Here is a 48,149-nt window from a genome sequence, read left to right as displayed (position 1 = left end):
ATCCCGACATGAGTTTTCTGCTCGACCCACCGCTGCTGTTCGCCTCCGGCGTGCTCATCGAGCGGCGGCTGCCCGCCGACCGTCGCGACGTCGCCGAGGCCGCCACCCTGGGCGTCTTCTTCGGCGGGTCATTCGGGTTGTACAACAACGTGCCCGGCCTGGGGGTGTTGTGGCGGCCCTTCCGCGCCCGCAACGGCCGCGACTTCATGTGGAACAGCGGCGTTTTCAGCGTCAACACCGCCGAGGCGGACTGGCCCCTGCACGCGGCGGCGGGCGCCATCTTCGCCACCTATCCGTTCTTCATCAAGATGGGCCGCCGCCTCGCGCGGCTGATATGAGCCTGGTCGCCTCGTTCGGGACCGCGCTGTTGCCCGAGGAGTACGGCGGCCCGGCGGCGCCCGAGCTGGCGGCCCGCGTCGAGCGCTACCTGCGGCAGTTGCCGGCGGCCTCGCGGGTGGCCATGCGCGCCGGGCTGCTCGGGCTGACCGCGGCGAGCTTCGCCACCACCGGGCGGTCGCTGTCGCGGCTGGCACCCGACCGCCGCGAACGGGTGCTGCGGCGGGTCGCCGCGCTGGGCCCGGACGCCGGCGCGGCCCTCGAGGCGATGAAGGCGATCGTGTTGCTGGCCAACGGCGCGGAAACATACGCGCCCGAACTTCTTTCGCGAGCCGAGCAGCAGGTGACGGCCCGCCCCGACGCGGCGTTGAACATCATCGGATCGGCCGAGAGCCGTTCCGTCGTCACCGCCGACGCGGTGGTCGTGGGCTCCGGCGCCGGCGGCGCGATGGTGGCCCGCACCCTGGCGCGGGCCGGGTACGACGTCGTCGTCCTCGAGGAGGGCCGCCGCTGGACCGTCGAGGAATTCCGCACCACCCATCCCATCGACCGCTACGCCGGGCTGTACCGCGGCGCCGGCGCGACCGTCGCCCTGGGGCGCCCGTCGGTCGTGCTGCCCATCGGCCGCGCGGTCGGCGGCACCACGGTGGTGAATTCGGGCACCTGTTACCGCCCGCCGGCGGCCGTGCACCGGCGCTGGCGCGACGAATTCGGCCTTGCGCTGGCCGATTCCGACCGACTGGCCGAGCGCCTCGACGACGTCGAGCGCACCTTGCGGGTTGCCCCGGTGCCGCTGGAGATCATGGGCCGCAACGGGCGCCTACTGCTCGACGCGGCCGCCGCGCTGGGCTGGGATGCGGCGCCCATCCCGCGCAACGCGCCGGGCTGTGCGGGCTGTTGCCAGTGCGCGATCGGCTGTCCCCGCAACGCCAAGTTCGGCGTGCACCTCAACGCGCTGCCCGAGGCATGCGCGGCCGGCGCGCGGATCATCTCCCAGGCGCGCGTCGAGCGCCTGCTGCACCGGCGCGGGCGCGCCCGGGGCGTGCGGGCCCGCCGGCCCGACGGCACGGCGCTGGACGTGCTGGCCGACACCGTCGTCGTGGCGGCCGGCGCCACCGAGACGCCAGGGCTGTTGCGGCGCAGTGGTGTTGGCTCGCACCCGAGGCTGGGCCGCAACCTGGCGTTGCACCCGGCCACCATGCTCGCCGGGCGCTTCGAAGACGACGTCGTCGCCTGGCACGGGGTGCTGCAGAGCGCGGCGGTGCACGAGCTGCACGACTCACACGGCGTGCTCATTGAAGCGACCTCGACCCCGCCCGGGATGGGCTCGATGGTGTTTCCCGGCTACGGCGCCGAGCTGCTCGGCTGGCTGGACCGCGCGCCCCGGGTGGCGACGTTCGGCGCCATGGTGGCCGATCGCGGCGTCGGCTCGGTGTCCACGGTGCGCGGCGAGACGCTGGTTCGCTACAACATCGATCGCGGCGACGTCGCCAAGCTCGTCGTCGCGATCGAGGCCATGGGCCGCCTGTTGTTCGCCGCGGGGGCGAGCGAGGTGCTCACCGGACTGCCCGGCGCACCGACGGTGGCGTCGATGCCCGCCCTGCAGGATGCGCTGCGGAGCAGCGACCCGAAAAGCTTGCACCTGGCCGCTTTTCACCCGACGGGCACGGTGGCCGCGGGCGCCGACGATCAGCTCTGCCCGGTCGACGAGACCGGGCGGCTGCGCGGCATGGACGGCGTGTGGGTGGCCGACGCCTCGATCCTGCCGAGCTGCCCGGAGGTCAATCCGCAGGTGTCGATCATGGCGCTGGCGCTGGGCGTGGCCGACGAGGTGGTTCGCGCCCGGTGATCGCGTGTGCGCTCAGGGTTTCGAGGGTGAGCGCTGGGCGGGAAATCGGCGAAATGTCCGCCCTCAGCGCACCCTCAAGGCCCGCAGCGCACGCTCGTTGCCGAGGGTGGGCGACCGGCATCGCGTCCGATGATGGTCGCCATCAGGGCCCGCCGGAACGTGCGTCCCGGCCCGGCGGCGTCGGCGCCCGCATCCGCTAAGGGACCCGGGGCCGACTCGACCCCCGTGGCGCTCGCCGCCCAGGCCGCGGGCACCGACAGCGGGCCGAGCGCGGGCGCACCGCCCATCCCCGCGGCCGGGGCGCCGACAGCCGGGTGAAACGGCCATCCCAGCCGGGGGCCGGGGTGCGCCCGCACGTCGCTCAACCGGCGCTGGAAACGGCTTGCGCCCATTCCAGTAGCCCATCCACGTCGAGCTGCGGCTGAATTCCGGCGGTGCCCGCCAGCCCCGGCGCGGCCAGCCCGCCCAGCGGCACCCCCAATGCGCCCGACGAGCTGGGGATGGGGGTGACGGTGGCGATGCTGACGGTGCCGAAGACGTTGGTGATGGACGCGCCGGCGGGGCCGACGATGGCGGTGGCGCTGTTTGCGAACGTCTGGACGGCAACCTGTTCGGCGGCGGCCACCTGGAGTGTGGCGGAGCCGTTGACGAGGGCGACCAGGACCTCCTGGAACGACCCGGGGGTGAGGACGAGGGGGCTGGAGCCGGCGGTGACGTCGACGCCGCCGGGGATCAGCACACCGCCCTCGGAGCAGTCGATGATCGTGTGAATGGTGGCGCCGGGGTTGACGATAACGGAGCCGAAACTGATCAGGTTCGTGCCGGAGCCGGTGATCGTGATCTCGCCGCTGTTGAGGTACATGCCGGTGTTGGCGCCGATGGTGATGGTGCTGCCCGGTGCGGCCGTGACCGTCTGGCCCGGGGCGACGGGCCCGACGGTGTCGGCGGTGGAGCTGAGCGTGTGCATCGTGGCATTGGTCGAGGCCAGTTGCTGGGTGACGCCGGTGGTGTTCTGGGCGGCGGCCTGGGCCACCGTCTGCGCCTGGGCGCCCTGCCCGGCGGGATTGGTGGTCTGCGGCGGCTCGTCGAACGGGGCCAGGGTGCTCGCGCTCTCACTCGCGGCGGCGTAGCCGTACATCGCCGTGGCGTCTTGCACCCACATCTCCATGTACTGGGCTTCCGTGGCCGCGATCGCCGAGGCGTTCTGCCCCAGGAAGTTGGTGGCGATCAGCGCCATCAACTGCGCCCGGTTGGCCGCGATCACCGGCGGCGGCACCGTCATCGCAAACGCCGCCTCGTAGGCCGCCGCCGCCGAGTAGGCCTGGCCGGCGGTCTGCGCCGCCTCGGCGGCGGCGGTGGTCAGCCACTCCACGTACGGGGTGGCCGCGGCCGTCATCAGCAACGCCGAGGGGCCCGACCACGCCAGCCCGGTCAGCGCCGCCAGCTCGGCCGCGTAGCCGCTCGCCGTCGCCTCCAGCTGCGCGGCCAGCGCGTCCCAGCCCGCCGCGGCCGCCAGCATCGGCCCCGCCCCGGGGCCCGCATACATCAGCCCGGAGTTGACCTCCGGAGGCAGCGACGCAAAGTCCAAGTGGTCGGTCCTCTCCGCGGCGAGCAGGGCGGGTAGTTTTCAACAGCCATAGAATAGTTTTTCAACGGCCATAGAATAACGCCAAGCGTCGCCGGGCGCCAGCAAATGAGGTGAACGGCGCGTGACAAGAAGCCGCGCCCCTCGGGTCGTCGCCCGCGGCCCGGGTGTGGCGCGCGGCTGCGGGGACCCGAGGTCAGCGGTTGGCGCCGCGAGCTACGTTCGCGGATCCGGCGCGGTCGCGTGCCGCGGCTGGTGCAGCAGCGCCCGAACCAGCGGGCGCGGCCCCACGGACCGAAGCATCAGGCTGGCCGGGCGAACCCGCACCCGCTTCGGCCACCAGAACCAGCGTCCCATCACCGTCATGATCGACGGCGTGATGAGCGATCGGACGACGAACGTGTCGAACAACAGGCCGATGCCGATCGTCGTGCCGAATTGGCCGATCGCCCGCAGGTCGCTGGTGATCATCGCACCCATGGTGACGGCGAACACCACGCCGGCCGCGGTCACCACCGGGCCGGTGACACCCATGCCGCGGATGAGCCCGGTTTTCAGACCGGCCCCGATCTCCTCCTCGATCCGCGACACCAGCATCAGGTTGTAGTCGGACCCCACCGCCAAGAGCACGATCAACGCGAATTCGGTTGCCACCCAGTGCAACTGGAAGTTTCCGAGATGCTGCCAGATCAGGGTCGAGAATCCGAAGGCGGCCCCGAGCGACATCACGATCGTCCCGACGATTACGCCGGCCGCGACCAAAGCGCGGGTGACGAGCACCATGATGATGAAGATCAGGACGATCGAGGCCACCCCGGCGATCATCAGGTCGTACTTCGCGCCGTTGGCGATGTCGTAGAACGTCGCCGCCGTACCGCCGAGGTAGATGTCGGCGTTCTCCAGCGAGGTGAGTTTCAGCGCCTCCTTGGCCGCTTTGCGTTCCTGATCGACGGACGCGATCCCCTTCGTCGTCGCCGGATCAACGGCGTGGGTGATGATGAAGCGAGCGGCCTTGCCGTCCGGGGACATCATCAAGCTCAACCCCAGCTGGAAGTCCGGGTTCTGAAACACCTCCGGCGGCAGGTAGAACAGGCTCTCCACCTGAGAGTCGTTGAAGGACTTGCCCATTACGGCGTTCGTGTCGGTCAGCCGGTCGAACTGATCGATCAGGCTGTCGAACGAGCTGTAGATCGTCAGCGTCGTGTCCCGGATCGACTTCGAGACGGCGATGTTCTCGGGGATGATCGCAGCAACTCGCGCGTGGCCGTGGCCGTGTCGGTGAGGTCACTGGTGAGGGCGTGGAACTTCTCGGCCAGCTGATCGAACCCGTCCAGCGCGTCGAACAGGCTGCGCAGCGACCAGCAGATCGGAATGTCGTAGCAATGCCTCTCCCAGTAGAAATAACTGCGGATCGGTCTCCAGAAATCGTCGAAATCCGCGATATGGTCCCGAATCTCGTCCGTGATGGCCGCCGTCTCCCCCGTCGTTTTCGAGCTGTCGTCCGCGGCATTCGCGAGCTTCTGGGTTACGGCGTACTGGCGCTCCAACAGGGCTATCTGAGTGTCGAGGAAACCGGTGATCTTCTTGATGTCGCCGACACGGGCCTTCAGGTAATTGAGGTTGTCGCGGATGGCTGCGCTTTGCACGCTGAGTTGGAAAGGAATCGAGCCGTCCTGGATGGGCGGACCCAGGGGCCTGGTGATGCTCTGCACCCGTTCGATGCCGGGCACATGAAATATTGCACCGGCGATCTTGTCCAGGACCAGCAGGTCCCTGGGATTGCGCAGATCGTGGTCCGATTCGATCATCAGCAGGTCCGGGTTCAACCGGGCCTGGGTGAAGTGTTGATCGGCCGCGTTGTACGCCTTTACCGATCCCGCGCTCTGCGGCAGGTAGTACAGGTCGTTGTAGCGCGGGGTGAAGCCCATCAAGCCGATGGCGCCGACGATCGCCAGGATGACGGAGGTGGCCAGGATCGGCGCCGGCCACCGCACGATCGCCGTCGCCAACCGGCGCCATCGGGTGTAGTTGAACTTTCGTTTCGGGTCCAAGAGACCGAAGCCGCTGGCGAACGCGATCAGCGCCGGCGTCAGGGTCACCCCGGCGATCACCACCACCAGCAGACCCACCGCGCACGGAAACGCCAGCGAGCTGAAGTAGGGCAGCCGGGTGAACTTCAGGCAGGCCAGCGCCCCGACGATCGTCAGACCCCGAGCCCAGCACCACTTTGGTGACCCCGGCGAAGGTGTCGTAGTAGGCGGCCTCGCGGTCCAGGCCCCGTTCACGGCCCTCCTGGTAGCGGCCGACCATGAAGATCGCGTAGTCGGTACCCGCCGCGATGGCCAGCGCCGTGAGCAGGTTGACCGCGAAGGTCGACAGCCCCATGATGCCGGTGCTGCCCAGCAGCGCCACCACGCCTCTACCGGTGGCCAGGCCGACGAAGAGAATGACCATCGTCAGGAGCACCGTGCCGATGGACCGATAGACGAACATCAGCATGATCGCGATGATGATGATGGTGATGATCGTCATCTTGGCCAGGCTCGCGTCACCGACGACGATCGTGTCGGCGGTCAGGGCCCCCTGGCCCGCGACGTAGGCCTTCACCCCCGCCGGCGGCTTCGAGTCCGCGACGATCTTGCGCACCGCGGCAACCGATTTGTCGCCGACCGCGCCGCCCTGGTCTCCGCGCAGGTTGACCTGGACGTAGGCGGCCTTGTGGTCGTAGCTCTCGACACCCGACGACGTGAAGCGCTGCCCAGAAGTTCAGCGCGTGCTCGACGTGCTCGTGGTCCTGCTGCAGCTTGTTGACCAACTCGTCGTAATACCGGTGAGCGTCCTGGCCGAGCGGTTTGTCGCCGACCAGGGTCACCAGGACGAGGTTGTCGGAGTCGTACTCCTTGAATTTCTCCCCGATGTGCTTCATCCCGGTCACCGAGGGCGCGTCGGACGGCGAGAGCGGCACCGAGACCTCCTCGGCAACCTTCTCCAGCTGGGGAACGAAGACGTTCACGCCGACCGCGAGCAGCACCCAGAACACGACGATCGGCAGCGCCAGGACGCGGATGGTGCGGGCCAGCCGCGGCTTGTGCTCGACCTCGGTGCGTTGCGCGACGGGGATTTCGTCCGTGTCGCTCGTGTCGTCGCTCACGCGGACTTGTCCAAGCAGGAAACCTGCGCGTTGCGGTTGTTGGCCTGTTGTTGGTCGACCAATTTGCCGTCGACGGTGATCCGGCAGCCGATGAACGAGCTGTCACCCTGGGCGACGACGTAGGCGAAGATGCCGGGCATCTGGGCGACGATCGTCGTCGACCACGGCAACGTGGTGAAGCTGGCCTTCTGCGGTAGTGAGTCCGCATCCATCCAGTTGACGACGCCGGTCGTCCCGGGCGGTCCCTAAATTTCGTAGATGGCGGTCTTGGCCGCGTACGGCGGGGTCGCATCGCGGGGATCGGGCTTGGGCAGGCCGGGTCCCGGGAAAACGCCGTTGAGTCGCAGCACCGCAACGCCGCCGATGACGAGCGCGACGACCACGACCAGCGGCACCCATGCCCGCTTGAGCAGCGTCAACACCGTTCCCCCCGATCGCGATTGCCCGACGGGCTGATGCTAAGACACTTCATCTGTTCCAGCATTTCGTCGCGTGCGCCACGGCTACCCGAACGCCGTGCCGGCGGAATTCATTCCTGCGGGTGCGCGGCCGCGTCGCCGCCCGCACCGCTCGTCGTAACCCGCCCGGGCCACTCGCGTCTGGACAGCACGACGCGACACTCAACGCCGCGTTGGAAGGCCGAGGGAGTTTCGGGCGCCGGCGTGCGTCGGCGACAGCCAAATATGCTGCGCTGCAGGCCATTCCGCCCCGGTATCCCGATTTAAAGGCGTATCAACCTGTCGCGCGGTCGATTTCACCGAGGCGACCGCGCCAGGCCGTGCCCGAACCGCGGGGCAAGCGGCAACGGACCATTTCGGGGTTGAATTCCCCACCGGTCGATTGTGCGGGCCGTCGATTGTCAACGCCGATCGAAAACCGGCACCGATCAGGGGTCGCGGCGCGTAACCTGACGATATGGCTACCAAGACCAAGGTGAAGACCTGCGTCCATTGCGGCCACACGTTCGATCCCAACGACCACCGGCGCGATCTGTCCGATCCGGAATGGCTTCCGGCCGCGTCAATTTATTGTTCGCACGAATGCAGTGACCGATTCCATTGCGATCTATCGCACTGCTGCTCGACGCACGCGAAAAAGAAAGGGCAGCGCCAAGCCGCCAAGGCGGCGCGATAATCCGCCCGTTCCCCGAATCGGGGACCCGGCCTAGCCCTCCAGCTTGTAGCCCAGCCCCCGCACGGTCACCAGGTGGACGGGGTTGGCCGGGTCGGCTTCGATCTTGGACCGCAACCGCTTGACGTGGACGTCGAGCGTCTTGGTGTCGCCGACGTAGTCGGCGCCCCACACCCGATCGATCAACTGCCCGCGGGTCAGCACCCGGCCGCTGTTGCGCATCAGGTATTCGAGGAGGTCGAACTCCTTGAGCGGCAACGTGATCGTGTCACCGTTGACGGAGACGACGTGTCGCTCGACGTCCATCCGTACCGGCCCGGACTCGAGCACGCCGTCGCTGATCTCGGAGTCGTCGTCGCCGCCGCGGCGGAGCACCGCGCGGATGCGGGCGATCAGCTCGCGCGCCGAATACGGCTTGGTCACGTAGTCGTCGGCGCCGAGCTCGAGCCCGACGACCTTGTCGATCTCGCTGTCCCGGGCGGTCACCATGATCACCGGCACGCTGGAACGGGCTCGCAACTGCTTGCACACGTCGGTCCCCGACATGCCGGGCAGCATCAGATCCAGCAACACGATGTCGGCGCCGCCGCGGTCGAACTCGGCCAGCGCGGCCTGCCCGTCGGTCACGACGGTGGCCTCGAAGCCCTCCTTACGCAGCAGGAATGCCAGCGGGTCGGCCAGCGACTCCTCGTCCTCCACGATCAGCACACTGGTCATGCGCGCCACTCTCCTTCATCGCGATGCTCTGCATCGTCGTAAGCGCGGGTCATCGACTTAGTTCTTCCTCTCGTTGTGACCTGTTGGGCCGCGCCTCGCGGCCCTGCGGTGGCTCGGGTTCTTCGTCAGTGTCCTTGTAGGCCGGAATCGACAGCGTGAACGTCGATCCGGTCCCCGGCTTGCTCCACACCCCGATGCTGCCGTTGTGGTTGGCCGCGACATGTTTGACGATGGCCAGGCCCAGCCCGCTGCCGCCCGTGGCGCGCGAGCGTGCCTTGTCCCCCCGGAAGAACCGCTCGAAGACCCGCTCCTGGTCTTCCAGCGCGATCCCGATGCCGCGGTCGGTGACCGCGATCTCGATGTTGTCGCCGCGGCGGCGGCGGCTGATCGAGACCGGCGAACCCGGTGGCGAGTAAGCGATCGCGTTGGAGACCAGGTTGGCCAGCGCGGTAACCAGAAGCGTTTCGTCGCCCAACACTCGCAAGCCGCTGGGCGCATCGGTGCGGACCTCGATCTGAGCGTTGTCGGCGGCCACCTTGTGTCGTGAAATGGCTTCCGACACAACGGTATCCACCTCGACCTCGGTCACGTTGGGTAGGCGTTCGGCGCCCTGCAGCCGGGACAGCTCGATCAGCTCGGCGACCATGTCCCCCAGGCGGTTCGCCTCGACGAGCACCTTCTCGGCAAACCGGCGAACGGTCTCGGGGTCGTCGGCGGACGCCAGCAGCGCCTCGGCGAGCAGGGCCATGGCGCCGACCGGCGTCTTGAGCTCGTGGCTGACGTTGGCGACGAAGTCGCGGCGGGTCGCCTCCATGCGGGCGTAGTCGGACTGGTCGTGGGCGAACACCACCGCGAACCGGCGGTCTTCCTCACTGAGCAGCCGGGCCTGCCCGTGCACCGACAGCCCGGAGCGGCCCGCGGCGCGTTTGGCCGGCCGCAGGTCGAATTCGACGTCGACCCCGCTCAGCGCCTGCTGCGCCGCCTCCCACGCCTGGTCGTCGAGCTGCCGGTCGCGCACCAGCCCGAGCTCCCTGGCCCGATCGTTGAGGTAGACGACGTCGCGGTGCGAATCCACCACCGCCACACCCAGCGGCATCAGCGTGACGATGCGTTGCAGCATCTGCGCGACGGTGATGCCGGTCCATTCGGTGCTCACGCGCTGCCGGCGGTGGGCCGCTTTCGGCGACAGCCGGGTCCCGGCTGCTACACCTATGGCCAGCCCCAGCACGGACAAGACCCCGGCCAGCAACAGCGCCGAGAACACAGTCACATAGCAAATCCTACAAATCTTCCTGAACGCAGCCCTAGCGGAACGAGGCCAAAATCGGACAAGTCACAGTTTCCGCTTCAGGTGTTCCACTCCCGTTCACGCGATGTTCGGTAAACGGCCCATTCCAGCTCGCAATCGCGCCCCGGCCCGCGTCAGCGGCGCCCCTGGCTGGCAACCGCCGCGGCACCCGCGGCGGCGGCCTCCGGGTCCAGGTAGGTGCCGCCGGACACCACCGGCCGCAGCTCGGCGTCCAGGTCGTAGCGCAGCGGAATCCCGGTCGGGATGTTCAGCCCGACGACGTCTTCGTCCGACATCCCGTCGAGGTATTTGACCAGGGCCCGCAGCGAGTTGCCGTGCGCGACGATCAGCACCGTCTTGCCGCTACGCAGGTCGGGCACGATGACGTCGGTGAAATACGGCAGGAACCGGACCACCACGTCGGCCAGGCATTCGGTCAGCGGGCCGCCGCCGATGTTGGCGTACCGGAGATCGGTGTCCTGGCTGAACCGGCTGCCCCGCTCGATCGGCGGCGGCGGCGTGTCGTAGCTACGCCGCCACGTCATGAACTGCTCGTCGCCGTAGCGCTCCTTGGTCTCCGCCTTGTTCAGACCCTGCAGCGCCCCGTAGTGCCGTTCGTTGAGCCGCCAGCTGCGCCGCACCGGGATCCACAGCCGGTCGGCGGCGTCCAGCGCCAGGTGGGCGGTGGTGATCGCGCGGCGCAGCAGCGAGGTGTAGAGGACGTCGGGCAGTAGGTTCTGCTCGGCCAGCAACTCGCCGCTGCGCACGGCCTCGGCGCGGCCCTTTTCGGTCAGGTCCACGTCGACCCACCCGGTGAACTGGTTGCTTGCGTTCCATTCGCTCTCGCCGTGGCGGAGCAGCACCAACGTGCCGGTGTCTCCCATGCCGGCTAGCTTATTCGTCGTCTTCGTCGATCAAGTGGGCGAACGCCTCCAGGTTCTTCAGCGACTCGCCGCGCGACACCCGCCACTCCCATTCCTTCTGGATCGACGAGCGAAAACCCAACTCCAGCAACGTATTAAAGTCCGTATCGACCGCTTCGAGCACCTGCCCGAGCACCCGGTCGATCTCGTCGGCGTCCACCGACGCCAGCGACATGCGGCCCACCAGGTAGATGTCGCCCACTTTGTCCAAGGTGTAGGCCACCCCGTAGAGGCGGCGGTTGCGCTTGAGCAGGAAGCGATAGACGCCCTCGTGGTTCTCGTCGGGCTTGCGGCACACGAACGCCTCCACGCGCACCGAATGCTCGCCGATGCTCAAGATGGTGTTGGTCTTGAGTTTGCGCTCGCCGGGCAACTCGACCACCAGCCCGGACAGCCCGCCGTGCGCCCCCTCGTGTTTCGAGTAGACCAGGCCGCTGGCCCGCAGCGCGTCCTCGATCACGCGCTCGACAGGTGGGGTCATGCGCCCACCCCGCTGCGCTCGGCGGTGTACTCGCGGATCGCGCGGCGGTAGCTGGCCAGCAGCGCATCGGTGGTGTTCTCCCAGGAGAACGTGGCCGCGTGCGCGGCGGCCGCGCGGCTCATCGCCCCGGCCTGCGGCGCGCGCAGGCGCAGCACGTGGTTCAGCGCGTCCGCCCAGCGGTCGACGTCGTGCCCGGCCACCAGCGTCCCGGTGATCCCGTCGCGCACGGCCACCGGCAGGCCGCCTACCGCGGCCGCCACCACCGGCGTGCCGCAGGCCTGCGCCTCGACGGCGACCAGGCCGAACGACTCCGAGTAACTGGGCACGGCGACCAGGCTGGCGGCCTGGAACAGGGTGGCCAGGTCCGTGCGGGACTGCGGGGGCAGGAAGGTCACCCGCGCCGCGATGCCCAGTTCGTCGGCGAGCCGCCGCAGCCCGTCCGGGGAGGCCAGGCCGCTGCCCGACGGGCCGCCCGCGACGACGATGCGCACACCGGGCAACTTCGCGGCGGCGCGCAGCACGATGTCGGGGGCCTTCAGCGGCTGGATCCGCCCGACGAACGCGACGACGTCCTCGTCCAGCGGCAATCCCAGCGCGGCCCGGGCGGCCCGCCGGTCCCCCGGGCGGAACACCTCCAGATCCACTCCGGGGTGGACGACGTCGATGCGGGCCGGGTCGGCGCGGTGGATCGAAATCAGTTGCGCGGCCTCGTCGTCGGTGTTGACGATCAGCCGGTCCGCCTCGTCGACGACCTGTTGCTCGCCGACCGTGCGCAGCGGCGGCTCGGGCGCGTCGCCCGCCGCCAGCGCCGCATTCTTGACCGCGGCCAGCGTGTGCGCGGTGTGCACCAGCGGCACCGCCCAGCGGTCGCGGGCCAGCCAGCCGACCTGTCCGGACAGCCAGTAGTGCGAGTGCACGATGTCGTAGTGGCCCGGTTCGTGCGAGGCCTCCGCGCGCAGCACCCCGGCGGCGAACGCGCACAGCTGAGTGGGCAGGTCGTATTTGTCCAGGCCCTCGAACGGCCCCGCCACCACGTTGCGCACCAGCACGCCGGGCGCCACCCGCGCCACCGGCGGGTCGGCGGACGCGGTGGCCCGGGTGAAGATCTCCACCTCGATGCCCCGCCGCGCCAGGTGCAACGCGGTTTGCAGCACGTAGACGTTCATGCCCCCGGCGTCACCGGTACCCGGCTGGGCCAGCGGCGAGGTGTGCACCGCCAACACGGCGACCCGGCGCGGTTTCAGCCGGAAAACGTCGTCGTGGCGCACTCTGTCATCTTTACAGGACGGTTGGGTCCCCGGCCCAATCCCCAGGACAGGTCGGGTCAAGCGGACGACTCGTCGGCGGCGGCGTCGCGCAGCCGCGGGTTCAGCGCCCCGGCCCGCCGCATCGCCCCCAGCGGGTCGGCGTACAGCCCGCCCAGCGACACGGTGCCCGCGCCGGCCTCCTGCACCCGGTTGCCGAAGACGGTGACGCGGATGTCGCGCGGCGCCAGCACCGACCGCTCGGCGAACGCCGCCTCCACCCGCTGCATCGCCTCGGGGTACTCGGTGAACGCCTGGCCGCCGACCACGAGTTCGTCGGGGTTGAGCATGTCGCGCAGCAGGGCCACCGCCTCCCCGAGCACCCGGCCCCGCTCGTCGAGCAGGTCCTTGGCCCCCTCGTTGCCGGCGCGGGCCAGCCGCAGCAGGTCGGCGATGCCGGCGGCCGGCGCGTTGGCGCGGCCCGCGGGCAGGATCCGCAACCGGCAGGCGGCGGCCAGCACCGCCTCGTCGCTGACGGTGGATTCCAGCTGGCCGGTGCCGCCGAGCGGTTCGGAGTGGACGGGCAGGGTCGCGATGGTGCCCGGGCCGCTGGCGGGGCAGTGCACGCCCCCGCCGATCACCAGCGCGTAGCCCACGGTCTCGCGGGCGTAGACGTAGAGGCTGGTGGGCGAGCTGGGCAGAAACCGCCGCATGCCGAGCAGGAGTTCGGCCCCGGCCATCGCGTCGACGTGCGACGCCACCGAGACGGGCAGCCCCAGCGCGTCGCCCAGCACCGGCCCGACCGGCGCCTGCCGCCAGCCCAGCCGCGGGTGGTCGACGTGGCCGGTGGCGCCGTCGACGGTGCCGCCGATCGCGACGCCGACCCACAGCGGACGGCGCCGATGCCACCGTCGCAGGTAGCGGGCGGCGCTTTCGGACAGCGACGCCAGCGCGGGCCCGGCGGAGCTGAGCGGCGTGGGCGTCTCGACGGTGTCGAGCGTGCGGCCGAACAGGTCGGTGGCCACGATGCTGGTGGTGCGGGCGCCGATGTGGATGCCCAGCGTCACGAACGGTTCGTGGTTGACCTCGACGGGCACGCGGGGGCGGCCGATCGCGCCGGACACGGCCAGGTCGGCGCGCTCTCGCAGCAGGCCGGCCTCGAGCAGCGCGATGACCTGGCGGTTGACCGTCGCGATGCTCAGCGAGGTGACGCCGGCGATGACGTCACGGCCGACGGGGCCGCGCAACCGGACGGCCCGGAAGACCGAGGCCGCCGCCGAGTCGGGGATGTGCAGCGCCGGCGGCACGATCTGCCGGCGGACCGGCCGGTGCCCCGGAGAGCCGGCACGGCCGGGCGAATGGTGAGCTGGGGTGAGGGTATTCGTGCGCACGAGCGTCCTTTGTCCGATTTTTGCTGGCCGTCACTGGCCACACCTGAAAGTCAGGAGCGGCAAAGTGCGCGACAACAACACACACCCGCCGCGCAAAGACACGCGGTGGTGGTGCTGGACATGGCGCTGAGGTGCACCCCAAAAATTTAGCACGCTTACTAAGGTTGTTTCTATGGTGGGAAATGTCAGGAATGAGCGGGTCGCGGTGGTCACGGGTGCCAGCTCGGGGATCGGCGAGGCGACCGCCCAGACGCTTGCCGCGCAGGGCTTTCACGTGGTCGCGGTCGCGCGCCGGGCGGACCGGATCAACGCCCTGGCACGCGAGATCGGCGGGACGGCCATCGTGGCCGACGTCACGGACGACGCGGCGGTCGCGGCCCTCGCCGGGGAGCTGAGCCGGGTCGACGTGCTGGTCAACAACGCCGGCGGCGCCCGCGGGCTGGCGCCAGTTGCCGACTCCGACCTCGAGCACTGGCGGTGGATGTGGGAGACCAACGTGATGGGGACGCTGCGGGTCACCCGGGCGCTGCTGCCCAAGCTCGTCGAATCCGGCGACGGCCTGATCGTTACGGTGACTTCCGTTGCCGCCCTCGAGGTTTATGACGGCGGCGCCGGATACACGGCGGCCAAGCACGCCCAGGGCGCGCTGCACCGCACGCTGCGCGGCGAGCTGCTGGGCAAGCCGGTCCGGCTGACCGAGGTCGCGCCCGGGGCGGTCGAGACCGAGTTTTCGCTGGTGCGCTTCGACGGCGATCAGCAACGCGCCGACGCCGTCTACACCGGCATCACTCCGCTGGTCGCCCAGGACGTCGCCGAGGTGATCGGCTTCGTGGCCGCCCGGCCGTCGCACGTCGACCTGGACCTGATCGTCATGAAGCCGCGCGATCAGGCTTCGGCCACCCGGTTCAACCGCCGGGGGTAGAGGTCTCCGGAGCGGACGTGGTCGTCGTCGGCGTCCCGGACAGGCTCGGGGCCGTCGACGGGGTGACCGGCGCGGTGACCGGGATCTGTGTGGCCGGCGCGTGCGCGGTCGGGGGCGGCAGCGCCGACATGGCGACCCAGGTGTCCCAGTCGACGGCCCAGTCCCAGATGTCGCCGTCGGAGTAGGACAGCTGAATCGAGCTTCCGGTCACTTCCACCGGGTCGCCGTACATCGCCGACTGGTAGTACTGCTCGGCGTCGCCCGTCGACAGGTTGATGCAGCCGTTGGTGACGTTGGTGTTGCCCTGCGCGCCCGCGCTCGCCGGGTTGGCGTGGATGAACTCGCCGTTGTTGGAGATCCGGACCGCCCAGCGTTCGTGCACGTGGCTGTAGCCGGCGGCGGGGTTGGACATGTAGAAGTCCGCGTACTTCTCGGTCACCACGTGGATGCCGTTGCGGGTGACGTTGCGCGCCTTGTCGGCCTCGCCGTAGCTGCACGGGAAGTCCATGATCACGCCCTCGTCGCGGACCACCTGGATCCGGTGCGACGAGACCTCGGCCTTGACCACCTGCCGGCGGCCGATCTGGATGTTCAGCGAAATGTCCTCGGCCCCGTAGGCGCTGTCGCCGAACGGCAGGCCGTACAGCCTGGCGTCGACGTTGACGGTCGTGCCCGCGGGGTAGTACTCGCGGGTGCGCCAGTGCACGCGCGCCCCCTGCGCCTCGTCGGGCAGCCACGCCCAGCTGCCCTCGACGGGCGGATTCGTGGTCACGGTCAGCGCCTTCTCGACGGCGGCCTTGTCGGTGATCGGCGCGTCGAACTGGATGATGATCGGCGCCGCCACCCCGACGGTCTGGCCGTCGGCCAGCTGGAACGCACCGCCGATCTTCTTGCTGGGCGACACCGTGGTGAACTTGGCCGTGACCGGGACCGCCTTGCCGTCGTGCCCGACGGCCGAGCCGCTCCACGTGTAGGTCGCGTCGTAACCGAGCGGCTCGGTGGTGGTGTAGACCGTGCGGTCGGAGTTGAACTTGCCCGCCACGGCCTTGCCGGCCGAATTCGTCAGCGCGACGTGCTGAAACCAGCCGTCGCTGATCTGGACGCTGATCGGCGTGATCGGCACCACGTCCTGGGCCGCGTCGGCCGGCTGGAACTTCAGCTGCGGCGCGGGCTGCTCCTTCTTCTCGGCCTGCTTGGCCGTGGTGCCGCCGCACGCGGCCAACAGGCCGGGCGCGAACACCCCCAGGCCGAGGGTCGCCAAAGCCACGCGCCGGTTCACCGGTGGCGGGTTGTGCGACGTGCTCACGAAAGACAAAGATACCGGGCAAATTCCATCGACCCGCGCGACGAATCGGGGACGCGGTCGTCGTCGGACGGATTCGCGGCTACAGCCTGCACCCGAGCAGGACCGGCTCGGGTTCCAATGTGACACCAAACACAGCGTGGACGCCGTCGCGGATGACGCGGGCCAGGGCGATCACGTCGTCGGCGGTGGCGCCGCCGCGGTTGGTCAGCGCCAGCGCGTGCTTGGTGGACAGCCGGCACCGGGCCGCCGGGTCGAAGGGAAAGCCCTTGGCGAAGCCGGCCCGCTCCACCAGCCAGCCGGCGGCCAGCTTGACGCCGTCGGGTGCCGGGTAGTGCGGGACCGGGCCTTCGACAGCCGCGGCCAGCCGCTCGTAGACGTCCGGGTGGACCACCGGGTTGGTGAAGAAGGAGCCCACGCTCCAGGTGTCGTGGTCGTCCGGGTCGAGCACCATGCCCTTGCGGCCCCGCAACGCCAGAACCGCCCGGCGGACCGCCCGCGGGTCGGCGCGCTCGCCCCCGCCCACCTCCAGCGCGGCGGCCAGTTCGCCGTAGCGCAGCGGCGCGCTGCGGCCCGACGCGTCCAGCTCGAACTCGACTTCCAGCACGACCCAGGGGATCTGGGCGCCGTCGCGGCCGGCCCGCTTGAACACGCTGGTGCGGTAGCCGAAGCCGAGCTCGTCGCCCGGCACCCAGCGGACCTCCCCGCTGCTGCGGTCCAGGATCCGGACCCGGGTGATGGTGTCGGAGACCTCCGCACCGTAGGCCCCGACGTTTTGAATCGGGGTGGCCCCGGCCGACCCGGGGATCCCGGACAGGCATTCCAGCCCACCCAGACCGTGCTCGATGGAGCTGACCACCACGTCGTCCCATACCGCGCCCGCCTCCGCGCGCACCCGGTTGCCGTCGACGGTGACGCCGCCGTTGGCCAACCGCACCGCGGTCAGGCCGGCGCACGTGTCGGCGACCACCAGGTTCGAGCCGCCGGCGAACACCAGCACCGGGGACCGTTGTCCCCCACGGTTTTCGGCGTCCAGCTCTTGCACCACGGCGACCACCTGTTCGGTGCTGGCGCAGGTGATCAGCCGGCGCGCGACCGGGCCGACCCGCAACGTCGTCAGCGGCGCGAGCGGCACCGCCTCGGCGACCTGCGCGCCGGCGAACGTCGAACCGGCATCGCTGGATTTCATCGCCCGTAACGGTAGCCTCACCTGCTATGCCGCGTTCATTCGACTTGTCGGCCGACTACGACGGCAGCGTTGAAGAGGTTCATCGGGCGTTCACGGACGAGAGCTATTGGCGGGCACGGCTGGCCGGATCCGGAGTGGACCTCGCCACGCTGGAATCGATGCGGGTCGGCGGCGACACCGGGGACGACGACACCGTCGAGGTCGTCACCGTGCAGGTGATCCACAGCGACAAGCTGCCGGGGATGGTCACCCAGCTGCACAGCGGCGATCTGCGCATCAGGCGCGAGGAGGTCTGGGGCCCCGTCGCCGGCGGCGCCGCGCAGGGCTCGGTCCTGGGCTCGATCCTGGATGCCCCGGTGCATCTCACCGGGACCGCCATGCTGTCGCCGATCCTGGAGACCGGCGGCGCCCGGCTGACCTTCCGGGCCACCGTCCAGGTGCGCGTCCCGATCATCGGCGGCAAGCTGGAGAGCATCATCGGCACCCGGCTGGCCGAGCTGGTGGCGGCCGAGCAGCGGTTCACCACGGAATGGATCGCCGGCACGGCCTGAGGACGCCGGGCCTAAGCTGGCGCCCATGCGAATCGCGTTGGCGCAGATCCTCAGCGGCACCGATCCGGCCGCGAACCTGGAGTTGGTGCGCGAGTACGCCGAGCGGGCCGCAGGCGCGGGCGCGCAGCTGGTGGTCTTCCCGGAGGCGACCATGTGCCGGTTCGGGGTTCCGCTGGCTCCGATCGCGGAGCCGGTCGACGGGCCGTGGGCGACCGGCGTGCGCCGCATCGCGACCGACTGCGGGATCACGGTGATCGCCGGCATGTTCACCCCGTCGGGCGATGGCCGGGTGAAGAACACGCTGATCGCGGCCGGCCCGGGCAGCCCCAACGATCCGGACACCCACTACGACAAGATCCACCTTTACGACGCGTTCGGCTTCACCGAGTCGCGCACCGTCGCGCCCGGCCACGAGCCGGTGGTGATCACGGTCGCCGGCGTCGGCGTGGGGTTGACCGTCTGCTACGACATCCGCTTCCCCGCGCTGTATACCGAGCTGGCCCGCCGCGGCGCGCAGCTGATCGCCGTCTGCGCGTCCTGGGGAGCGGGTCCCGGCAAGCTCGACCAGTGGACGCTGCTGGCGCGGGCCCGCGCGCTCGACTCGATGAGCTACGTCGCCGCGGCCGGCCAGGCCGATCCGGGCGAATCGCTGACGGCGTCCGGCGCCCCCACCGGGGTGGGCGGCAGCCTGGTGGCCTCCCCGCTCGGCGAAGTCGTCGCGTCGGGCGGCCCGGGTCCGCAGTTGGTGGTGGCCGACATCGACCCCGACCGGGTGGCCAAGGCCCGCGAGAGCATCGCGGTGCTGCGCAACCACTCAGATTTCGCTCAGCTGGATAGGGCAGAATCGGTCGGGTGACGAACCCACAAGGACCGCCGAACCAAGATCCGTCGACGTGGGGCCGTCCCGGCAACCAAGGCCCGTTCGGCCAGCCCCCCACCGAGCGGCCGACCGAACGGATCAGCACCGGCGGTCCGGCGCCCGCCTCGCCGCCGCCGGCTCCCGGTCCGACGGAACGGATCGGCACGCCGCCGCCGAACATGCAACGGCCCGACTACCCGCCGCCGCCTCCCCCCACCCCGCCCGCGGGCCCGACGGAGCAGTTCCCCGGCCCCGGCGAGGAGCCGGCGCCGGAGAAGAAGAAGCGGCGCTTCCTGCGTGACCCGCTGTCCATACTCCTGGTCTGCATCATCGTGGTGTGCCTCGTGATCGCCGGGCTGGTCGGGGCCGAGCTGTATGTCCGGCACGTCGCCAACAGCAAGGTCGCCGAGGCGGTGGCGTGTGAGGTCAAGGACAAGGCCACCGCGTCGTTCGGGGTGGCGCCGTTGATGCTGTGGCAGCAGCTCACCAAGCACTACACCAACATCTCGGTGCAGACCGCCGGCAACCAGATCCGTGACGCCAAGGGCATGAAGCTCAACCTCAACATCAGGGATGTCCAGCTGAAGTCGACCGCCAACTCCAAGGGCACCATCGGTTCGCTGGACGCGACCATCACCTGGACGTCGGACGGGATCAAGGAGTCGGTGCAGAACGCGATTCCGGTGCTGGGCCCCTTCGTCACCAACACGGTGACCACCCACCCCGCCGACGGAACCATCGAGCTGAAGGGCATGCTGGACGCCCTGACGACCAAGCCGGTGGTGTCGGGGACCGGCCTGCAGTTGCAGATCGTCAGCTTCAACGCGCTCGGCTTCACGATGCCGAAGGAATCCGTGCAGTCGACGTTGGACGACTTCACCTCGCAGTTCACCAAGAACTACCCGCTGGGCATCCACGCGGACAGCGTGCAGGTCACCGACAGCGGTGTGACCAGCCACTTCTCCACGCGGAACGCGAGCATCCCCACCGGCAAGAACAACGACCCCTGCTTCGCCAACCTGTGACGGTCTAGGCGCCGGACAATTCAGCCGAGCTCGTCGAGCACCGCCCGGGTGCCCGACAGGCCGAGCCGGGTGGCCCCCGCGTCCAGCATCGCGACGGCGGCCGCGGCGGTGCGGATGCCGCCGCTGGCCTTGACGCCCAGCCGGCCGCCGACGGTCTGGCTCATCACGGCGACCGCGCGCACCGACGCGCCGCCCGCGGGGTGGAAGCCGGTCGAGGTCTTGACGAAGTCGGCGCCGGCGTCCTCGGCCGCGCGGCACACCTGCACCAGCGTGCTCTCGTCCGTCCCGGACAGCAGCACCGCCGACTCCACGATCACCTTGAGCACGGCGTCGGGGGCGGCGGCGCGCACGGCCGCGATGTCGGCCCGCACCGCTTCGAGGTCGCCGGCCAGCGCGGCGCCGATGTCGATCACCATGTCGACCTCGGCGGCCCCGGCGGCCACGGCCTGTCCGGCCTCGTGCGCCTTGACCGCCGAAAGGTGCTTGCCCGAGGGGAAACCCGCGACGCTGGCCACCGGCGGGCCGCCGGCTCGCACCGCGACCGGAACCATCGACGGCGAGACGCACACGGCGTAGACGCCCAACTCGGCCGCCTCGGCGACCAGGGCCGCCACGTCCGCCTCGGTGGCCTCGGGCTTGAGCAGGGTGTGGTCGACCATCGCCGCGAGCTGCGACCGGGTCGGTTTGCTCGCCACTAGAACCTTTCCTCGGGTCCGCCCGGATTGCATCCGGACGCGGCCATTTCGGCGTCGTCGACGACCGGGCGCCACGGCTCCAGATTCCAGCTGGCCTTGCCGGGCTCCGCCACCTCGGCGAACTGCCAGTGACAGACGAACTGGGCGCGCATGCCCGCGGTGTCGGCGTCCGGCGACAGCGCCAGCACCTCGGCCCACGCCTCGTCGGCCAGCGCCGGGTCCGAAGACCGCCCGGCGGCCAGCCGCCCCGACGGTGTCGGGAAGACCCGCAGGCTGCTGCGGCCGTGCCACTGCGCCCATTCGGTGTGGTCGACGAACGGCGGGGACGTGCCGGCCGGCTCCGCCGGCGCGACGCCGGGCGGTCCCCAGAGCGCGACGAGCACCACCGTCGGCGCCGTCAGCAGGGCCTTCATCCCGCTAGCGCGACTTGCCCTGAATTTCCAGAAGTTTCGGCCGCACGTCGACCAAATACACGCCCGCCGCGCACGCGGCGATCGCCATCCCGAGTACCCCGAAAACAAAACTCAGGATGGATGTCAGGGCGACAGCCAGGCCGAGGATCACCAACCACACGGGCTTCGTCAGCTTGTCGGCGGCGGTGTAGGCATCCGGCCGCTGCAGCGCGGCGTGCACGAACGCGTACACCGCCGTCACCAAGACGGCGATCTGCAAGACCAACATGACGGTACCCACGAGGTGGCTCACGCCTTAAGCGTATGCGGGCGCCGTCCCCAACGTCGACTCGGAGTTGCCCGGCGGACAACTCCGAGTCGACCGTCCGACTTACTTCTGGGTGACCTTCTTGGCGGCGGCCTTCTTGGCCGGAGCCTTCTTGGCCGGAGCCTTCTTGGCGGGCGCCTTCTTGGCGACAGCCTTCTGCGCCTTCTTGGCCGTCTCGTCGGACTTCTTGGGCAGCTCGATGCCGACCAGCTTCGCCGCGCGCTCACCGACGGCGCGGGTCTGCGACGCCACGGTGCCCAGCGCCTCCTGCGTCAGCTCGACGGCCTGGTCCACGTAGCCCTCGGCGCGGGCCGAGGCGTCGTCCAGGCCGGTCTGGCTGCGCAGCCGCTGCAGCGCGGCCTCGCCGCGCTCGACCAGCTCGTTGTAGCGGTTGGTCGCCGCGTCCAGGTAGCCCTCGGCGGCCTTGCGGAGCTCCTCGGAGGTGAACCGCTCGCGCAGCTCGTCGAACTGCTCGGGCAGGTCCTCCTGCAGCCGGGTCAGCCGGGCACGGCTCTCCTCCACCCGGGTGCGGGTGTCGGCGCGGGTCTCTTCGGCGCGCTCGCGCAGGCCGGCGATCAGGTCGTTGACCGTGGCCAGCGCCAGGTCAGCGGCGCCCAGCGCCGCGAGCAGGGGCGCCCGCAAGTCTTCGATGTTGGTGTTGTCCGCCATGGTTATTCCTTTCATGGTTTTCGGTTTTTGGCGTTGTTGAAGGTGTGTTGTGGAAACTGAAGGGTGCGTCTCCTTCTGCGCTGGCGGCCGCCGGATCCTCGCTCCTGGGTAACCCGCGCGGCCGGTGATTTATGCATCACCGTCCCCTAGCGTGACGTGGGAGTCCCGACGGCCGGAAGGGCCATTGATCACTCGTCGCCGCTGGATTCGGTCGAACACTCCTCTTTGCTTGATTCGGCGGCCTCGTTTTGTTGGGTGAACGACGTGTAGACGTCGAGCAGAACCTGCTTTTGACGCTCGGTGATCGCGGTGTCGGTGATGATGGCGTCGCGCACCTGGCTCTTGTCGCTGGGCTCGAGGATCCCGGCCCGCACATAGAGAACCTCAGCGGAAACCCGCAACGCCTTCGCGATCTGATTGAGCACTTCGGCGGACGGCTTCCGCAATCCGCGCTCCACCTGGCTCAGGTAGGGGTTGCTCACGCCGGACTTTTCGGCGAGTTGACGCACCGAGACCTGCGCCAGCTCGCGCTGGCTCCGGATGAAGCCGCCGATGTCCGAGGCCATGTCTGAGGCGGCGTTGGACACCTTGGCGGAGAGCTTCTCCTCGGGTGCCATGGTGTGCTCCTGGGTTGGATCGTCGATGGTGACGGCCCCAGACTACTACAAGTGCTTGCTATTGCAAGCACTTGTTAGCACTACTAGAAAAGCAGCTGCGCGACGGCGTAGATCACCAGGCCCGCCAGGGAGCCGACCACGGTTCCGTTGATCCGGATGAATTGCAGGTCACGACCGACGTGCAGCTCGATGCGCCGGCTGGCCTCCTCGGCGTCCCAGCGTTCGATGGTGTCGGTGATGATCGCGGTGATCTCCACCCCATACTGCGAAACCAGGTGCTGGGCGGCGCGCACGATCCAGTTGTCGACCTTGTCGCGCAGGTCGGCGTCGTCGCGCAGCGACTCCCCGATCCGGATCACGGTGTCGGTGATGCGGGTGCGCAGCGTGCTGGACGGGTCGTCCACGCCCTCGAGCACCAGCCGTTTCAGCGTCTTCCAGGCCGTTGCCGCGGCGTTGGCGATCTCGTCGCGCGCCATCAGCTGCTCCTTGATCGCGTCGGCGCGCGCGATGGTGTCCGCGTCGTTCTGCAGGTCGTCGGCGAATTCGAACAGGAACCGGGTCGCCGACCGGCGCAGCTCGTGATCGGGATTGCGGCGCACCTTGTCGGTGAAATCCATCAGCTCGCGGTGGATGCGGTCGCCGACCAGGTGGTCGACGAAGCGGGGCGACCACGTCGGCGAGTCACGCTCGACCACCCGCTGGATCACCTCGCCGGCGTTCAGCGACCACTCGAAAGCCCGGTCGGCCAGCAGCTGGATCAGCGCCTCCTGCCGATTCTCGGCCAGCAGCGTCGCCAGCACCCGCCCGACCGGCGGCCCCCACTGCGGCTCGGCGATGCGGCGCACGATCATCCGGTCGATCACCTGCTGGACGTCGTCGTCGCGCAGCAGCTCCACCAGCACCCGCAGCACCGTGGCCGTCTCGCCGGCCACCCGCTCGGCGTGCGCGGTCTCCGAAAGCCACTTGCCGAGCCGTCCGGGCACCTGGGCGTCCCGCAGCTTGGTCTCCACCACCGGCGGCGACAGGAAGTTCTCCCGCACGAAGGTGCCCAGGCCCTCGCCGAGCTGATCCTTCTTGCGCTTGATGATCGCGGTGTGCGGGATGGGGATGCCCAGCGGATGCCGGAACAGCGCCGTCACCGCGAACCAGTCGGCCAGCGCGCCGACCATCCCGGCCTCCGCGGCCGCACCGACGTAGCCGACCCAGACGCCCAGGTTGGCGTGCGCCTGCGCCCACCGGCACGCGAGGAACAGCACGGTGGCGCCGACCAGGAAGCTCAGCGCCACCGCCTTCATCCGCCGCAACGCCACCCGGCGCTCGGCGTCGGCCTGCGGGTCGGCGCCGGCGAAGGATTCGGCGAACGACGCGTGGAGTCGCCCCGTTCCGGTCAGCGGGGCCGTCGGGTCGGACGCCGCCGCGTGCGGGCCCGGCGCCGCGCCCCGGGGCGAGGCTCTGTGTACCACCACACCATCATCTATCGTCCCGGCCGATTGGTGTGACGACACTGTTCACGGCGCCGGCGCCGGCGCGCGGCCGCAGCCCGAAACGGGGCCGCACGCCGTAGTATCAAGGGCGTCTAGTGAATGGGATATCGGCGACAGTGGCAGAGCGAACGTTGGCTGTGGCGGCCAAGACGGATGGTCGCAAGCGGCGCTGGCACCAACACAAGGTGGAGCGCCGCAACGAGTTGGTAGACGGCACGATCGACGCGATTCGGCGGCACGGCGGCACGTTGAGCATGGACGAGATCGCCGCGGAGATCGGTGTCTCCAAGACGGTGCTGTATCGCTATTTCGTCGACAAGAACGACCTGACGACCGCCGTGATGATGCGGTTCACCCAAACCACACTGATTCCCAACATGGCCGCGGCGCTGACGTCCAATCTCGACGGCTTCGACCTGACCCGCGAGGTGATCCGGGTGTACGTCGAAACCGTGGCGAACGAACCCGAGCCGTACCGCTTCGTGATGTCCAACAGCTCGGCCAGCAAGAGCAAGGTGATCGCCGACTCCGAGCGGATCATCGCCCGCATGCTCGCCGTGCTGATGCGCCGCCGCATGCAACAGGCGGGGATGGACACCGGCGGCGCGGAGCCGTGGGCCTACCTGATCGTCGGCGGCGTCCAGCTGGCCACACACTCGTGGATGTCCTCCCCGCGCATGAGCCGCGACGAGTTGATCGACTACCTGACGATGCTGAGCTGGAACGCGCTCAAGGGCATCGTCGAGGTCGGCGGGTCGCTGGAGAAGTTCCGCGAAGAACCGCACCCGTCCCCGATCGTGCCGCCCCGCGGCGACGGGGCCCGGTCCGCGACCTAGGCGGCCCCGACGTCGCCCAGCTGCCCTTATTTTGTCGATTCCGCCCCCCTCGTGTGACGCTATGAGCCGTTAGGGAGGACGACGCGCATAGCCGCAGCGACTAACATGCAGGGGTGCATCGGGGGTGACGCAGGGCGCGTCGTGCTGGCCGGGCATCCCTGCTTCCGCGTAACGAAAGGCTCTTCTCGACATGTCTGTGCAGCTCACGCCGCATTTCGGAAACGTGCAAGCCCACTACGACTTGTCCGATGACTTCTTCCGGCTGTTCTTGGATCCCACCCAGACGTACTCGTGCGCCTACTTCGAGCGTGACGACATGACGCTGGAGGAGGCTCAACTCGCCAAGATCGACCTGGCGCTCGGCAAGCTCAAGCTCGAGCCGGGGATGACGCTGCTGGACATCGGCTGCGGCTGGGGCGCGACCATGCGGCGGGCCATCGAGAAGTACGACGTCAACGTCGTGGGCCTGACGTTGTCGGAGAACCAGGCCGAGCACGTGCAGAAGACGTTCGACGAGATGGACACCCCCCGCACCCGGCGCGTGCTGCTGGAGGGGTGGGAGAAGTTCCACGAGCCGGTCGACCGCATCGTCTCCATCGGCGCCTTCGAGCACTTCGGCCGCCAGCGCTACGGCCGGTTCTTCAAGATGGCCTACCAGGCGCTGCCGTCCGACGGTGTCATGTTGCTGCACACCATCGTTCGCCCCTCGTTCAAGGACGCCCGCGCGCGCGGCATGAAGCTGACCCACGAGATCGTCCACTTCTCGCAGTTCATCTTGACCGAGATCTTCCCGGGCGGCTGGCTGCCGACGCCCCAGACCGTCGGGGAGTACGCGGTCACGGCCGGCTTCGAGCTGACCCGGGTCCATTCCCTGCAGCTGCACTACGCGAGGACCCTGGAGACGTGGGCGGCCGCGCTCGAGGCCAATCGCGCGGAGGCCATCGCCATCCAGTCGCAAGAGGTCTACGACCGCTACATGAAGTACCTGACCGGCTGCGCGAAGCTGTTCCGGCAGGGCTATACCGACGTCGACCAGTTCACCCTGGAGAAGTAGCCGCGGCGCAGCCCTACTTCACGAGGGTGAACTGCCCGACATTGCTGATGCCGTTACGGAAGAAGTTCTCGCAGCCCACCAGGTAGCGCATGTACTTGTCGCAGACCTCTTCGGACTGAATCTCGATCGCCCGTTGCCCCTTGGCCTCGAGATTGGCCGCCCAGAGGTTGAGGGTGCGCTCGTAATGCTCCTGCAGCAGTTGGACTTTCTCCACCGAGAACCCAGCGGCTTGCGCAAACCGGAAAATATCTCCCTGGGCCGGCAGCTGCCCACCCGGGAAAATTTCCGTACCGATGAACCTCGCGAATCGAATATCGCTCATCGTGATGGAAACACCGCGCTCGTGCTGCTGCTTCTGGGTGTACGTCAAAATTGTATGCAACAACATCCGGCCGTCATCGGGCAGGATGTTGTAGGCGCGTTCGAAGAATGCGGCGTACCGCTCCATCCTGAAGGCTTCGAAGGCGCCGATGGTGACGATCCGGTCGACCTTGTCCTCGAACTCTTCCCAGCCCTGCAGCCGCACCTCGACGTTGCGATTCGTCCCGAGCCCGGCGAGTTTGTTCTTGCTGTATCGAATTGGTTGCGACTCAAGGTGATTCCGATGACATTGACGTCGAATTTCTCCACGGCCCGTTTCAGCGCCTCACCCCAGCCGCAGCCAATGCCGAGAAGCGTCATTCCGGGCTCGAGGTTCAGCTTTTCCAGCGCCAGGTCGAATTTCGCGACTTGTGCTTCCTCGAGGGTCAATGTCATCGCGCGCGAAGTATGCGTATGTATAAGCCATCGTCGGGTCGAGGAATAACGCGAAGAATTCGTTCGAGACGTCGTAGATAGACTGCGTCCTCGTAATATGGCTCCAATGCCGTCATGCCCGCTCCCATTATCTGCTCGATATTGAACGCGAGCATAATAACCGACGCGGGGGCGCCGTCCCGCGGCGTCAGTACGTATAGAAACCCTGGCCGGTCTTCTTGCCCAGTCGGCCCGCCTCCACCATGCGCAGCAGCAGCGGCGGCGGGCCGTATTGCGGCTCCTTGAACTCCTCGAACATCTTGTCCGCGATGAGTTTCAGGGTGTCCAGGCCAACCAGGTCGGACAGCCGCAGCGGCCCCATCGGATGTGACAGCCCGGCGACGACCGCCTTGTCGACGTCCTCGACGCTGGCGAAACCGGCCTCCACCATGCGAATTGCCGACAGCAGGTAGGGAACCAGCAGCGCGTTCACGACGAAGCCGGACCGGTCGGAGCAGCGCACCACCTGCTTGCCCAGCACCGCGCCGGCGAACTCCTCGGTGCGCGCGGCGGCGGCCTCGTCGGTGACCAGCGTGCACACCAACTCGACCAGCGGCAGCACCGGCACCGGGTTGAAGAAGTGCAGGCCCAGCACCCGCTGCGGGTTCTTGGTGGCCGCGGCGATCTTCATGATCGGGATGCTGGACGTGTTGGACGCCAGCACCGCATCGGGGTCGGTGATGGCCCGGTCGAGTTCGGCGAAGATGTCCGCCTTGACGGCCTCGTCCTCGATGATCGCCTCGATGACCAGCTGGCGGTCGGCGAGGCCCTTCAGATCGGTGGTGAAGGTCAGCTTGCTCAGCGCGCGGTCGCGCTCCCGCTCGGTGACCTTGCCCGCGCTGACACCGCGCTCCAGCGACTTCACGATGCGGTTACGCCCGGCCGTGATCAGGGCCTCGGTGGTCTCGAAGACCGTCACGTCGACGCCGGCGCGGACCGCGACTTCGGCGATCCCGGATCCCATCTGCCCGGCCCCGACGACTCCCACCCGCTGGATCGCTGCATCGCTCACTGTCATCTCTTTCGGTGTCGTATCGTGTTGCACCGCAATTGGCCCCGCCCAGGTTGCCCCGGGCGGGGCCAATGCTACTTCAGCCCGTCGAACGTGAACTGTGGGCGGAGAATCGACGGATTTTCCGCCATGGCTTCACGTTCGGCGCGGGATCGAAGGATCAGTGGCTCAAGCCATTCGTTCCACTTCGTCCTCGCGGGCCAAGGCCCGCTCGTCCTCAGTGGAACTGCCCCTCTTCGGTGGAGCCGGTCAGCGCGGTGGTCGACGAAGTGGGGTCGACGGTGGTGGCGATGCGGTCGAAGTAACCGGCACCGACCTCGCGCTGGTGCCTGGTCGCGGTGTAACCGCGCTCCTCGGCGGCGAACTCGCGCTCCTGCAGCTCCACGTACGCGGTCATCTGGTTGCGGGCGTAGCCGTAGGCCAGATCGAACATCGAGTAGTTCAGCGCGTGGAAACCGGCCAGCGTGATGAACTGGAACTTGAATCCCATTGCGCCAAGCTCCTTTTGGAACTTCGCGATGGTGGAGTCGTCCAGGTGCTTGCGCCAGTTGAACGACGGCGAGCAGTTGTAGGCCAGCATCTGGTCGGGGAACTCGGACTTGACGCCCTCGGCGAACTTGGCCGCGAGCTCGAGGTCCGGGGTCCCGGTCTCCATCCAGATCAGGTCCGAGTACGGCGCGTAGGCCTTGGCCCGCGCGATGCAGGGCTCGAGGCCGTTCTTGACCCGGTAGAAGCCTTCCTTGGTCCGCTCACCGGTGATGAACGGCTGGTCGCGCTCGTCGACATCGGAGGTGATCAGGGTGGCCGCCTCGGCGTCGGTGCGGGCGATCACCACGGTCGGCACGTCGGCGACGTCGGCCGCCAGGCGGGCCGAGGTCAGCGTGCGGATGTGCTGCTGGGTGGGGATCAGCACCTTGCCACCGAGGTGGCCGCACTTCTTCTCCGAGGCCAACTGGTCCTCCCAGTGCGACCCCGCGACGCCCGCGGCGATCATCGCCTTCTGCAGCTCGTAGACGTTCAGCGCGCCACCGAAGCCGGCCTCGCCGTCGGCGACGATCGGCGCCAGCCAGTTCTCCACCGAGGTGTCACCCTCGACCTTGGCGATCTCGTCGGCGCGCAGCAGCGCGTTGTTGATCCGACGGATGACCTGCGGCACCGAGTTGGCCGGGTACAGGCTCTGGTCGGGGTAGGTGTGGCCGGACAGGTTGGCGTCACCGGCGACCTGCCAGCCCGACAGGTAGATGGCCTTCAGGCCGGCGCGCACCTGCTGGACGGCCATGTTGCCGGTCAGCGCGCCCAGCGCGTTGATGTACTCCAGGTCGTGCAGCTGCTCCCAGAGCACCTCGGCGCCGCGGCGGGCCAGCGTGTGCTCCTCGACGACGCTGCCCTGCAGGGCCACGACGTCCTGCGCGGTGTAGGTCCGGCTGACGTCCTTCCACCGCGGGTTGGTGTCCCAGTCCTTCTGGATCTGTTCGGCGCTCTTGGGGGTGCCAACGACAGACATTGGGCATGCTCCTTAACGAATCTTCACTACTGGACTTGGTGAACGCTTCACCGGCGGTAGCTAGCGGCTCAACTTCGCTGGTGTGCTAACTCGACGATGGCACAGCTATCGGCGCAGGTCCAGCCGTTTCATTTGCCAATTTCGGCAACGACCGCGGGCCGATTAGCAAATTTTGCGAAGATGAACGGCAACTTAACCGTTTCAGAAACTACCGGCCGGTAACCGGAATCCGCAGGTCAGCCGGGCATTTAACGGGACGCTTGTCCGGTTAGCGGTTGAAGAGCGCGGCGACCGCTTTGACCTCGTCGCCGACCGCATATGTGAGCGTTGTAACAGGCCGGTCGACGAGCCCGGGACCGAATTGGTCGGTCGATCCGGCCGGATGGAGGTGCGAGATGATCTCCAGCTTGTCGCCCAGCGCCACCGGGGCCTCGTGCTCGATGGTGACGCGCAGCGGCCGCGCCATCAGGGCGAGGTGCGACGCCAGGTAGTCCTCGATCACGCTCCAGTACACGGAGTTGTTCATGTGGTCGAACAGGTCGATGTCGGTCACCCGGACGGGGAACTCGTGGATCTCCGCGGCGTCGTCGCGGCTGCCCGGCTTCAGGTAGCCCTTCCATCGCAGCCGGTCGACGGACGTGGTCTTGTGCAGGCCCGCGAGGAAGTCGTCGGAGATGCGCGACGGCATCTGGGTGTCCCGGTTGATGTTGATCCAGAAGGCCTCGGATTCGATCAGGCCGCCCTTGCGCCCGTCGACCCGAACCCGCATCTCACACCACCGGTTCGAGGTGCCCGAACACCACCGGCGACAGCGCAGCATGTCCTGGAACTCGATCGGCCGGATCAGGTCGAGCATCGTGCGGCGGACGATCCACAGCGGGTGGGTCTCCTCGAAGCCCATCTCGCGCAGCTGGTCCTGCCCGATGTCCTGGATGTGCCGGCACGCCGCGTCCAGCCGCAGCCGGCCCGTGCGGTCGATGTCGGCCACCCGCAGCGGCCATTCGCGATCGAACACATCGGGGTGGCCGTCGGGAACCGGCATCAATTCTTTGTCCAGGCTCACGGCGTCGCTCCCCGTTTCCTCCTCATGAGCACCCCAGGCCAGCCCTGGGGCCTCCGTTGCGAATCATGCCAACGACCTGTGCCAAAAACCAATCGCGACGCGACCGCGGCGGCTGCGAACTCTGCCAACCGTCGCTTAGCAAGGCCGGTACCCTGGGTGAAGTGTCCAAAACCTTCGTCGGGTCCCGGGTCCGCCAGCTGCGCAACGAGCGCGGGTTCTCCCAGGCCGCCCTGGCCCAGATGCTGGAGATCTCGCCGAGCTACCTGAACCAGATCGAGCACGACGTCCGGCCGCTGACGGTGGCCGTGCTGCTGCGGATCACCGAGGTGTTCGGCGTGGACGCCACCTTCTTCGCCTCCCAGGACGACACCCGGCTGGTCGCCGAGCTGCGCGAGGTCACCATGGACCGCGACCTGGACATCGACGTCGACCCCGGAGAGGTCGCCGAGCTGGTCGGCTCCCATCCCGCCCTGGCCCGCGCGGTGGTCAACCTGCACCGGCGTTACCGGATCACCACCGCGCAACTGGCCGCCGCCACCGAGGAGCGCTTTACCGACGGCAGCGGCAGCGGCTCGATCACCATGCCGCACGAGGAGGTGCGCGACTACTTCTACCAACGGCAGAACTACCTGCACGAGCTGGACACCGCCGCCGAAGACCTGACGATCCAGATGCGGCTGCACCACGGCGACCTGGCCCGCGAGCTGAATCGCCGGCTCACCGAGGTGCACGGCGTGCACATCAACCGCCGGATCGATCTCGGCGACACCGTGCTGCACCGCTATGACCGGCAGACCAAGACGCTGGAGATCAGCAACCACCTCTCGCTGGGGCAGCAGGTCTTCAAGATGGCCGCCGAGCTGGCCTACCTCGAATACGGCGACCTGATCGACACCCTGGTGGAGGAGGGCAAGTTCACCAGCGACGAGTCGCACACGCTGGCCCGGCTGGGGCTGGCCAACTACTTCGCCGCGGCCGCGGTGCTGCCGTATCGCCAGTTCCACGACGTCGCGGAGAACTTCCGTTACGACGTCGAGCGGCTGTCCTCGTTCTACTCGGTGAGCTACGAGACCATCGCGCACCGGCTTTCGACGCTGCAGCGGCCGTCGATGCGCGGCGTGCCGTTCTCGTTCGTCCGGGTGGACCGCGCAGGCAACATGTCAAAACGCCAGTCCGCCACCGGGTTTCACTTCTCCTCGAGCGGCGGCACCTGCCCGCTGTGGAACGTGTACGAGACGTTCGCCAACCCCGGCAAGATCCTGGTCCAGATCGCCCAGATGCCCGACGGCCGCAACTACATGTGGGTGGCGCGCACGGTGGAGCGCCGCGCCGCCCGGTATGGTCAGCCGGGTAAGACCTTCGCGATCGGGCTGGGCTGCGAGCTTCGCCACGCGCACCGGCTCGTCTACTCGGAAGGACTCGACTTGTCGGGTGACATCGCAACACCGATCGGCGCGGGCTGCCGGGTCTGCGAACGCGACAACTGCCCCCAGCGGGCGTTCCCGGCCCTCGGGCGCGCCCTGGACCTCGACGAGCACCGCAGCACGGTCTCCCCGTATCTGGTGAAGCAACCGTGAGCGGGGCTGCCGGCGGCCGCATCCCGTCGGGGCGGTTCCGTGAGCTGGGCCCGATCAACTGGGTGCTGGCGAAGGCGGCCGCGCGCACGGTCCGGGCGCCCGAGATGCACCTGTTCACCACGCTCGGCCAGCACCGGCTGCTGTTCTTGGCGTGGAGCGTCTACAGCGGCCGGGTGTTGCGGGGCCGGCTGCCGGCGATCGACACCGAATTGGTGATCCTGCGCGTCGCGCATCTGCGCGGATGCGAATACGAGCTGCAGCATCATCGCCGGATGGCCGCCAGGCAGGGCCTGAACGCCGACCTGCAGGCCGCGATCTTCGCGTGGCCCGAGCGGCAGGACCGGGTCGAGGCGCGCCTGACCGTGCGCCAGCAGGCGCTGCTGGCGGCGACGGACGAGTTCGTCAAGGACCGCACCCTCACCGACGCCACCTGGCAGGCGCTGGCCGAACATCTCGACCGGCGTCAGCTGATCGAGTTCTGCTTGCTGGCAAGCCAATACGACGGGCTGGCCGCGACCATGGCGGCGTTGGACATCCCGCTGGACAACCCGCGCTAGTCAGCGGTGGTCAGAGGTAGACGTTGGCGAACACGGCCAGCGTCAGCAGCAGCGGCGGCAGCGACAGCGCGAACCCGAACCCCGACCACGCGTATTTCCGGCGCCGGCGCAGCAGGGACGCCCACGTCGTGGCGCACACCGCCAGCGCCAGCGACAGCAGCAACACCGTCGGCGCCCACTGCCCCACCGCCGCGTTGTCGTCGACGATCGAGAAGGCGGCCAGCCACAGGACATAGCCCGCGGCCAGACCGCCGACCGCCCCCAGCACGACGTCGCTGCGCATCGGGATTCAGAAGTTGATCATGTGGCCGACCAGGCCGTGGAAGCACTCCTGCAGCGCCTCGGACATGGTCGGGTGGGTGTGCACGTTGCGGGCCAGCTCCGTGGCGGTCAGGTCCCACTTCTGCGCCAGCGTCAGCTCGGGCAGCAGCTCGGACACGTCGTGGCCGATCAGGTGCCCGCCCAGCAGCTCCAGGTGCTTGGCGTCGGCGATCAGCTTGACGAAGCCGCTGGGATCGCCCAGGCCGTGGGCCTTGCCGTTGGCGGTGAACGGGAACTTCGCCACCACCACGTCGTGGCCCTCGTCGCGGGCCTGCTGCTCGGTCAGCCCGAAGCTGGCCACCTGCGGCTGGCAGAACGTCGCCCGCGGCAGCATCCGGTAGTCGCCCAGGGCCAAAGTCTCTGCGCCGGCAATGGTTTCGGCGGCCACCACGCCCATGGCCTCGGCGACGTGCGCCAGCATCAGCTTGCCGGTGACGTCACCGATGGCGTAGATGTGCGGCACGCTGGTGATCATGTAGTCGTTGATCCCGATGGCCTTGCGGTCGGTCAGCGCGACGCCGGCCTGCTCCAGCCCGAAGCCCTCGACGTTGGGTGCGAAACCGATGGCCTGCAACACCTTTGCGGCCTTGAGTTCCTCGGAATTGCCGTCCTTGCTGACCACCACGGTCACTTCGGAGCCGTTGTCGGTGATGGATTCGACCTTGGTCCCGGTGCGGATCTTGATGCCCAGCTTCTTGAACTGCTTCTCGATCTCCTTGGAGACGTCGGCGTCCTCGTTGGGCAGCGCGCGCGGCAGGAACTCCACGATGGTGACGTCGACGCCGTAGTTGCTCAGCACGTAGCCGAACTCCATGCCGATGGCGCCGGCGCCGGCGATGACGATCGACTCGGGCAGCTCGCGGGACAGGATCTGCTCTTCGTAGGTGACCACGTTGGCCGACAGCGACGTGCCGGGCACCAGCCGGGTGCTGCTGCCGGTGGCGATGATGGCGTTGTCGAACGTGACGGTCTCGGTGCCACCGTCGTTGAGGTCGACGGACAACGTGTTCGCGTCGGTGAACCTGCCGTAGCCGTGGATCTCGGTGATCTTGTTCTTCTTCATCAGGAAGTGCACGCCCGCGACCCGGCCCTCGGCCACCTTGCGGCTGCGGTCGAAGGCGACGCCGTAGTCGAAGGTCGCCTCGCCGCTCATCCCGAACGTCTTGGCCTCTTTGCTGAAGATCTGCACCAACTCGGCGTTGCGCAGCAGCGCCTTGGACGGGATGCAGCCGACGTTGAGGCAGACTCCGCCCCAGTACTTCGGCTCGACGATTGCGGTGTTCAGGCCGAGCTGTGCGGCGCGGATGGCTGCGACATATCCGCCGGGACCGGCCCCGAGGACGACGACGTCAAAATGGGTCACGGCCACTACCCTAGTGGCCGCCCGGGCCGGGCGTTAATACGGAATGAGGCCGACGAGGCAGTGGCCCACCCGGGCGCAGTGGTAGTAGCCGAGCACGGGCGCCGCGGCGGCCAGCGAGGCGAACGGCGCCGACATAACCGCCAGCGACAGCGCCGAGACCACCGGCCTGCCCTCGGCCATCGCGAGCAGCACGCCACCGACCGCGCAGGCCACCACATACACCAGGACGGCGAACAGCGCCGCGGTCTGGTCGGCCGAGTGGTACCACCAATAGGACAGGCCGAACCCGGCGACGGCCGCCGCGGACCACACGCCGAGCAGGACCAGCAGCAGCTTCCACCACTTCAGGTAGAAGTAGCGCCCGGGAACCGTGACCGGTTGCACCGGCGCGATGGCGGATTCGTCGTCGGCGCCGGGCCCCTCGGCTGCCGGCTCGGGGGCCGGCTCGGGGGCCGGCGGCTCGTCCGTCGCGGCGGGCCGCTCGCCGGTGTCGTCGGAGAAATCCGGCGTCCACGACTGGGTGCCGGGGTCGTCGTCGGAGTCGGCGAAGTCGGGCTTCCACGCCTGGGTGCCCGGGTTTGACGGGGTGTTGTCGTCGGCCACGGTCAGCCCCCGGAGGTCACGCGCAGGGCGACGAGCACACCGAACCAGCCCGGGGCCACCGACAGGACGAACGCGCCCAGGGCCGTCACCCACCGGCGTCCGGAGAACAGGATCGTCACCAGCCCGGCGACAGTCGGGATCCCGACCACCGACGCGATGGCGAAGGCCGGGCGGACGTCGCCATGGGCCATCACGGCGAAGCCCACCCCCGCAAGCAACCCGACCGCGGCGCCGATCAGCATGGCGCCGGCCAACAACCGCGGACGCGGGAGCGGGATCACGCCTTCGACATTACTGCGGTCACCGACCCGGAGGGCACGTTCGCAGCGCCGGGTCGGTCACCACCTGCCCGCGCACGCAAGGGCGTTCGCCACGTTCGTAATCGGCGCCGGTGATCGCCGGCGTCCGGCGCAGCTCGGCCTGTTCGTCGTCGGTGAAGACGCGGCCGCGGGACAGAAACCGCACCCCCTCGGGCGCCTCCAGGCTGAAGCCGCCGCCGCGGCCCGGGACCACGTCGATGACCAGCTGGGTGTGCTTCCAGGTCTCGTACTGCGGGCCCGAGATCCACACCGGCACCCCGTCCCCGACGTCGAGCACACCGAGCAGCACGTCGCGGTCGCCGACGATGAAGTCCCCGCGCGGGTAACACATCGGCGACGACCCGTCGCAGCAGCCGCCGGACTGGTGGAACATCACCGGGCCGTGCCGGTCCTGCAGCCGTGCCAGCATCTCGGCGGCGGCGGCGGTGATGACGGCCCCCGCGACCATCTAGAAGAACCCCTGCGCCTTGTCGGAGTAGGACACCATCAGGTTCTTGGTCTGCTGGTAGTGGTCGAGCATCATCTTGTGGTTCTCCCGGCCGATGCCCGACTGCTTGTAGCCGCCGAAGGCGGCGTGCGCGGGGTAGGCGTGGTAGCAGTTGACCCACACCCGGCCGGCCTGGATGTCGCGCCCGGCCCGGTAGGCGGTGTTGCCGTCGCGGCTCCACACCCCCGCGCCCAGGCCGTACAGGGTGTCGTTGGCGATCGAGATCGCGTCGTCGTAGTCGGAGAACGACGTCACCGCCACCACCGGGCCGAAGATCTCCTCCTGGAAGATCCGCATCTTGTTGTTGCCGGCGAAGATCGTCGGCTGCATGTAGTAGCCGCCGGACAGGTCGCCACCCAGTTCGGCGCGCTCGCCGCCGCAAAGGACCCTCGCACCTTCCTCTTTGCCGATCTCGATGTAGGACAACACCTTTTCCAGCTGGTCGTTGGAGGCCTGCGACCCCAGCATGGTCTCGGTGTCCAGCGGGTCGCCCTGGCGCACCGCCTTGGTCCGGATCGCGGCCAGCTCCAGGAACTCGTCGTAGATGTCGGACTGGATCAGGCTGCGCGACGGGCAGGTGCACACCTCGCCCTGGTTGAGCGCGAACATGGTGAAACCCTCGAGCGCCTTGTCCTGGAAGTCGTCGTTTCTGCCCATCACGTCGGAGAAGAAGATGTTGGGGCTCTTGCCGCCGAGCTCCAGCGTGACCGGGATCAGGTTCTGCGAGGCGTACTGCATGATCAGCCGCCCGGTGGTGGTTTCGCCGGTGAAGGCGATCTTGGCGATCCGGTTGCTGGACGCCAGCGGCTTGCCCGCCTCGGCGCCGAACCCGTTGACCACGTTGACCACCCCGGCGGGCAACAGGTCGCCGATCAGCGACATCAGGTAGAGCACCGAGACCGGCGTCTGCTCGGCGGGTTTGAGCACCACCGCGTTGCCGGCCGCCAGCGCGGGCGCCAGCTTCCAGGTGGCCATCAGGATCGGGAAGTTCCACGGGATGATCTGGCCGACCACGCCCAGCGGCTCGTGGAAGTGGTAGGCGACGGTGTCCTCGTCGATTTGGGACAGCGAGCCCTCCTGGGCGCGGATCGCCCCGGCGAAGTAGCGGAAATGGTCGACGGCCAGCGTGATGTCGGCGCCCAGCGCCTCGCGGATCGGCTTGCCGTTGTCCCACACCTCGGCGACCGCCAGCGCGGCCTTGTTCTGCTCGATCCGGTCGGCGATCTTGTTGAGGATCGCCGCGCGCTCGGCCGGCGGGGTCTTGCCCCACGCCCGGGCCGCACCGTGGGCGGCGTCGAGCGCCTTGTCGACATCGGCCTCGTCGGAGCGGGCCACCTCGCAGAACGGCTGGCCGGTGACCGGCGTCGGGTTCTCGAAGTAGCGGCCCTGCGCCGGCGGGACCCACTGGCCACCGATGAAGTTGTCGTAGCGGGATTCGTACGACATCAACGCCCCAGCGGAACCTGGACGTGCGAAAACAGTCATCCGCTCTCACTCCTCGTTCGCCTGTGTAATACACCTCACACTACCGCCGGAGGCCACAATGGCTCCATGACGTCACAAGCCGCCGCTACCCCCGACGACGCCCACGACCCCTACCTGTGGCTCGAGGACGTCACCGGCGACGAGGCGCTGGACTGGGTGCGGGCGCAAAACGAGCCCACGCTGGCGGCGTTGCGCGACGAGGAGTTCGAGCGGATGCGCGCCGAGGCGCTCGAGGTGCTCGACACCGACGCCCGGATCCCGTACGTGGTCCGCCGCGGCGAGTACCTCTACAACTTCTGGCGCGACGCCGCCAACCCGCGCGGCCTGTGGCGGCGCACCACGCTGGACAGCTACCGCAGCGATTCCCCCGACTGGGACGTGCTGATCGACGTAGATGAACTAGGGCGAGCGGACGACGAGAATTGGGTGTGGGCCGGCGCCGGCGTCATCGAACCGGAGTACACCCGCGCCCTGGTCGCGCTGTCCAGGGGCGGCTCCGACGCCTCCGTCGTGCGCGAATTCGACATGGCGACAAGGGAATTCGTTGACGACGGGTTCGCCCTGCCGGAGGCCAAGTCGCAGCTGGCCTGGGTGGACATCGACACCGTCCTGGTGGGCACGGACTTCGGCGACGGTTCGCTGACCGATTCGGGCTACCCGCGGGTGATCAAGCGGTGGCGCCGGGGCACCCCGCTGAGCGAGGCGCGGACCGTGTTCGAGGGCGCCCGCACCGACGTCAGGGTGTCCGCCTCCGTGGACCGCACCCCCGGGTTCGAGCGCACCCTGCTCGGGCGGGCCCTGGACTTCTGGAACGAAGAGGTCTACGAACTGCGGGGCCTGCCGGAGGGCCCCGAGCTGATCCGGATCGACGCGCCCACCGACGCGAGCCTGTCGATACACCGCGAATGGCTGCTGATCGAGCTGCGCACCGATTGGTTCTACGGCGCCAACAGCTATCCCGCCGGGTCCCTGCTGGCGGTCGAATACGAGGCATTCCTCTCCGGGACAACCGAGTTGAGCGTGGTGTTCGAGCCCGACGAGCACACCGCGCTGAATCACTACGCGTGGACACGCGACCGCCTGCTGATGGTCACCCTCGCCGACGTGGCCAGCCGGGTGGAGATCGTCACCCCCGGTGAGTGGCGCCGCGAGCCCGTCCCCGGCATCCCGGAGGCGGCCAACACCGTCGTCGTCGCCGCCGACGACACCGGCGACGAGTTCTTCCTGGACTCCAGCGGATTCGTCACCCCGTCGCGGCTGATGCGCGGCACCGGCGCCGGCCCACTCGACCAGGTCAAGTCCGCGCCGGCGTTCTTCGACGCCGAAAACATGACGGTGGCACAGTATTTCGTGCCCTCGCAGGACGGCACCCCGATCCCGTACTTCGTGGTGCGGCCGGCCGGCGCGCGCGGCCCCGGCCCGACCATGCTGTACGGCTACGGCGGTTTCGAATCCGCCAACACCCCCGCCTACAGCGGCGTGCTCGGCCGGCTGTGGCTGGCCCGCGGTGGCACCTACGTGCTGGCCAACATCCGCGGCGGCGGCGAGTACGGGCCCGGCTGGCACACCCAGGCGATGCGCGAGGGCCGGCACAAGGTCGCCGAGGACTTCGCCTCGGTGGCAACCGATCTGGTGAACCGCGGCATCACGACCGTCGACCGGCTCGGCGCGCAGGGCGGCAGCAACGGCGGCCTGCTGATGGGCATCATGCTGACCCGGTACCCGGAGCGCTTCGGCGCGCTGGTCTGCAGCGTGCCGCTGCTGGACATGAAGCGCTACCACCTGTTGCTCGCGGGCGCCTCGTGGATGGCCGAATACGGCGACCCGGACAACCCAGACGACTGGGCGTTCATCTCCGAGTACTCGCCCTACCAGAACATCTCGGCCACGCGGCACTACCCGCCGGTGCTGATGACCACGTCCACCCGCGACGATCGGGTGCACCCCGGGCATGCCCGCAAGATGACGGCGGCGCTGCTGGCCGCCGGACACCGGGTCTTCTACTACGAGAACATCGAGGGCGGGCACGCCGGCGCCGCCGACAACCAGCAGGTCGCGTTCAAGGCCGCGCTGACCTACTCGTTCCTGTGGCGGATGCTGGCCGGGTCATAGGATCATCGACGTGTCAGCGACCCAACGCATCGAACTCACCCTGCTGGCGACCGGACTGATCTTCATCCTGGTATCGGCGGCGCAGGCACGCTACCGCTTCATCCGCGACCGCCGGGCCGGCCGGCGGTTCTACTGGGCGACGGCGGTCATCGGCACCGTCTGTTTCGCGCTCGGCACCGGCAAGATCTGGCCCAACGCCGTCGCCGTGGCGGTGATCTTCTCCGGCCTCCTCGCCCTGTCGGCCTACCTGACGACGCCGTACCTCAAGATCGGCGACCGCATCTACGCGTCGTCACCGGAAAACCGTCAGCCCGACCCGTAAGGAAGCCATGCCAACCACGGACTTCGAGACGCTCCTGTACACGACGGCCGGTCCGGTTGCCACCATCACGTTGAACCGCCCGGAGCAGCTCAACACCATCGTGCCGCCGATGCCCGACGAGATCGAGGCGGCCGTCGGGCTGGCGGAGCGCGACCCGGCCGTCAAGGTCATCGTGCTGCGCGGCGCCGGCCGGGCCTTCTCCGGCGGCTACGACTTCGGTGGTGGCTTCGTCCACTGGGGCGACGCGATGATGACCGACGGCCGGTGGGACCCCGGCAAGGACTTCGCGATGGTCACCGCCCGCGAGACCGCGCCGACGCAGAAATTCATGGCCATCTGGCGGGCGTCCAAGCCGGTCATTGCGCAGGTGCACGGCTGGTGCGTCGGCGGGGCCAGCGACTACGCGCTGTGCGCGGACCTGGTCATCGCCAGTGACGACGCGGTGATCGGCACCCCGTACAGCCGGATGTGGGGCGCCTACCTGAGCGGGATGTGGCTCTACCGGCTCAGCTTCGCCAAGGTCAAGTGGCATTCGCTGACCGGGCGGCCGCTGACCGGCGCGCAGGCCGCCGAGATCGAGCTGATCAACGAGGCGGTGCCGTTCGAGCGCCTCGAGGCCCGGGTCGCCGAGGTCGCCGCCGAGCTGGCCCGGATCCCGCTGTCGCAGCTCCAGGCGCAGAAACTGATCGTCAACCAGGCCTACGAGAACATGGGGCTGGCCTCCACCCAGACCCTGGGCGGCATCCTCGACGGGCTGATGCGCAATACCCCCGACGCCCTGGACTTCATCCGGACCGCCGAAACCCACGGCGTGCGGGCGGCGGTCGAGCGGCGCGACGGTCCGTTCGGCGACTACAGCCAGGCCCCGCCGGAGCTGCGGCCCGATCCCTCGCACGTCATCGTGCCTGATCGTGGCCAATGCTGAGCTGAGCTAGGAACCTGTCCACCGGCGCTCAAAAAGTGTTACCGTAACAACTATGTCTCGGCTGAGTTCTGGCCTGCGTGCAGGCGTCGCTGTCCTCGCTTTGGGTATCGCCGCGACGGCGTTCCCGAAGGCCGCCGTCGCCGACTCCACGGAGGACTTCCCGATCCCGCGCAGGATGATCCACACCACCTGCGACGCCGAGCAGATCATGGCGGCCACCCGGGACACCAGCCCGGTGTACTACCAGCGCTACATGATCGACTTCGACAACCACCCGAACGTCCAGCAGGCGACGATCGACAAGGTGCACTGGTTCTACTCGTTGTCGCCGGAGGACCGCCGGACGTACTCCGAGAACTTCTACAACAACGACCCGCTGTGGTACGCGTGGCCGAACCACATGAAGCTCTTCTTCAACAACAAGGGCGTGGTCGCCAAGGCGACCGACGTGTGCGCCCAATACCCGCCCGGCGACATGTCGGTGTGGGACTGGTCCGAGCCCACCGGACCACCTGGCTGGCCCGGACCAGCCAAGGGCCGGGTTCAGTAATGCGGTGACGCCGCTCGGAACCGTTTCGGCCGAGTCGGCGTCGTCCTCCGCGGCAGCATGTACGTGAATCGCTGACTGCTGCGTCATGCCGATGCGTCGGCCGCCACCTGCGTCGGCCACCAGAACCGGCGGCCCATCAGCACGGCCACCGAGGGCATCATGAACGAACGCACGATCAATGTGGTGCCGAGCCGAACAACAGGCCCGGGCCGATCGTCGTGCCGTCTCACCGCGAAGTGTTCCGAACCACGTCCTGATTCCGATCGCAATCCTTCACGCCGGCAGGGATCTCGGACCCACGCACCTCGCGGGATCAGCGCGGCTGTACCACACCGCCCGCCGGGTGTTCCTCGACGTTCTTGAGGAGCAACTCGCGCACCGCGGGACGCGGTCCGTACGGTCGCAGCATGGTGCTCGCCGGCCGTGGCCGCACATGCTGCGGCCACCAGAACCAGCGCCCGAGCAAGGTGGCCAGCGATGGCGTCATGAACGACCGCACGATCAAGGTGTCGAACAACAAACCCAGCGCGATCGTCGTACCCACCTGGGCCATAACCCGCAACGGGCTGAATGCAAATGTGGCCATCGTCGCAGCAAACACCAGCCCGGCGGAGGTCACTACCGAGCCCGAACCGGCCACGGCGCGGATGATGCCCGTCCTCAGTCCCGCGTGAATCTCTTCTTTGAACCTCGATATCAGCAGGAGATTGTAGTCGGACCCCACCGCCAACAGCAGGATGATCGCCATGGCTAACACCATCCAATGCAGGTTGATGCCCAGGATGTACTGCCATAGCAGCACGGAGAGCCCGAACGAGGCGCCCAGCGACAGCAACACGGTTCCGACGATCACGAATGCCGCGACTAGGCTCCGGGTGATCACCAGCATGATGACGAAAATCAGCGTGGTCGCGGCGATTCCGGCGATCATCAGGTCCATGTTGGATCCGTCGCGCATGTCCTTATACGTCGCGGCGGTGCCGCCCAGGTAAACCTTGGCGCCCTCCCACGGGGTACCTTTGATCGCCTCGTGCACGGCCTGCTTGATCGGATCGATGTGGTTGACACCCTCGGGTGTGGCCGGGTCGCCTTCATGGGAGATAATCAGCCGGACGGCGTGCCCATCCGGCGAAATGAACTGTTTGAGACCTCGTGCGAAATCCGGGCTCTTGAACGCCTCCGGCGGCAGATAGAACGTGTCGTCGTTTTTTGCTCTGTCGAAGGCGTCGCCTTCTGCGGTGGCGTTGTCGGACTGTGCTTTGGCTTGGTCGTTGAGCCCCCTTGTGGTCGCGTAGTTCGACATGATGGTGTCGAGGTTGCGCTGCTGGCTCTCGATCTGCGGCGGTATCAGCTCGACGAGCCTGGGTTGAATCTGATCCAACTTGTCCAAATTAGCGCTGAGCTTCTCGATGTTGTCGCTCACCGCATCGATACCGTCGAGCGCGTCGAAGAGGGACCGCAGCGCCCAACATACTGGAACGTCATAGCAGTGTCTTTCCCAGTAAAAGTAGCTGCGGATCGGCCGGAAGAAGTCGTCGAAGTTGGCGATCTCGTCACGCAACTCCTCGGTTATCTTCACGGTTTCCTTCGTTAGCTTGGTGGTCTCATGCGTGGTGTTGGTGAGGTCCTGTGTGACCTGCATCTGCTCATGCAGCGTGGCCATCGTCTTGCGGAGCTCGTCCGCCTGCTTGAGCAGGTTGGCCGCCTGCTCGTCCTGATAGTGCTGGGTCTGAATCCGACCAGCGGCCTGAGCGCTCATCTGAAACCCGAGGGTGCTGTGGTCCAGCGGCGTGCCCAGCGGCCGGGTGATGGTCTGCACCCGGCCGATGCCGGGGATGTGGAACACCGCCTTGGCGACCTTTTCTAGGACCAGAAAGTCAGCTGGGTTACGCAAGTCATGATCGGTCTCAATCATCAACAACTCGGGATTCAACCGGGCCTGGTTGAAGTGCCGGTCGGCTGCCGCGTAGCCGACGTTGGCCGGAGTATCCGGCGGCAGAAAGTGGCGGGTGTCGTAGTCCGTCTTATAACCGGGCAGCGCGAGCAGACCGACGAGGGCAATCCCAATCGTGACCGCCAGGATAGGGGCGGGCCAGCGCACAACGGCGGTCCCGATTCGGCGCCAGCCCCGCGTCTGCAACTTTCGCTTCGGGTCCATCAGTTTAAAGAATGTGGCAATCGTGAGCACCGCTGGGCCCAAAGTCAACGCAGCGAAGACCGCGACCAGCATCCCGACGGCGCAGGGCACGCCCATCGTTTGGAAATACGGCAACCGGCAGAAACTCAAGCAGTACATCGCGCCGGCGATGGTCAGGCCTGAACCCAAGACCACATGCGCAGTACCATGAAACATGGTGTAAAACGCTTTTTCGCGCGTCTCACCCAACCCGCGCGCCTCGTGGTAGCGGCCTACGATAAAGATCGCGTAGTCGGTGCTGGCAGCGATCGCCAACAACACCAGCATATTGTTGGCGAAGGTGGACAGCCCCATGATCCCATAATTTCCCAGCGTCGCGACGACGCCCCGTGCCGCAGCCAACTCGATGAAGACCATGGCCAGCATGATCATCACGGTGCTCACCGACCGGTACACGATCAGCAGCATCACGATGATCACCAGGATCGTCACCATGGTGACTATTGCGATACCTTTTTCACCCGCGTGAGACTGATCGGCGATCAGCGGACCGGCCCCGGTGACATAGGCCTTGATCCCGGGTGGCGCGGGCACCGAGTCCACAATCTTCCGGACGGCTTCGGTCGACTCGGTGGCGAGGCTGCCGCCCATCCTGCCGGAAAGATAGACTTGGACGTACGCCGCCTTTTGGTCGTGGCTCTGGGAGCCCGCGGCGGTCAGCGGATCACTCCAGAAATCCTGGACGTGCTGAACGTGCCTGGTGTCTTGCTCGACCCGCTTGACGATTTCGTCGTAGTAGCGGTGCGCTTCGGCCCCCAGCGGCTGGTTGCCCTCCAGCACGATCATGGCCGAGGCATCGGAGTTGAATTCCTTGAACGTCGATCCGACGTGCATCATCGATTGGAACGAGGGCGCATCCGTCGGACTCTGCGACACCGCTTGATGCTTGGAGACGACCTCCAGCTGCGGGGCCACGGTGTTGGTGACGAACACGATGCCCAACCACACCAGGACGATCGGCAGGGCGAGCCGATGGATCATCCGCGGCAGGAACGGCGGGATCAGAGGCTGATCGACGCGCGGCGGGGCCTCGCCTGGCTCGCTCATGCGGACTTGTCCAGGCAGTAGACGAAGGGGTTCACGGTTTCGTTGGAGTGTGAGCGATTCGGAGCCTTGATGACGTCACCGTGCCCATCGTGGTTGTTTACGACGAACCTGCAGGCGATCCAACTGCCGTTGCCTTGCGCCACCAGGTTTGCCGGGATGCCGGGCTTCGTTGAACTCAAAACTATGCTCCAGGGTAGGGGCACGTTCAGTGCCTGCTGCGGATGGGAATTCTCGTCGAGGTAGTTGATGGTCGCCGTGCTCCCCGGCGAGCCCCAGACCTCGAGCGTGATCGTCTTAGCGTTGAACTGGTCGAGGACCTCGCCCGAGGTGCCACCACCGAACGACCCGCTGTGAACGCCGAAGACGCCGTGCAATCGATATACAACGAATCCCGACAGCGCGACGACAGCCGCGATCGTGAGCACCAACCAGAAACGTGCCAAAAGCCCTTTCTTGTTGGCGCGCCGCGGAGCGACCTTGTTGCCGTCACTACCCGCGGAGCCGTGCGTCATCAGCGGCTCGGTCGTCGGCTCAATCGTCGTCATGGGCGCTCCAATTCCTCCCCGTTTTCACCGGTTGCAGTGCGCCACGCCCCCGCCCCGGTCTTCCCTCTGCGTTCATTGCAATCCCTCGATGAGCCCTTCACAGGTGGCGGTCAGCAGGCGAGTGAGGGCGGATGCAAAATCCAGGTTCCATTCGGGGGGGACCACCACTCCCGGATCATCGGCATAGGCATCGTTGAGACGCTCCGGCGGGTTGGCGACCTGCCACAGCGTGGCCGCCAGCGAGTACGCGGCCAGCAAGATGTCCAGCGATCCCGAACGCCCAAGCGCCGGCAAAGCGCACTCGATCGAGTCGGCGAGCGAGAGCGTGGCGGCGGTTCTGATCCGCTTGACCTCGATCACCCGATCGGCGTCCACCTCGTGTTCCAGGTGCAGGTGCAGGTTCGCCAGCAGGTCGCAAAACAGCGGATCCTCGGCCAGGGCGTTGACCAGGGTCGCGGCGATTAGCGACGGCGACTTCGGGCCGGGCTCGGCCAGCTTCTCGGACACGGTGGTCGACCAGCGCACCCACCCCTCGGCGGAAAGGTGCAGCAGGACCTCTTTGTGGGAGCTGAAGTAGCGGCGGACGGCGGAGTAGTGGATGCCGGCCCGGCTGGCGACGGCCGTCAGCGTGACCGACGCGACGCCGGTCTCGAGCGCCAGTGAACGCGCGGCTTCCACGAGTGCCTCCGCACGTTGGCGCTTCTTCTCCTCGGTGCGGGCGCGCTGGAAGGTGAGTTGCGCCACCGGCCGAGCGTAACGCACGTGGTGTGATTTGTATAACGCACGGAGTGTGATTTGCGCCGGGTCACTTTGAACCTTCGGGGCCCGGTACAGGTGTAACTAACTATGCACACGATCGCGCTCATCGGATTCCTCGGCGGCCTCATCACCGGGATCTCGCCGTGCATCCTGCCGGTGCTTCCGGTGCTCCTGCTGTCGGGCGCGGGCGGCTCCCGGGGGATCAGTGGCGCCGCGCGGCCCTACCTGGTGATCGCCGGCCTGGTGTGCAGCTTCTCCGTGGCCACGCTGGTCGGCTCCGGCCTGCTGACGGCGCTGCATCTGCCGCAGGACGCGATCCGGTGGGCGGCGCTGGTGGTGTTGGTGTTGATCGGTGCGGGGTTGATCTTCCCGCCGCTGCAGCACCTCATCGAGCGACCGTTCGCGTACCTGCCGCAGCGTCAAATCGGCGCCAACGCAGACGGTTTCGGTCTCGGCCTGACGCTGGGCGCACTGTATGTGCCGTGCGCGGGCCCGGTGCTCGCGGCGATCGTGGTCGCCGGCGGCACGCAATCGATCGGTCCCGGCGCGCTGGTGTTGACTGCGACGTTCGCGCTCGGCAACGCGCTGCCGCTGCTGGCGTTCGCGCTCGCGGGGCGGCGCGTCGCCGAACGCGTCGCCGCGTTCCGCCGCCACCAGCGCGCGATCCAGATCGCCGGCGGGATCATGATGGTGGTGCTGGCCGTGGCGCTGGTCTTCAACCTGCCGGCGATGCTGCAGCGCGCCATCCCCGACTACACCACGGCCATGCAGCACGGGATCGGCGCCGACGAGCTCCAGCGCACGCTCAACCCCGCCCCGGCGACGCCGCCCGGGTCCGGCGGGCTGCGGCTGAGCCCGGCCGGGGTGAGCGTCACCGGCGCGCTGGCCGACTGCATGGACGGCGCCGCCCACTTGCAGCAGTGCGGCCCGGCCCCTGCCATCGCCGGCATCTCCGAATGGCTCAACACCCCGGACGGCAAACCGCTCGACCGGGAGGCGGTGCGCGGCAAGGTGGTCCTCGTGGACTTCTGGGCGTACTCGTGCATCAACTGCCAACGCGCCATCCCGCACGTCGTCGATTGGTACGACCGGTATCACGACGCCGGGTTCGTCGTGATCGGGGTGCACACCCCGGAGTACGCCTTCGAGCGGGTACCGGCCAACGTGGCCAGCGGCGCCGCCGCGCTGCACATCAGCTACCCCGTCGCGCTCGACAACGGCTACACGACCTGGAACAACTACCAAAACCTCTATTGGCCGGCCGAATACCTGATCGACGCCGACGGAACGGTCCGGCACACCAAGTTCGGCGAGGGCGACTACGACGGGACCGAAAAGCTGATCCGCGAGCTGTTGGTCGACGCCCACCCCGGCGCCGAACTGCCCGCGGCGACGCGGGCGGTCGACACCACCCCGCAGACCCGGCTCACCCCCGAGACCTATCTGGGCGTCGAGCGGGCCGAAAACTACGGTGGCACGGGCGATTACAAGGCCGGCACGGCGACGTTCGACTACCCCGCGTCGTTGCCCGGTGACAAGTTCGCGCTGCGCGGGCGGTGGAAGCTCGACGACCAGGGCGCCACCGCCGACGGCGACGGCGCCGCCGTCCGGCTGAACTACACCGCCGCCAAAGACGTCTACGTCGTCGTCGGCGGCACGGGCACCCTCACCGTGACCCGCGACGGAAAGACGACGACGACGCCGATCGGCGGGGCACCCACGCTGCATCGGATCGTCGCCGACGCCGACACCCGCGCCGATCAGCTCGACATGGGGGTAAGCCCTGGGCTGCAGGTGTTCTCGTTCACCTTCGGCTAGGCGCCAGTACGCCTCGCGAACCGTTTAGCCGCGGGTGGCGCGGGTACCGCAGCTGTGGGTGCTCGAGAGGATCGTGCGGCGGAACGGAGGCGCGTTGAGATGACCGACAATCGGGGAATCAGTGATCACAAGATCCGGGAAGACGATGTCTCGCGTCTCCCGTTCACCGCGGGGGTGGTGCTGGCCATATCTGCCGTGCTGTCCTTGATTCTCGGCTGGTACACGGTCGGCCATTGGCGGGCATGGCTTTTCATCGGCCTGGGCGCCGCCGTCGCGGCAACGAGCGTGCTGCTGCTGCTGCGGGTGCGGGGGGCGGCTCTGCTCGCCCTGGCCGCGGCGTTGGCCTCGTTGGTGATCTCGGCCATCTGGGCCACCTACTATTTTTGGTTCGGAATTTCGGTCATTTTGCTCGACGCCCTGGCAATTTTCGCGATCGTCAGGTCGAAAGCGCGTCTGCGGGCCGGAAAAGACCCACTTCGCACCTGATCTCAGCCCTCGCGCCGCAGGCCGCCGACTATCGCCACGACGACACCGGCGATCACCAGCGCGGCGCCGGCAAGCAGCGTCACGTCGAGCCATTGATGCATGCTCGCCTCCGCGTGGCCGACCATCACCTCGGCGATGCGGCGGATGTCACCGGTGGTGCGGTTGAGCGCGTCGTTGACGTAGCGGCCCGCCATCTCGATGCCCGCCCAGCCGGCGGCGCCGACCAGCAACGCGCAGACGCCAAGGCTGGCGAGCGCCTTGCCGCGCCGGCGGGCGGCGGC

The 48,149-nt window shown here is 68.2% G+C and carries 44 protein-coding genes and 4 pseudogenes; 17 read left to right on the top strand and 31 right to left on the bottom strand.

Annotated elements, in window-relative coordinates; translation table 11 throughout:
- Positions 1-8: 8 nt before the first annotated feature.
- Both HMPREF0591_RS06410 and HMPREF0591_RS06405 read left to right on the top strand, forming a co-directional pair.
- Complete coding sequence (locus tag HMPREF0591_RS06410) at positions 9-338, top strand: hypothetical protein (RefSeq protein WP_040621946.1); 330 nt, start codon at positions 9-11, stop codon at positions 336-338.
- Positions 335-2,185, top strand: a complete 1,851-nt coding sequence (locus tag HMPREF0591_RS06405; RefSeq protein ID WP_007167640.1) for a GMC family oxidoreductase — start codon at positions 335-337, stop codon at positions 2,183-2,185. The genes HMPREF0591_RS06410 and HMPREF0591_RS06405 overlap by 4 nt, the downstream gene beginning before the upstream one ends.
- 361 nt (positions 2,186-2,546) lie before the next feature.
- Here the strand turns inward: HMPREF0591_RS06405 and HMPREF0591_RS34375 are convergent, their stop codons facing one another.
- The 3 genes and pseudogenes from HMPREF0591_RS34375 to HMPREF0591_RS32185 all read right to left on the bottom strand — a co-directional run bounded on the left by HMPREF0591_RS34375 (position 2,547) and on the right by HMPREF0591_RS32185 (position 7,340).
- On the bottom strand, positions 2,547-3,773 hold the full coding sequence (locus tag HMPREF0591_RS34375; protein WP_007167638.1) for a PPE family protein: 1,227 nt from the start codon (positions 3,771-3,773) through the stop codon (positions 2,547-2,549).
- Between the two features lie 213 nt (positions 3,774-3,986).
- Positions 3,987-6,921 (bottom strand): annotated as a pseudogene (locus HMPREF0591_RS06395) (MMPL/RND family transporter).
- A pseudogene (locus HMPREF0591_RS32185) lies at positions 6,918-7,340 on the bottom strand (MmpS family transport accessory protein). Before HMPREF0591_RS32185 ends, HMPREF0591_RS06395 begins: the two co-directional pseudogenes overlap by 4 nt.
- A gap of 496 nt (positions 7,341-7,836) precedes the next feature.
- Here HMPREF0591_RS32185 and HMPREF0591_RS30720 point away from each other — a divergent pair.
- Complete coding sequence (locus HMPREF0591_RS30720; protein WP_007167632.1) at positions 7,837-8,055, top strand: hypothetical protein; 219 nt, start codon at positions 7,837-7,839, stop codon at positions 8,053-8,055.
- Between the two features lie 30 nt (positions 8,056-8,085).
- Here the strand turns inward: HMPREF0591_RS30720 and regX are convergent, their stop codons facing one another.
- From regX to HMPREF0591_RS06360, 6 genes are all read right to left on the bottom strand, one after another.
- Entirely contained in the window at positions 8,086-8,769 is a 684-nt protein-coding gene (gene regX / locus HMPREF0591_RS06385) for a two-component sensory transduction protein RegX (RefSeq protein WP_007167631.1), read from the bottom strand.
- A gap of 49 nt (positions 8,770-8,818) precedes the next feature.
- Complete coding sequence (locus HMPREF0591_RS06380; RefSeq protein WP_007167630.1) at positions 8,819-10,039, bottom strand: sensor histidine kinase; 1,221 nt, start codon at positions 10,037-10,039, stop codon at positions 8,819-8,821.
- Between the two features lie 152 nt (positions 10,040-10,191).
- Positions 10,192-10,941, bottom strand: a complete 750-nt coding sequence (locus tag HMPREF0591_RS06375) for a phosphoglyceromutase (protein ID WP_007167629.1) — start codon at positions 10,939-10,941, stop codon at positions 10,192-10,194.
- Positions 10,942-10,951: 10 nt separating this feature from the next.
- Positions 10,952-11,461, bottom strand: coding sequence for a type III secretion system chaperone family protein (locus HMPREF0591_RS06370; protein ID WP_007167628.1), 510 nt, complete (start codon positions 11,459-11,461; stop codon positions 10,952-10,954).
- Positions 11,458-12,729 (bottom strand): D-inositol-3-phosphate glycosyltransferase, encoded by a 1,272-nt coding sequence (gene mshA / locus HMPREF0591_RS06365; protein WP_007167627.1) that lies wholly within the window; start codon positions 12,727-12,729, stop codon positions 11,458-11,460. Before mshA ends, HMPREF0591_RS06370 begins: the two co-directional genes overlap by 4 nt.
- Positions 12,730-12,785: 56 nt before the next feature.
- On the bottom strand, positions 12,786-14,015 hold the full coding sequence (locus HMPREF0591_RS06360) for an ROK family protein (RefSeq protein WP_244268845.1): 1,230 nt from the start codon (positions 14,013-14,015) through the stop codon (positions 12,786-12,788).
- Between the two features lie 253 nt (positions 14,016-14,268).
- Here HMPREF0591_RS06360 and HMPREF0591_RS06355 point away from each other — a divergent pair, with 253 nt between their 5' ends.
- Positions 14,269-15,018 (top strand): SDR family NAD(P)-dependent oxidoreductase, encoded by a 750-nt coding sequence (locus HMPREF0591_RS06355; RefSeq protein WP_007167625.1) that lies wholly within the window; start codon positions 14,269-14,271, stop codon positions 15,016-15,018.
- On the opposite strand, the gene HMPREF0591_RS06350 is transcribed toward HMPREF0591_RS06355, so the two are convergent.
- Entirely contained in the window at positions 15,002-16,348 is a 1,347-nt protein-coding gene (locus HMPREF0591_RS06350; RefSeq protein WP_425270154.1) for a L,D-transpeptidase, read from the bottom strand. The two genes, HMPREF0591_RS06355 and HMPREF0591_RS06350, sit on opposite strands and share 17 nt — an antisense overlap.
- A gap of 55 nt (positions 16,349-16,403) precedes the next feature.
- Positions 16,404-17,510 carry a UDP-N-acetylmuramate dehydrogenase gene (locus HMPREF0591_RS06345; RefSeq protein WP_007167623.1) on the bottom strand — a complete coding sequence of 369 codons (1,107 nt, stop codon included), beginning with the start codon at positions 17,508-17,510 and terminating at the stop codon, positions 16,404-16,406.
- Positions 17,511-17,536: 26 nt separating this feature from the next.
- Here HMPREF0591_RS06345 and HMPREF0591_RS06340 point away from each other — a divergent pair, with 26 nt between their 5' ends.
- The 3 genes from HMPREF0591_RS06340 to HMPREF0591_RS06330 are packed head-to-tail and all read left to right on the top strand — an operon-like array spanning position 17,537 to position 19,945.
- The gene (locus HMPREF0591_RS06340) at positions 17,537-18,061 is read left to right on the top strand and encodes a DUF2505 domain-containing protein (protein ID WP_007167622.1); all 525 of its coding nucleotides are present in this window, start codon (positions 17,537-17,539) and stop codon (positions 18,059-18,061) included.
- 25 nt (positions 18,062-18,086) lie between these two features.
- Positions 18,087-18,917, top strand: coding sequence for a carbon-nitrogen hydrolase family protein (locus tag HMPREF0591_RS06335; RefSeq protein WP_007167621.1), 831 nt, complete (start codon positions 18,087-18,089; stop codon positions 18,915-18,917).
- Complete coding sequence (locus HMPREF0591_RS06330) at positions 18,914-19,945, top strand: LmeA family phospholipid-binding protein (RefSeq protein ID WP_083801933.1); 1,032 nt, start codon at positions 18,914-18,916, stop codon at positions 19,943-19,945. Before HMPREF0591_RS06335 ends, HMPREF0591_RS06330 begins: the two co-directional genes overlap by 4 nt.
- A gap of 20 nt (positions 19,946-19,965) precedes the next feature.
- On the opposite strand, the gene deoC is transcribed toward HMPREF0591_RS06330, so the two are convergent.
- The 6 genes from deoC to HMPREF0591_RS06300 all read right to left on the bottom strand — a co-directional run bounded on the left by deoC (position 19,966) and on the right by HMPREF0591_RS06300 (position 24,037).
- Positions 19,966-20,640, bottom strand: a complete 675-nt coding sequence (deoC, locus tag HMPREF0591_RS06325) for a deoxyribose-phosphate aldolase (protein WP_007167619.1) — start codon at positions 20,638-20,640, stop codon at positions 19,966-19,968.
- Complete coding sequence (locus tag HMPREF0591_RS06320; RefSeq protein ID WP_007167618.1) at positions 20,640-21,053, bottom strand: DUF2599 domain-containing protein; 414 nt, start codon at positions 21,051-21,053, stop codon at positions 20,640-20,642. The genes deoC and HMPREF0591_RS06320 overlap by 1 nt, the downstream gene beginning before the upstream one ends.
- Before the next feature lie 4 nt (positions 21,054-21,057).
- On the bottom strand, positions 21,058-21,345 hold the full coding sequence (locus tag HMPREF0591_RS06315; protein ID WP_040621261.1) for a DUF2516 family protein: 288 nt from the start codon (positions 21,343-21,345) through the stop codon (positions 21,058-21,060).
- 78 nt (positions 21,346-21,423) lie between these two features.
- A complete protein-coding gene (gene hbhA, locus HMPREF0591_RS06310; RefSeq protein ID WP_040621259.1) occupies positions 21,424-22,029 on the bottom strand; it encodes a heparin-binding hemagglutinin HbhA in 606 nt (201 codons plus the stop codon).
- Between the two features lie 188 nt (positions 22,030-22,217).
- A complete protein-coding gene (locus HMPREF0591_RS06305; protein ID WP_007167615.1) occupies positions 22,218-22,646 on the bottom strand; it encodes a helix-turn-helix domain-containing protein in 429 nt (142 codons plus the stop codon).
- A gap of 83 nt (positions 22,647-22,729) precedes the next feature.
- Positions 22,730-24,037: a DUF445 domain-containing protein gene (locus HMPREF0591_RS06300; protein WP_040621941.1), complete on the bottom strand. Its 1,308-nt coding sequence runs from the start codon at positions 24,035-24,037 to the stop codon at positions 22,730-22,732.
- A 209-nt stretch (positions 24,038-24,246) separates the two neighbouring features.
- On the opposite strand from HMPREF0591_RS06300, the gene HMPREF0591_RS06295 reads away from it, so the two are divergent.
- The gene (locus tag HMPREF0591_RS06295; protein WP_007167613.1) at positions 24,247-24,966 is read left to right on the top strand and encodes a TetR/AcrR family transcriptional regulator; all 720 of its coding nucleotides are present in this window, start codon (positions 24,247-24,249) and stop codon (positions 24,964-24,966) included.
- A 190-nt stretch (positions 24,967-25,156) separates the two neighbouring features.
- On the top strand, positions 25,157-26,020 hold the full coding sequence (gene pcaA / locus HMPREF0591_RS06290; protein ID WP_007167612.1) for a cyclopropane mycolic acid synthase PcaA: 864 nt from the start codon (positions 25,157-25,159) through the stop codon (positions 26,018-26,020).
- A gap of 13 nt (positions 26,021-26,033) precedes the next feature.
- Here pcaA and HMPREF0591_RS06285 read toward each other — a convergent pair.
- The 4 genes and pseudogenes from HMPREF0591_RS06285 to HMPREF0591_RS06270 all read right to left on the bottom strand — a co-directional run bounded on the left by HMPREF0591_RS06285 (position 26,034) and on the right by HMPREF0591_RS06270 (position 30,394).
- Positions 26,034-26,892 (bottom strand): annotated as a pseudogene (locus HMPREF0591_RS06285) (cyclopropane mycolic acid synthase family methyltransferase).
- Between the two features lie 71 nt (positions 26,893-26,963).
- On the bottom strand, positions 26,964-27,827 hold the full coding sequence (locus tag HMPREF0591_RS06280) for a 3-hydroxybutyryl-CoA dehydrogenase (RefSeq protein WP_040621253.1): 864 nt from the start codon (positions 27,825-27,827) through the stop codon (positions 26,964-26,966).
- A gap of 217 nt (positions 27,828-28,044) precedes the next feature.
- A complete protein-coding gene (gene aceA, locus HMPREF0591_RS06275; protein WP_007167608.1) occupies positions 28,045-29,331 on the bottom strand; it encodes an isocitrate lyase in 1,287 nt (428 codons plus the stop codon).
- 268 nt (positions 29,332-29,599) lie between these two features.
- On the bottom strand, positions 29,600-30,394 hold the full coding sequence (locus HMPREF0591_RS06270; RefSeq protein WP_007167607.1) for an acyl-[acyl-carrier-protein] thioesterase: 795 nt from the start codon (positions 30,392-30,394) through the stop codon (positions 29,600-29,602).
- 161 nt (positions 30,395-30,555) lie between these two features.
- On the opposite strand from HMPREF0591_RS06270, the gene ramB reads away from it, so the two are divergent.
- Both ramB and HMPREF0591_RS06260 read left to right on the top strand, forming a co-directional pair.
- Positions 30,556-31,971: an acetate metabolism transcriptional regulator RamB gene (gene ramB, locus HMPREF0591_RS06265; protein ID WP_007167606.1), complete on the top strand. Its 1,416-nt coding sequence runs from the start codon at positions 30,556-30,558 to the stop codon at positions 31,969-31,971.
- Positions 31,968-32,528, top strand: a complete 561-nt coding sequence (locus HMPREF0591_RS06260; RefSeq protein WP_007167605.1) for a carboxymuconolactone decarboxylase family protein — start codon at positions 31,968-31,970, stop codon at positions 32,526-32,528. Before ramB ends, HMPREF0591_RS06260 begins: the two co-directional genes overlap by 4 nt.
- A gap of 10 nt (positions 32,529-32,538) precedes the next feature.
- Here the strand turns inward: HMPREF0591_RS06260 and HMPREF0591_RS06255 are convergent, their stop codons facing one another.
- Genes HMPREF0591_RS06255 through exaC form a run of 6 tightly spaced genes read right to left on the bottom strand, consistent with a single transcriptional unit; the run spans position 32,539 to position 37,107 of the window.
- Entirely contained in the window at positions 32,539-32,811 is a 273-nt protein-coding gene (locus HMPREF0591_RS06255) for a hypothetical protein (RefSeq protein WP_007167604.1), read from the bottom strand.
- A gap of 6 nt (positions 32,812-32,817) precedes the next feature.
- Positions 32,818-34,212, bottom strand: coding sequence for a dihydrolipoyl dehydrogenase (gene lpdA, locus HMPREF0591_RS06250; protein ID WP_040621938.1), 1,395 nt, complete (start codon positions 34,210-34,212; stop codon positions 32,818-32,820).
- Between the two features lie 33 nt (positions 34,213-34,245).
- Positions 34,246-34,815 carry a hypothetical protein gene (locus HMPREF0591_RS06245; protein WP_007167602.1) on the bottom strand — a complete coding sequence of 190 codons (570 nt, stop codon included), beginning with the start codon at positions 34,813-34,815 and terminating at the stop codon, positions 34,246-34,248.
- A gap of 2 nt (positions 34,816-34,817) precedes the next feature.
- Entirely contained in the window at positions 34,818-35,096 is a 279-nt protein-coding gene (locus HMPREF0591_RS06240) for a putative holin (protein WP_170826100.1), read from the bottom strand.
- A 19-nt stretch (positions 35,097-35,115) separates the two neighbouring features.
- A complete protein-coding gene (locus HMPREF0591_RS06235) occupies positions 35,116-35,583 on the bottom strand; it encodes a DUF779 domain-containing protein (RefSeq protein WP_007167600.1) in 468 nt (155 codons plus the stop codon).
- Positions 35,584-37,107, bottom strand: coding sequence for an acetaldehyde dehydrogenase ExaC (exaC, locus tag HMPREF0591_RS06230; protein ID WP_007167599.1), 1,524 nt, complete (start codon positions 37,105-37,107; stop codon positions 35,584-35,586). It lies immediately after the preceding gene.
- A gap of 66 nt (positions 37,108-37,173) precedes the next feature.
- Between exaC and HMPREF0591_RS06225 the strand changes: the two genes are divergently transcribed.
- Genes HMPREF0591_RS06225 through HMPREF0591_RS06210 form a run of 4 tightly spaced genes read left to right on the top strand, consistent with a single transcriptional unit; the run spans position 37,174 to position 41,016 of the window.
- Positions 37,174-39,219, top strand: coding sequence for a prolyl oligopeptidase family serine peptidase (locus HMPREF0591_RS06225; protein WP_007167598.1), 2,046 nt, complete (start codon positions 37,174-37,176; stop codon positions 39,217-39,219).
- A 10-nt stretch (positions 39,220-39,229) separates the two neighbouring features.
- Positions 39,230-39,541: a hypothetical protein gene (locus HMPREF0591_RS06220; RefSeq protein ID WP_007167597.1), complete on the top strand. Its 312-nt coding sequence runs from the start codon at positions 39,230-39,232 to the stop codon at positions 39,539-39,541.
- A gap of 7 nt (positions 39,542-39,548) precedes the next feature.
- Positions 39,549-40,466: a crotonase/enoyl-CoA hydratase family protein gene (locus HMPREF0591_RS06215; protein ID WP_007167596.1), complete on the top strand. Its 918-nt coding sequence runs from the start codon at positions 39,549-39,551 to the stop codon at positions 40,464-40,466.
- 52 nt (positions 40,467-40,518) lie between these two features.
- A complete protein-coding gene (locus HMPREF0591_RS06210) occupies positions 40,519-41,016 on the top strand; it encodes a DUF5078 domain-containing protein (RefSeq protein ID WP_007167595.1) in 498 nt (165 codons plus the stop codon).
- Between the two features lie 313 nt (positions 41,017-41,329).
- On the opposite strand, the gene HMPREF0591_RS06205 is transcribed toward HMPREF0591_RS06210, so the two are convergent.
- The 3 genes from HMPREF0591_RS06205 to HMPREF0591_RS06195 form a co-directional block, all read right to left on the bottom strand.
- Positions 41,330-44,260 carry an MMPL/RND family transporter gene (locus HMPREF0591_RS06205; RefSeq protein WP_007167593.1) on the bottom strand — a complete coding sequence of 977 codons (2,931 nt, stop codon included), beginning with the start codon at positions 44,258-44,260 and terminating at the stop codon, positions 41,330-41,332.
- Positions 44,257-44,805 (bottom strand): MmpS family transport accessory protein, encoded by a 549-nt coding sequence (locus tag HMPREF0591_RS06200; protein ID WP_007167592.1) that lies wholly within the window; start codon positions 44,803-44,805, stop codon positions 44,257-44,259. The genes HMPREF0591_RS06205 and HMPREF0591_RS06200 overlap by 4 nt, the downstream gene beginning before the upstream one ends.
- A gap of 72 nt (positions 44,806-44,877) precedes the next feature.
- Complete coding sequence (locus HMPREF0591_RS06195) at positions 44,878-45,567, bottom strand: TetR/AcrR family transcriptional regulator (protein WP_085981523.1); 690 nt, start codon at positions 45,565-45,567, stop codon at positions 44,878-44,880.
- An 84-nt stretch (positions 45,568-45,651) separates the two neighbouring features.
- On the opposite strand from HMPREF0591_RS06195, the gene HMPREF0591_RS06190 reads away from it, so the two are divergent.
- Together HMPREF0591_RS06190 and HMPREF0591_RS06185 are read left to right on the top strand one after the other, a co-directional pair.
- Positions 45,652-47,382, top strand: a complete 1,731-nt coding sequence (locus HMPREF0591_RS06190; RefSeq protein WP_007167590.1) for a cytochrome c biogenesis protein DipZ — start codon at positions 45,652-45,654, stop codon at positions 47,380-47,382.
- A 99-nt stretch (positions 47,383-47,481) separates the two neighbouring features.
- Complete coding sequence (locus tag HMPREF0591_RS06185) at positions 47,482-47,868, top strand: hypothetical protein (RefSeq protein WP_007167589.1); 387 nt, start codon at positions 47,482-47,484, stop codon at positions 47,866-47,868.
- A 2-nt stretch (positions 47,869-47,870) separates the two neighbouring features.
- On the opposite strand, the pseudogene HMPREF0591_RS06180 reads toward HMPREF0591_RS06185, so the two are convergent.
- Positions 47,871-48,149, bottom strand: a pseudogene (locus HMPREF0591_RS06180) (hypothetical protein); the annotation flags it as partial.

Source organism: Mycobacterium parascrofulaceum ATCC BAA-614, from assembly GCF_000164135.1.
GTDB classification, from domain to species: Bacteria; Actinomycetota; Actinomycetes; order Mycobacteriales; family Mycobacteriaceae; genus Mycobacterium; species Mycobacterium parascrofulaceum.
Note: the sequence above shows the minus strand (reverse complement) of the source record. Positions and strands in the feature narration are given on the sequence as shown.

Bases quoted from the DNA above. Each gene is read 5' to 3' on its own strand.
- HMPREF0591_RS06235 (WP_007167600.1), bottom strand. From the start codon at position 35,583: ATGGTCGCGGGGGCCGTCATCACCGCCGCCGCCGCCGAGATGCTGGCA.
- HMPREF0591_RS06335 (WP_007167621.1), top strand. From the start codon at position 18,087: ATGCGAATCGCGTTGGCGCAGATCCTCAGCGGCACCGATCCGGCCGCG.
- HMPREF0591_RS06370 (WP_007167628.1), bottom strand. From the start codon at position 11,461: ATGACCCCACCTGTCGAGCGCGTGATCGAGGACGCGCTGCGGGCCAGC.
- HMPREF0591_RS06200 (WP_007167592.1), bottom strand. From the start codon at position 44,805: ATGACGACGATTGAGCCGACGACCGAGCCGCTGATGACGCACGGCTCC.
- HMPREF0591_RS06375 (WP_007167629.1), bottom strand. From the start codon at position 10,941: ATGGGAGACACCGGCACGTTGGTGCTGCTCCGCCACGGCGAGAGCGAA.
- HMPREF0591_RS06255 (WP_007167604.1), bottom strand. From the start codon at position 32,811: ATGCGCAGCGACGTCGTGCTGGGGGCGGTCGGCGGTCTGGCCGCGGGC.
- HMPREF0591_RS06225 (WP_007167598.1), top strand. From the start codon at position 37,174: ATGACGTCACAAGCCGCCGCTACCCCCGACGACGCCCACGACCCCTAC.
- HMPREF0591_RS06205 (WP_007167593.1), bottom strand. From the start codon at position 44,260: ATGAGCGAGCCAGGCGAGGCCCCGCCGCGCGTCGATCAGCCTCTGATC.
- HMPREF0591_RS06215 (WP_007167596.1), top strand. From the start codon at position 39,549: ATGCCAACCACGGACTTCGAGACGCTCCTGTACACGACGGCCGGTCCG.
- HMPREF0591_RS06185 (WP_007167589.1), top strand. From the start codon at position 47,482: ATGACCGACAATCGGGGAATCAGTGATCACAAGATCCGGGAAGACGAT.
- regX (WP_007167631.1), bottom strand. From the start codon at position 8,769: ATGACCAGTGTGCTGATCGTGGAGGACGAGGAGTCGCTGGCCGACCCG.
- HMPREF0591_RS30720 (WP_007167632.1), top strand. From the start codon at position 7,837: ATGGCTACCAAGACCAAGGTGAAGACCTGCGTCCATTGCGGCCACACG.
- HMPREF0591_RS06345 (WP_007167623.1), bottom strand. From the start codon at position 17,510: ATGAAATCCAGCGATGCCGGTTCGACGTTCGCCGGCGCGCAGGTCGCC.
- HMPREF0591_RS06340 (WP_007167622.1), top strand. From the start codon at position 17,537: ATGCCGCGTTCATTCGACTTGTCGGCCGACTACGACGGCAGCGTTGAA.
- exaC (WP_007167599.1), bottom strand. From the start codon at position 37,107: ATGACTGTTTTCGCACGTCCAGGTTCCGCTGGGGCGTTGATGTCGTAC.
- HMPREF0591_RS06405 (WP_007167640.1), top strand. From the start codon at position 335: ATGAGCCTGGTCGCCTCGTTCGGGACCGCGCTGTTGCCCGAGGAGTAC.
- HMPREF0591_RS06410 (WP_040621946.1), top strand. From the start codon at position 9: ATGAGTTTTCTGCTCGACCCACCGCTGCTGTTCGCCTCCGGCGTGCTC.
- HMPREF0591_RS06305 (WP_007167615.1), bottom strand. From the start codon at position 22,646: ATGGCACCCGAGGAGAAGCTCTCCGCCAAGGTGTCCAACGCCGCCTCA.
- aceA (WP_007167608.1), bottom strand. From the start codon at position 29,331: ATGTCTGTCGTTGGCACCCCCAAGAGCGCCGAACAGATCCAGAAGGAC.
- HMPREF0591_RS06320 (WP_007167618.1), bottom strand. From the start codon at position 21,053: ATGAAGGCCCTGCTGACGGCGCCGACGGTGGTGCTCGTCGCGCTCTGG.
- HMPREF0591_RS06210 (WP_007167595.1), top strand. From the start codon at position 40,519: ATGTCTCGGCTGAGTTCTGGCCTGCGTGCAGGCGTCGCTGTCCTCGCT.
- hbhA (WP_040621259.1), bottom strand. From the start codon at position 22,029: ATGGCGGACAACACCAACATCGAAGACTTGCGGGCGCCCCTGCTCGCG.
- HMPREF0591_RS06190 (WP_007167590.1), top strand. From the start codon at position 45,652: ATGCACACGATCGCGCTCATCGGATTCCTCGGCGGCCTCATCACCGGG.
- HMPREF0591_RS06355 (WP_007167625.1), top strand. From the start codon at position 14,269: ATGGTGGGAAATGTCAGGAATGAGCGGGTCGCGGTGGTCACGGGTGCC.
- pcaA (WP_007167612.1), top strand. From the start codon at position 25,157: ATGTCTGTGCAGCTCACGCCGCATTTCGGAAACGTGCAAGCCCACTAC.